Here is a 57,671-nt window from a genome sequence, read left to right as displayed (position 1 = left end):
TGCGGCGCTGCGCCCAGACGAGGCCGCCGAGCGCCAGTACGCCCACCCCGAGCGCGATGAACGGCCAGGAGTTCGCGTCGTCGTAGTCCTGGTAGAGCCGCTCGGTCTCCGCCTCGTACAGATCCTTGGCGGCGGGCAGCAGTTCGGTGCTCATCTTCTCGTTCGCCCGGCGCAGATAGGCGCCGCCCACCGGGAAGCCCTGGCGGTTGTTCGCCCGGGCCTGCTCGATCAGGCTCGTGTAGACCGGGAGTTGTTCGTTGAGCTGCGCGATCTGCTTGCCGGAGTCGCCCGACCCGTCGCTGCTGGCAGCGGCCTTCACCAGCAGCCGCGAGGCGTTCGCGATGTCCTTCCGGTACCGCTCACGCAGTTCGTGCGGCTCCTGCCCGCCCGCCAGGAAACCGCTCGCCGCCGCCGTGTCGGCGTCGGCGAGGGAGCGGTAGATGCTCGCGGCGTCGGCGCTCAGCGGCTGGCTGCGGCTCACCACGTCGTCGGCCGCGGCGACACGGTCGGAGATCTGCCAGGCCGTCGCGGCGCCGAACGCCACGACGAGAGCGGCGACAACGGCCCCGATGATGCGCAGCCGGCCAGGCTCCGTCATGGCCGCGGTACGCAGCCGGTCCACGCCCTCGGCCCAGGCGCTGCGGCGTGCGGGCGGTGGCGGTGGTGGAGCTGCGGGCACGGGCGGGTGCGGTGCCGTGCCGGATGGGTGTGTCACTTGACCTCCCCCTTGGTCACTTGACGGTGGCCCGTCTCCAGTCCAGCAGTATGGCCGGAGGGGCCGACATCCACAGCACTCATGCCTGGATCTTGATCAAACCGATTCGAACCGCGCCGAACTCCCCACCATGAATACGCCGAAGAGATCCGTTCGGTTCCCGTCCGGTTGTCAAATGGACACGCACGGGTGTCCCGGGACCCTCACAGGTGCCCCGGGACCCTCACCCGAAGTACGCGCGCAGCCTTGTCCTCGCCTCCGCCGACGCCTCCACGCGGTCCAGGCCGAGAAGGGCCGCGCCCAGCACCGGCGGGGCCGTCACCACGCCGATGACCGCCCTGGGAGCGCGGGCCGCCAGGAGTTTCGCGATCTGCTCGTCGAGCTCCGGATGACGGGCCGCCAGCACACTGCCCCCCAGCAGCACCGGTACCTCCTCGTCCAGCAGGCCCAGGCGGGACAGCGCGACCGTCGACAGGGCGACAACCTCCTCGGCCAGCCGGCGCACGACCGACCGGGCGATCGGGTCGCCCGCCGCGCTCGTGGCGAAGAGCACCGGGGTCAGTTCGTGCCTGCGCGGGTAGGGGATGCGGCCCAGGTGCAGCGCCTCGATGAGGGCGTACATGCTGTCGAGGCCGAAATGCGCAGGGAGCGTACGCGCCAGAGCGGTCGGTTCGCCGCGCCCGTCCTCGGCCCGGGCGGCGAACCACAGGGCCTCCTCCGCCAGTCCCGCGCCACCGCCCCAGTCCCCCGAGATCCGCCCGATCGCGGGGAAGCGGGCGGTCCGGCCGTCGGGGAGCATCCCGACGCAGTTGATGCCCGCCCCGCACACGACGGCCACACCACGCGGTTCGGCGTCTCCCGGGAGTCCGGCGCGCAGGATCGCGAAGGTGTCGTTGCGCACCTCGGTGGTACGGCCCCAGCCACGCGCCTGCACCGCCTCCCCCAACTCCCGCTCCTCGACCGGCAGGTCGGCGTTCGCGAGACAGGCGGAGACATGCGGGACGAAGGGGCGCCCCGCACCGGACGGGTCCGCCAGGCCGGCCGCGGCGGCAGCCGCCACGACGGTCTCCGCGAGGGCGTCGACGGCCGCCCCGACCCCCACCGACGGGGGCTGGAAGCCGCCGCCGCGTGACTTGCCGAGGACGCTGCCGTCGGCGGCGACCACCACCACGTCGGTCTTGCTGTTGCCGGCGTCGATGGCGAGGACCGCGGGGGACGTACTGCCTGTCAAGCCCACGCGAGGTGCTCCCGGTTGTGTGCGACCAGACGGTCGGTGAGCGCCTCCGCGTACTCGTGCTGGCCGATGAGCGGGTGCGAGAGGAGTGCCTTGAAGACCCGGTCCCGGCCGCCGCGCAGGGCGGCTTCCAACGCCAGCTCCTCGTACGCGGTGACGTTGGCGACGAGACCGGCGTAGAGCGGGTCGAGGGCCGGTACGGCGAGCGGGACGGCCCCGGTGCCGTCCACCCGCGCCTGCACCTCGATCACCGCGTCGTCGGCGAGGAAGGGAAGGGTGCCGTTGTTGTACGTGTTGACGACCTGCACCGCGCCGGCTCCGTTGCCCAGCAGCGAGGCCGCCAGATCCACGGCCGCCTCCGAGTAGAAGGCGCCGCCGCGCTTGCCCAGCAGGGCGGGCTTCTCGTCGAGCGCCGGGTCGCCGTACATCGCGAGGAGTTCCTTCTCCATGGCCGCGACCTCGGCCGCCCGCGAGGGCTTGGTCCCGAGCTCGCGTACGGCCTCGTCATGCCCGTAGAAGTACCGCAGATAGTACGAGGGCACGACGCCGAGGCGGTCCAGCACGGTCCGCGGCAGCCGCAGGTCGTGGGCGATGGTGTCACCGTGCTCGGCGAGCAGTCTCGGCAGCTGGTCCTCGCCGTCCGGCCCGCCGAGACGCACACCCATTTCCCAGGTGAGGTGGTTGAGGCCCACATGGTTCAGATGCACATCGGTGGGCGCCACATCCAGCAGCTTCGCGAACTTGCGCTGGAAGCCGATGGCCACGTTGCACAGGCCGACGGCCTTGTGGCCGGCCTGCAGCAGGGCCCGGGTCACGATACCGACCGGATTGGTGAAGTCGATGATCCAGGCGTCGGGGCTGGTCCGCCTGACCCGCTCGGCGATGTCGAGGACCACCGGGACGGTCCGCAGTGCCTTGGCCAGACCGCCCGCGCCTGTCGTCTCCTGGCCGATGCAGCCGCACTCCAGCGGCCATGTCTCGTCCTGGGCGCGGGCAGCCTGCCCGCCGACGCGCAGTTGCAGCAGCACGGCGTCGGCGCCCGCGACCCCCGCGTCCAGATCGGAGGTCGTGCTGACGAGTCCCGGGTGGCCCTGCTTGGCGAAGATGCGGCGGGCCAGGCCTCCCACGAGCTCCAGCCGGTCGGCGGCGGGATCGACGAGGACCAGCTCGGTGATCGGGAGGCTGTCCCTCAGCCGGGCGAAACCGTCGATCAGTTCGGGGGTGTAGGTGGATCCGCCACCCACTACTGCGAGCTTCATTGGCTAGCCCTTCACTCCGGTCAGGGTGACGCCCTCGACGAATGCCTTCTGGGCGAAGAAGAAGAGGACGATGACGGGTGCCATGACCAGGACGGTGGCGGCCATGGTCAGATTCCAGTCCGTGTGGTGGGCCCCCTTGAACGACTCCAGGCCGTAACTGAGTGTCCAGGCGGCCGGGTTCTCGGAGGCGTAGATCTGCGGACCGAAGTAGTCGTTCCAGGCGTAGAAGAACTGGAACAGGCCCACGGCGGCGATGCCCGGCCTGGCCATCGGCAGGACGACCCTGACGAGCGTACGGAACTCGCCGCAGCCGTCGACCCGGGCGGAGTCCAGGTACTCGTTCGGGATGGTCAGCAGGAACTGCCGCAGCAGGAAGATGGAGAACGCGTCTCCGAACGCCATCGGGATGATCAGCGGCCACAGTGTCCCGGACAGCTGGAACTGCTTGGCCCAGAACAGGTACATCGGGATGATGATCACCTGCGGCGGCAGCATCATCATCGAGATCACCAGCATCAGCGACAGATTGCGGCCGCGGAAGCGGAACTTGGCGAGGGCGTACGCGACGGGAATCGAGGAGAGCAGAGTCAGCGCGGTGCCCAGGCCCGCGTAGAGCAGGGTGTTCCGCCACCAGGTCAGAAATCCCGGGGTGTGCCACACCCGCCCGTAGTTGTCCCACTCCCACACGCGCGGCCACAGGTCGCGGGTCAGCGCCTGCTGGTCGCTCATCACGGACGTCAGGAAGACGAAGACGAACGGCAGCACGAAGAACAGCGCGGCCGCGATGCCGAGTGCGTGCACCGCGACCCAGTGCAGCAGTTCCCTACGGCGGGTGGGGCGAGCGGTGGGGGGAGTGAAGGAGGCCGTGGGTCGTGTCTTCGAGGCGGTCAGGACTTGGGTCATGACGGTCAGTCACCTGCCTGGAGGAGGCCGCCGCGACGGCGCATCAGCAACGCGGTGAAGGCCATGGCGAGAGTGAAGAGCACCAGCGCGATCACGCAGGCGGAGCCGTAGTCGAAGCGCTGGAAGCCGAGGTTGTGGACGAGCTGGGGCAGGGTCAGCGTGGACTTGTCCGGGTAGCCGGGCTCGAACTGCTGGCCGGAGCCGCCGATGATCCCGGAGGCGACCTTCCCCGCGACGAGCGGCTGTGTGTAGTACTGCATGGTCTGGATCACGCCGGTGACCACGGCGAACATCACGATGGGAGAGATGTTCGGCAGGGTCACGAAGCGGAACCGCTGCCATGCGCCGGCCCCGTCCAGCTCGGCCGCCTCGTACTGCTCCTTCGGTACGTCGAGCAGGGCGGCCATGAAGATCACCATCAGGTCGCCGATGCCCCACAGAGCCAGCGCGGTGAGCGCGGGTTTGGACCAGGCCGGCTCGGTGAACCAGCCCGGAGTCGGCAGTCCGATGTCCCCGAGGACCGAGTTGACCGGCCCGGTGCCGGGATTGAGGAGGAAGACGAAGGCCAGCGTGGCGGCGACCGGCGGGGCCAGGTACGGCAGGTAGAACAGCGTCCGGAAGACCCCGGCCCCCGTCTTGATCTTCGTGATCAGGAGCCCGACACCGAGGCCGAAGACGACCCGGCAGGTGACCATGACCAGCACCAGCCAGAGGGTGTTCCCCAGGGCCGGCCAGAACAGCCGGTAGTCGCTGAAGACGTACGTCCAGTTGTCCAGTCCGTTGAAAACGGGCGGCCGGATGCCGTCGTACTTCATCAAGGAGAAGTAGACCGTGGAGACCAGCGGGTAGGCGAAGAAGACGCTGAAGCCGACCAGCCAGGGCGACATGAAGGCCGCCGTCCGCAGTGAACTCCGGATGCGCTTCGAACGCAGGGTGTGCGCGCTGCTCATCAGAGGGCTACTTCGCCTTCGCGATATCCGTGTCGATCTGCCGCGCGGTCTTCTCCAGACCTGCCTTGAGGTCCTTCACGGCCCCCTTCTCGTACTGGTAGCCGAAGTCCTGGAACGTCACCTGGTACGCGCCGCCGTCGGCCTGCGCCGGAGTGGTGTTGGACTTCGGGTGCTGCGCGATCTCGATGAAGGTTTTGAACTCCGGCTCGACCTTCAGCTTCGGCGACTTGAGCGCAGCCAGTGTCGACGGCACGTTGTGGATGGAGTTGGAGAACTCCACCACCGCGTCGGTGTCCGTCGTCATGTACCGCACCAGCTCCCACGCGGCGTTCTGCTTCTTGCTGGTGGCGGCGATGCCCATGACCGTCCCGGAGAGGTATCCCTTGCCGTAGTCGGCGACCTGGTCGTCGGCGACGGGCAGCGGGGCGGTGCCGATCCCGAACTTCGCACCCGCGTCCCGGGCCATCGCGAGCCGCCACTCGCCGTCCAGCTGCATGGCCACCTGGCCGGTGTGGAAGGGATGCTTGGCACCCCACTCGTCGCCGAAGGAGGCGCGGTACTTCTCCAGCTTCCGGAAGCCGCCGAGCTTGTCGGTCAGGCCCTTCTGGAAGGTGAGCATCTTCGCGAAGGCGGGGTCCTTGGCCACGTTCGACTTGCCGTCGGCGTCGAAGTACGTGGGCCCCCACTGGGAGACGTAGTGCATCGGAGTCGTCTCGTAGCCGTGGAAGGTCGGCATGAAGCCGAGCTGCTCGTACGAGTCACCCTTGGCCTTGGTCAGCTTCTGCGCAACTTTCTCGAACTCGGTCCACGTCCTGGGCGGCGCCGTGATGCCGGCCGCCTTGAAGGCGTCCTTGTTGTAGTACAGCCCGTACGCGTCGTTGAGCAGCGGCAGCGTGCACTGGTTGCCTTCGAACTGCGTGTAGTCGAGCAGCGTCCTGGGGAACGTCTTCGCCGGATCGATCTTCGACTTGCCGAGGAAGGGCTTGAGGTCGACGAAGGCGCCCGACGTGCAGAACTTGCCGACGCTGTCCGTGCTGAACGACGAGACGACATCCGGGGCCTTGGGACCGCCCGCCCGCAGCGCCTGGTTGATCTTGTCGTCGGTGATGTTCGCGGTGACCTTCACCTTGATGTTCGGGTGCGCCTTCTCGAAGCGGGCGACGTTGTCCTGGATCGCCTTGACCTCGCTGGGCGCGCTCCAGCCGTGCCAGAAGTTGATCGTGACGTCCTTCTTGGGATCGTCGTTCGCCGCGGTGCCCGTCTGGCCCGTACAGGCGGAGGCGAGCACGGAAATCGCGGCGACGGCGACAGCAGCGGTCAGCCGGCGGCCTTTGGGCAGGGCGATTCTGGGCATGGCGGTGTCTCCCTGAGGCGGATGGTTCCGATGAGGGGTGAGGTCGGGGAGGAGCTCTGGAGGGTCAGCGGGACGTGTCGAAGACCTCGTCGCGGGTGGCGGCGAGGGCGCTCTCCAACGCCCCGCGCAGCACGGGGTGTTCCTGTACTTCGCCGAGTACGAGCCGGGGCCGGGAGGCGGCCAGCTCGGCCAGCTCGGCCTGCACGAGCTCACGCAGGGGCTCTCCGCCGGCGGCGATGACCGCGCCGGAGAGCACGACGATCTCCGGATCGAGGACGGCCACCAACGAGGCGAGACCGGTGGCCAGACCGGTCGCGAACACTTCGAGCAGTCGGCGGTAGGGGCCTTCGGCCGCGACCGCTGCCCGGGTCAGCAGAGCCGTCGCCACCACGGTGTGCGGGCCGTGGCCGACGCCCTCGATGCCGAGCTCGCGGGCCAGTCGGGGGAGCGCTTGCGCGCCCGCCAGCTCCTGGTAGCCGCCGCTGTTGGCCTTGGTGACCTGCCGGACGAGCGGGGCGCCCGGTACGGGCAGGAAACCGACCTCTCCGGCGCCGCCCGTCCAACCGCGGTGCAGCCGGCCACCGAGGACCAGGGCCGCACCGATTCCCTCCTCGTTCCAGAGGAGGACGAAGTCCTCGTGGCCGCGGGCGGCGCCGCGGCGCTGCTCGGCGATCGCCGCGAGGTTGACGTCGTTCTCGTACTCGACGGGCATCGGCAGTACGGCGGCGAGGTCGTCGAGCAGCGTGGGTGAGTGCCAGCCTGGCAGGTGGCTGGCGTACCGCAGCCGTCCGGTGCCCGGGTCGAAGGCGCCCGGGGTGCCGATGACCACGCGGTGGACCTCGGCGCGGGTGAGGCCGGCGGCCTTGACGGCTCCGTCGAGGGCTTCGCAGACCTGCCGGACGACACTGTCCGTGCGCCGGCGGGGAGTGGGCAGTTCGAACGCGCCGACCGTCTCACCGGTGATGTCCGCTACGGCGGCCAGGATCCGCTCCGGAGTCACATCGAGCGCGGCGACATGAGCGGCCCCCGCGTGGACCGCGTACAGCTGGGCATTGGGTCCCGGACGCCCCTCCGTGGTGCCGGTGGCGACGACCAGGCCCGCCGCTTCGAGGCGGGCCAGCAGCTGGGACGCGGTGGGTTTGGACAGGCCGGTGAGCTTGCCGATCCTCGTACGGGAGAGCGGCCCGTGCTCCAGCAGGAGATCCAGCGCGGCCCGGTCGTTCATGGCCCGCAGTACGCGAGGTGTTCCGGGTGTACCGGCCACGGCCCTGCACCTGCCCTTCGGCTTTCCCAGGACTGTTAGGAAAGTTTCCTATTCCGTGGAGGAACGTAGGGCGCACGTGAGGGCGCCGTCAATGGTCCGCGCCCCCTAGGCAACCAAAGCGTTACCTCGCGGGCCTCATGACGGCCGTGTGGACAGCCGGTCGCGCAGCACCTCGACGCCTGCCAGGGAGGCGCTGAACCGCGCGGGATTGGCGCGGGCCAGGCGCTGGAACATGGCGATGTGCTCGTCGAAGAGCCGCAGCGCCTCCGCCTCATTGCCCTGTCGAGCCAGCGCCGCCGCCAGTGCCACCAGGGCGGTGGAGAGATGCTCCTGATACGGGCCGGGGTTGCGGGCCACCTGCCTTACACGGATGTCCACGGCCTCTCGCAGGACTTCCAGAGCCTCCTCATGACGCCCCATTTCCGCCAAGGCGTTCCCCAGGTTCTGCAATGCGCCCGCGAGTTCGACACCCTCGCGGGTCGGATCGTCCCCGGCCATTTCCCGGCCGATGTCCACGGCCTCCTGGGCCCACGCCCGGCGTGCTGCCGGATCGTGTTCACGCGCGGCGATGTTGGCCAGGGCATAGCCCAGCCTCCGCCGGTGGGCGGGATCTCTGCGGACCAGTTCGCGGAACAGCTGCACCGCCTCCCGGCTGCAGCGCAGAGCCTCGTCGTACAGTTCGTTGAAGTCGTAGAGGATCCCCACCCCGTCCAGGCATCTGGCCAGCGCGGGCAGATGTTCGGCGTTCTGCGCGGCGAGTGTCCGGTGGAGCTGGAGCGCCGTCTTCGCCTCGGCGAGCGCTTCCTTGTACAGACCCGCGTGGTTGAGCCGCTCGCTGAGAGCGTCGTGGACACGTGCCCGCGCCGCGTCATCACGGGCGGACCGAAGTCTCATCGGCGCGAGAAACGCGGCGAGGACCGCGGCCCCCGCGTCCAGCTCGGGGTCCGTCCAGGGCAGGCCCGCTTCGAACGCGTCCAGGACGCCGATCGGCAGCGAGCCGATCCGCGCGAGCCTGGACAGTGCCGCGGCTCCTGCCGTGTGCACCAGCTCGGGGTGGTGGACGAGCAGCGGAACGAGTTGTCTGGTGGCGACATGGGGCCAGCGCTGAGCGGTCTCGATCAAAGTGTTGAGCACGTTCCGGATCCACGACGCCGAGGAGCTCCCGTCACCCGCGAGCGTGAGCAGCCGCGCGGGCGCTTCGAGGGCCCAGGGGTCGGTGGGCAGCAACTCCTCGCCGTCCGTGGCCAGCAGGAGAGCGAGGAAGTCCTCGCCCAGACGGTCGGGGTACAGCGGCTCCAGGACCGTTTCCGGTTTCTCCGGCGGGTAGGGGAGCGCGTGATCCTTGATGATCTCGCCGGGGTGGCGGTCGGATTCGATTCCGACGTTCCGGAGGGCCCGCAACCCCTCCTGATAGGGGAGCGGTTTGGTGAGCGTGGCGGTGTACACAGCCTGGGCCATGACGGCTGGCCCCACCGCGACCTGCTGGCCGCGGTGCAGCTCAGCCCAGTTCTCGTACTCGCGGCCGAGCAGATAGGCAGAGATTTCGGCGGCGCTCCCCGGTGCCGTCAGACCGAGGCGCAGGGAGTCCACTTCAGTGAGAGCGGCCATGTGCACGGCGAGGACGGAGGAGAAGTCCGGCCCGGCCAGATACCCCGGAACGGCCGTTCCCTCGGTGCCGCTGACATCGAGAGCGCGGGCGAAGAGCTCCCGCGCGCCGGTGAACAGCTTGTCGCGGGGTACTTCGCCCGTCAGGGGTTCGAGCCGCAGCTGCTCGCCGACGATGTCGATCCGGCGGATACGCGTGGTGACGTCGAACCACCATCTGTTCGCGGGCCGTGCCACGAGCAGCACGCGTACCCGTCCGGTGTCCTGCTCCGCGCTGTCGGCGAGGAAGGCCAGGAGGTCGGCGCTGCGCCACTGCTCCGCATAGTCGACCACGAGGAGCAGACCCTCCTCACCGGCCGCCGCCCGAACACCGCCGGCCGAGCCGGGTCCGTCCCCGGTGCCGCCCACGGGCGCCGTGCCGGGCCTGACTTGGAGCACGGTCCAGCCCGCCTCCACGGATTCCCGCGTGAACCGCGCCGCCAGGCGCGACTTCCCCTGACCGCCGGGGCCGTGGAGCAGCAGAACGGATGCCCTCGCGGCATCGCCCCGCCAGCTCCCGAGGGTGTCGAGCACATGGCGGCGGCCGACGAATTCGACCTGTTCGTGCTGGGCGTTGAGCAGCAGGCTCGGCTGTTTGCGCGCCTCCTCGACGCTGAACGCACGCGGCGCCGGCGCGTGCGTGGTGAGCCGGTACAGAGGCTGTGGCCTGCTGCCCAGGCTGATACTGACGTTGCCGCGCACGTCGGTGACGGCGGCCACCGACCCGTATACCGTCGTACCGTCGAACGACTGTCCGCGGCCCGCCCGCCAGTGCAGGGTCATGGCTGCTCGGTGATCTCGACGTCGCCGTCGACCCCGTCGGCACGGTCGTAGTGACCCGCCACCCGCGTCTGCCTGCCCCACCGGCGGGAGCCGCCGGATACCGGCCCCGCGAGCGGGGCCGGCGGGGCCTTCCGGCGGATCGTGAGCTTGCCCTTCACGTTCTGGTAGTCGGTGAACGAGCCGCCCACCGTCACGTCCTGGTCACCCGGGGACCGCTGAGCGGCGACAAGCCCGACCACCGCCACCGCCAGCCCCGCGAGCCCGATGAAAACGCCCGCGATGCTTGCGAGCTTGTCCGACCTGTCCAGTCCGAAGTGGAGGACCGCCAGACCCCCGAACGCGGCCACGGCGACCGCTCCGCCGGTCCAGGCCCAGAATTTTGCACCCATCGCACGAGCATGGCGGACGGTCCTCGACCGTGGCAGGCGTACGCCGCAACTACTTCGTGAGGGGCGTCGGCGACGGGGTCGGCGCGGGGGCCGGCGCTGGGATCGGGGAGGCCGCGAGCGACTGGGGAGACGTCGGGCTGGCGAGAGCCGACGGCGCCGCGACGGTGGCCGCAGGGTCCGGCGCGGCCGTCTCGACGGCTGCCGGGGCGCCGCCGACGATCCGGATGCCTGCCGTGTCGAACGCCTGCTTGATGCGCCAGCGCAGCTCGCGCTCCACGCCCAGGGCCTTGCCCGGCATGGTCTTGGCCGAGACCCGGATCGTCACCGATTCCAGCAGCACGGCGTCCAGACCCAGAATTTCGATCGGGCCCCACAGCCGCTCGTTCCACGGCTCGTCCTTCGCCATCTGCTCTGCGACCTCGGTGATCAGCGTACGGACGCGCTCCAGGTCCTCGGTCGGGCGGACCTGGACATCGACGCCGGCGGTGGCCCAGCCCTGGCTGAGGTTGCCGATCCGCTTCACCTCGCCGTTGCGCACGTACCAGATCTCACCGTTGTCGCCGCGGAGCTTCGTGACGCGCAGTCCCACCTCGATCACCTCGCCGGAGGCGACGCCCGCGTCGACGGTGTCCCCGACGCCGTACTGGTCCTCGAGGATCATGAACACGCCGGAAAGAAAGTCGGTCACGAGGTTCCGGGCGCCGAAGCCGATCGCCACACCCGCGACACCGGCGCTCGCGAGGAGGGGGCCCAGATTGATGTCCATGGTGCCGAGGACCATCAGCGCGGCTGTGCCGACTATCACAAAGGACGCGACCGAGCGGAGCACCGAGCCGATCGCCTCGGACCGCTGCCGTCGGCGCTCGGCGTTGACCAGCAGCCCGCCCAGTGCGGTGCCCTCGACGGCCTGGGCGCTGCGGTTCATCCGCGTGATCAGCTTGGTGATGGCCCGGCGGATGACAGTGCGCAGGACCGCGGCGATGACGACGATCAGCAGGATGCGCAGGCCGATGCTCAGCCAGGTCGACCAGTTCTCCTCGACCCAGCCCGCGGCGTTGGTAGCCGTCTCCTGAGCTTCGCCAAGGGTGGCGGGCGCTTCCGGCACGGGGCCGGCCCACAAGGCGGACAAGGACACGGCAGGAACCTCCATGGGGTGGCGGTCTGCCCGCCGGAAGGGGTGCGCGGGCAGACCAACCACACTAACGGGGCATTCCCTGTACCCCGTTGCTGTGTTCGAGGGAGAGACAAGCCTCACCTGGGGATGTACGGAGTGTGGTCGAAAACACTTCGAGCCCGTTACCTGGACGTGGTGGCGCTTCGACCAGCCATGAGGAGAGACTGAGAGCAGATCGTCCCGGCGCGAGCCACGCGCCGCCGGCGTACAAGGAGGCATCCGTGCCGCATGTCCTGGTCCTCAACGCGTCGTACGAGCCGCTCGGCGTCGTACCGCTCCGCCGCGCGCTCGTCCTCGTCCTCGAGAACAAGGCCATCTGCCTCGAGGAGTCCGGCGCCTTCATGCACAGCGCGACCCGGGCCGTCCCCGCTCCCAGCGTGGTGCGGCTCAAGCGCTTTGTGCGGGTCCCCTACAGGGGGCCCGTTCCACTCACCCGCCGTGCCCTCTTCGCGAGGGACGGTGGCCGTTGCATGTACTGCGGAGGCGTGGCGACGAGCGTCGACCACGTCGTCCCGCGCAGCCGCGGGGGACAGCACGCCTGGGAGAACGTCGTGGCGGCCTGCCGCCGCTGCAACCACGTCAAGGCCGACCGCCACCTGCTCGAACTGGGCTGGCGGCTGCGCCACCAGCCCGCCCCGCCGTCCGGCCTCGCCTGGCGGATCATCGGGACCGGGCATAGGGACCCGCGCTGGCTGCCCTACCTGCAGCCGTACGGCGCGGAGGCCGCAATGGCCCGGATCGACGGCATCTCTGCCTGACGGATCCGGGCCTTTGTCGTGGCCACCGCGCCCGCGCGGCGGCCACCGGGCGGGCCGTCGGTAACGGCGTCCGGCCGTCGGCCCGGGCGGCGCGTCGGCCACCGAGCGGCGCGGCGGCCGTCCATTGGCCTCCTAAGGCGCCGCGGTGCCCGTCCGCGGCGGGACGGCGTCCTTCTCCGGCCGGTCCGCCGCTACGGCGTAAGCCTCGACCGACCACAGCGAGTAGCCGAACCGGGTCGCCCGCCGGTCGCCCTGGATGCGGATGAAACGGGTGTCCTTCGCGTCCATCCGGACCGGCTCGCGGCCTCCCCTGCCGTCCCCGACTCTGGCCGCCGTACGCCAGACCCGCCCGTCGGCCGAGACCTGGACGCGATAGGCCGCCGCGTACGCGTCCTGCCAGTGCAGGACGACCTGTCCCAGTCGTACCGGACCGGCGAGCTCGGCCTGCCACCACGCGCCGTCCTCGGCCGGTGACGACCAGCGGGTCCGCGGGTCGCCGTCCGCCGCCGCGGAGGCCGGGAAGTCGGGGGTCTCGTCGCCGGAGGAGGACGCCGTGGCCCCGCGGACCAGATCGGGGCCGCCGGTCCTCGGGAACGCGCGGACCGTCAGCGTGCGCTCCTCGCCCGCGAAGGACACCGGAACCTCGTACCGGCCCGCCGGAACGGTCACCTCGACCGGCACCGCCACCTGCGCGCCGCGCGGCAATGTGGTCTGCGCCGGCATCTTCACCTTGATGCCCTTGGGCGCCTTGGCGGCCAGCGTGCCGCGCACCTCGCCCGGACGCAGCGCTGCCAGTTCCGCGGCCACCCGCTGGGGGCGGCCGCCGATCTCGGCGTCGGTCTCGCCGCGGGCCAGCTCGAACCGGGCCTCCGGCTCGTCCGCGAACCAGGGCACGACCCGGTGGACGGCCGGTGCCTCCCCGCGCCAGGCCAGCCGTATCGCATCGGCGCGGACGCCCTTGGCGTCCGTCTGCGTCCAGCCGTCCGCGGACACGTCGCCGACCTTGCGCCAGCCCTCGCCCGGTACGTGCGCCTCCACGGCCGCGCCAGCCCCCTTGCCCGGGGCCGTCATCGCCGTCACCGTCTCGACGGGCCGTGGCCGCTCCAGTCGAACGATGTACGCGCCGGGGGACCGCGTGACCGAACCCGGACCGCGGTCCGCACCCGTCCAGGCGTCCGCCTCCCGGGCCGCCTTCTCCAGGAACGGTCCGAGCACCCCCTCGCCCACCGTGACCCGGCTTCCCGTCGCCGACCGGCGTGCCTCGGCCAGGTCCAGGGAGGCCCGCCACGCCGCCGCGCCGTCCCCGCGCGCCTGGGCGCGCAGGGTGTCCACGGCCAGCTCGCCGGCTCTGCCGTAGCGGGCCAGCTGGTCGATCCAGGGTTCGACCTCGTCGTCCAGCGCGCCGTCCGCCGGACCGGACAGCCGCTGCGGAGCCTCACGCATCACGGTGAACGCGGCGCGCAGCCGGTCCGACGCCGTGTCCAGCGCGGCCCGGTCCGTACCGCGCCTGGCCTTCCAGAAGCCGTCGATCAGCGGGCGGAGATACGCCGACTCCTCACCGCCCAGTACGGACGAGGCGTCGTTCCCGGCCAGCGCGCCGAGCGCCTCCCGGGCCTCGGGGTCGCCGCCGGCGAGATCGTCGATGGCCGCCCGCCAGGACTCCTCGGGCCGGTACCCCTTCGGATTCCACGCGAAGTCGGCAGCGGTGAACAGGGGGATACGAGAGGCGGAAGCCTGCTCCATGGCGTTGGCGAGCAGTGCCGCGGAGCCTCCGGCGACGGCCGGCTCGCGGCCCGTGTAGGGCCCCAGGAAAATACGGTCCTGCGCGTAGTCGTTGACCGGGTAGTTGTCCATGGTGACCAGCGGGTGGCGGAACACCTCCCGTGCTCCCACCAGTTCACGCCCGGTGATCGTCTTCGGTACGACTCCGACGCCCGTCCACGCCACCTCCACCCGGGCGTCCAGCTCCCGGGCGAGCGCCCGCCGGTACTCCGTACTGCCGTCCTGGTAGTACTCGGTCGGCATCAGGGACAGCGGCCCGGCGGCCGGGTACCGGGTGGCCAGATGCTCCGCCACCGCGCCCGCGACCCGGGACTGCGCCATCGCCGCCGCCTCGGGCCCCGAACCGAAGCGGTTCCGGTCGGCGCGGCAGTGCCACTCGCTGTAACTGACGTCCTGGAACTGCAGCTGGAACGCCCGTACGCCCAGCGCCCACATCGCATCGATCTTGCGCTTCAGCGCCTTGATGTCGTCGTCCGACGCCAGGCACATGGCCTGGGCCGGGGCCACGGCCCAGGCGAGCACCACATGGTTGGCGCGGGCGCGGTCGGCCATCGCCCGGAACTCGGCCCGTTGCCCGGCCGGGTAGGCCTCACGCCAGCGGGCCTGGCGGTAGGGGTCGTCGCCGGGCGCGTACAGATAGCGGTTCTGCTTCGTACGTCCCATGAAATCCAGCTGCGCGAGGCGCTGGGCCAGGGTCCACGGCCGGCCGTAGAACCCCTCGGCCGTGCCGCGGACGGCCGTGCCGGGCCAGTCCCGCACCACGACACCGGCGGCGGCCCCTCCCCGGATCAGCTGACGCAGTGTCTGTACGGCGTGGAAGAGTCCGTCCGGGCCCTCACCGGCCATCGCCACGGTGTCCCGGCCGGCGGCCTTGCCGACCGCGGCACGGTAGCCGCCCGACGGCAGATCCCCGCGGGGGGACGCACCGAGCGCGCGCAGCGCCTCCTCGGCTCCGGCGCCCCCCGCACGGACCACCGGACCGCGCGCGGGCAACGGCTGGAGCGGGGAGAGCAGGTGGACTGTACGCACCCCGGCTTCACGCAGCAGGGTACGCAGCGCGGCCACGGCGTGGGGATCGGCGTCGGGCGGAGTGACGACCGAGACCTCGTCGCCGAGGGGCACCGCCGTGCCGGTGGCGCGTAGGGACTGCGGCCGGGGCCAGACGGAGGGCAGCACGCCGCTGTCCTGATCGGGCACGGTGGCGGCGGGCGTACCGGGAGACGGCTTACCGGGAGCGGGCGGTGCCGCGAGTGCGCCGGGCGCGCCGCCGAGGAGTCCGCCGATGACCGCCACTGCGACGGCTGTCGCGTGCTTCCTGCGCCGGAGCTGCACTACGTCTCCTCGTCGTCGCTCGTACTGCGCTCGTCTGCGCGTTCGGTACGGACGAGCCCGAGCCCACCACCCGCGCGATGAGGTGTCAATGTGCGTGGCCGTTGTGCCTGGTTTGCCCGGGGTGTTGCGGGCAGGTATCCACCCCTCCGGTGAACTGGCTGTGACCCAGGACACGTTCTCGCGTTGTATACGTCTGTGGACGCTCCCGCTGGGTAGGCCTGCGGTGTCCCGCTCCCCCACCCCATGGAGGCTTCCATGGCCACCTCGGCCCAACTGCTCATCTCCGCCCTCTCCAAACAGGTCCCGGGTCCCGGGGGAACCTGTGCCTGCGGCTGCGCCGAGCCGCCGCTGACCAGCGAGCCCCCGCTCGCCGACGCCGCCCCGCTGACCAGCGAGCCCCCGCTCGCCGACGCCGCCCCGCTGACCAGTGAGCCGACTGCCATGGGCACGGCCTCGGACATGGGCGTGTAGCGGCACCGCACACTCATTCGGCCCACACCTCCAGGGGACTCCGCCATGGCCCTTGCCCGGCTCGCCGCACTGCACGGTGTCGCCACCTCCTACGTGCCGTCCCCGGACGTCACGGTCCGGGTACCCGACAGCACGGTCGCCGCGGTGCTCGCCGCACTGGGGGTCGACGCGTCGAGCCCCGAGGCCGTACGGACGGCACTCGCCGCCGCCGAGTCCACGATGGCGCAGCGCCTGCTGCCCCCCACGGTGGTCGTGTGGCCGCCTCCCGCACCTCTCCCCGAGGCGTTGTCCGCCCTCCCGGCGGACACGGCCCTCCGGGTCGAGACGGAACAGGGCGGGACGGTCGACTGGGCTGCGCCGGCGGACGGCGCCGCGGCCGGAGAACTGCCCCTGGGCGTACACCGGTTGCACGCCCGCACCCCCGACGGGCGCACCGGTGAGGCCGTGCTCGTCGTCGCTCCCGCGCGGCTGCCTCAGCCGCCGGGCCGCAGCCACGGTTTCCTCGTCCAGCTCTACTCGATGCTCTCGCAGCGCTCCTGGGGGATGGGCGATCTCGGGGACCTCGCGGAGCTCGCTGCATGGTCGGGGCGGGCGCTGGGGGCCGGTTTCGTCCAGGTCAACCCCTTGCACGCGGCCGTACCCGGAACGCCGACCGACCCGTCCCCGTACCGGCCGTCCTCCCGCCGCTTCCCCGACCCGGTCCACCTTCGCGTCGAGGACGTCCCGGAGTACGCCTACGTGGCCGACACGGACCGGGTCGCGCTGGAGCGGATCACCGAACAGGCCGCTCTGCAGCGCGAGTCCGTCCTGAACAAGGGCGCCCTGATCGACCGGGACGCGGTGTGGGCGCTCAAGCGGGAGGCGCTGGATCTCGTACGTAAAGTCCCGCTCGGCCCCGGACGGCGGGCCGCGTACTGCGACTTCCTCGCCGAGCAGGGACAGGCACTGGAGGACCACGCGACCTGGTGCGCCTTCGCCGAGGTGTACGGCTCGGACCGGCGCTCCTGGCCGGCCGGGCTGGCCGACCCGCGCTCGCCCGAGACGGACCGCGCCCGCCGCGAACTGCTCCACCGCGTCGACCACCACTGCTGGCTGGCCTGGCTGACGGACGCGCAGCTCGCCGCCGCGCACCGCGCCGCCCGTGACGCGGGCATGGGCATCGGACTGGTGCACGACCTGGCGGTGGGTGTGCATCCGGATGGCGCCGACGCCTGGGCCCAGCAGGAAGCCTTCGCCGCCGGCATGTCGGTGGGAGCCCCGCCGGACGCCTTCAACTCCCGCGGCCAGGACTGGGGGCTGCCGCCGTGGCGCCCGGACGCTCTCGCCGCCTCCGGCTATGCCCCGTTCCGGGGCCTGTTACGCGGGCTCCTGCGGCACGCCGGAGCGCTGCGCATCGACCATGTGATGGGGCTGTTCCGGCTCTGGTGGATTCCGAAGGGGTGCGAGCCCACCGAGGGGACGTACGTCGGCCACGACGCGGAGGCGATGCTCGCCGTCCTCGCCCTGGAGGCGCACCGGGCCGGAGCCGTGGTCGTGGGAGAGGACCTGGGCACGGTCGAGCCGGGCGTGCGCGAGGCCCTGACCGCGCGGGGGGTGTTCGGTACCTCCGTGCTGTGGTTCGAGCGGGACTGGGACGGAACGGGCCGCCCGCTGCCGGCGGCGGGCTGGCGGGAGGACTGTCTGGCCACGGCCACCACGCACGATCTGCCGTCGACCGCCGCCCGGCTGAGTGGCGACCATGTCGAGCTGCGGCACCGGCTCGGCCTGCTCACCCGGCCACTGGGGGAGGAGCGGGCGGCGGACGCGGTCGAGGTCAGCGAATGGCTGGCCTTGCTGACCGGGCTCGGGATGCTGCCGGACGGCGGCCACGACGAGGCGGCCGCGATTCTCGCGGTCTACCGCTTCCTGCTCTCGACTCCAGCCCGGATGGTCGGGGTCTGGCTGCCGGACGCGGTGGGCGACCGGCGGCCGCAGAACCTGCCCGGCACGTGGGACCAGTACCCGAACTGGCGGCTGCCCGTCGCCGACGCCGAGGGGCGCCCCGTCACCCTGGAGGACGTGGCCGCCTCACCCCGGCTGCATGTGCTGATGGACGCCCTGAAGACCGAGCTCGGAGCCCGTACGGCACCCCCGGGCGCGCGGCGCGCTTAGGCGTTCGCTACGTTTGCACCGTGGACAAGAAGAACGCCCTGCGCGCCGGCGCCGTCACGGCCGGTACGACGCTGATGATGCTGCTGATGTCGTCCCCCGCGGTCGCGCTGAGCCGTGACGACGGTGACGACCCGGGTCCCGGTCTGAGTGTGGCCGAGACGCTGGGCCTGTACGTCGCCGCGCCGATCCTGCTCTTCCTGGTGATCGCGGGCCTCGTGATGGCCGGGGACAAGTCCCGCAAGCAGGGCTGACCCCCACCCGTACTCTCCTGTCGAGGGCGCCTTCGTCTCGCGCGAAGGCGCCCTCGACGCGTTCCGGGCCCCATCGACTGTTCAGTTTTTATGAATAGAACTGACGAAAAGATCCGTGGCAGTCCTGGACACCGTCCGTACCGGCTCGCAGAAGCTGACGAGGATGAAGGGGTTACCGGCCTCGGGCTCGCTCTCGCGGGTGTCGCGACGGTCGTGTGGTCCGGCAGCTTCGTCACCGCCCGGGCCCTGCACGACAGCGTCCCGCCCGTCCAGGCCGCCTTCTGGCGCTGGGTCGGAGTCTCCACCTCGGCCGGCAATATGGGAATGATCATGGCGGCGTCCCCGGTCCTCATGGCGCTGTCCGCCCGCATCGGCGGCGAACGGCTGGGCGGGCGGCGCGTCACCGGCATGCTGATCGCCGCCGCGGGGGTGCTGCTCCTGCTCGGCAAGGGCTCGCCGGCCCCCGCCTTCGCACCGGGCGACCTGTGGATGATCGCGGCGGCCCTCAGCTTCGCCTCGTACAGCGCGCTGCTGCGCCGCAAGCCCGCCAGGCGCACTCGGCAGCCGGCTGGACCGCGATCCTCGCCATGGTCGAGGCCGGGATGGGTGTCGACCTGGTGCCACGGATGGCGGTCGCCGGACGTTCGTCGGGGGTGGCCCTGCGGGTGCTGCACGCCGACCAGCCGCGCCGCCATGTGGTCGCGGCGGTGCGCCGCGGCTCCGAGGAACGGCCGGGCGTGGAGATGCTGTTGGCTGCGCTGCGCGAGACCGCGGCTGCTCTGCATGTTCGCGATACGGACCAGTAAGGTTTCAACTCCACTGAAACACAGGCATTTTGGAGAGGTACCTGTTCAAGATTCAATCGAGAAAGGAGTTTTACCGATCTGTTGTGGGCAGAGTGGGGCGGCGGTAATCGCCCTCCACCCGATCGCAGCATCCGGAGACATGATGGACAGGAATCTCGTCATCCAGGCCCCAAGTGACGGCCAGGCCTTCGACGACACCAAGGCCTTCGACGACAGCCAGGTACCGCTCTACTACACCCGCAAGACGGCCGACATCCTGCACAAGTACGGCCCGGGACCACGCGTCCATTTCCATGTGGGACTGTTCGCCCCGGACGCCAAGCCCAACACCACCGTTTCCCAGCGCGTCCTCAAGCGCCGGATCGTCGACTCCCAGGAGGCGATAGTCAGCCACGCGGCCCGCACCTGGGGCGTCCACAGCGCTCCGCCCCGACATCTTCTCGACATCGGCTGCGGTCTCGGCGGCGGCTCGCTCTACTGGGCCCAGGAGCACGGCGCCACGGTCACCGGGCTCACGGTCACGGCCGACCATGTCCCCGTCATCGAGGACTTCGCACGACAGGCCGGCGTGGCGGACCGGGTCACGCCCCTCCTGGGCGACATCCACGATCTGAACGCGACACGCAAGTACGACGCCGCGTACGCCAACGAGAGCTCCGGTTACATGGACCGCGAGCGGCTCTTCCAGGTCGTGGCCGGAGCCCTGAAGCCGGGTGGCTGGTTCGGCATCCAGGAGCACTTCATCTGCCGCCCCGAGTGGACCGAGTTCATCGACGGCTACTACAAGACGCGGCTCGGCACACTGACGGAGTACATCACCGCCGCCGAGGCCGCCGGCTTCGAGCTGGAGCAGGACGAGGACGTCACCGACCGGGTCGCCGAATTCTGGGTGCAGTCCATGGCCTGGAACACCGCCGAGCTGGACCGTGGCGAGCGTTCCGGCACCCCGTCCTCGTGGTCCCGTGAACGGCTTCAGGAATCCACCATCACGCACGGCAAGCTCTACCGGATCTGGCGCGACCACGCCATGGAAACCCGGTTGCTGCTGTTCCGGCTGGGAGGCAACTGACCATGACTTCCGAGCACGGTCACCCCTCCCGCATCGGCTGGCGGCTTCCAGCGTTCTACTGTCCGTTCGACGAGCAGCTCATCCACCCCAAGGCGGATGAACTCGAACAGCGGGCCGTCGAGTGGCTCGACTCGTTCGCCCTCTACCCCGACGCCACGGAGCGGGCCTGGGGACTGGCCACCCGCAGCGCCGACTTCACCAGCCGGATCATCCCGTACGGCGATGTGGAGCTCATGCTCCTGTTCGTCGAATGGAACTACTGGGCGTTCGCCGTCGACGACTGGCAGAACGCCGGGTCAGCCGCCTCACGGAGCGCGGACATAGCCGACCACGCTGTCCGGCTGGCCCGAACCCTGGAGATCCCTCGTCCCGGCATGCTGCCCGCCGGTCGGCACACCGCGGCCCTCGAAGACCTCGCCGCCCGCACCCGTACCGCGCTCTCGCCCTACCAGCTGCGCAGATTCACCGAGGGCACCCGGGACTGGCTGCTGGGGGAGGGCTGGCAGACCTCCAACAGCGAGCGCGGGGTCATGCCGAGCCTCAACGACTTCGCGGCGGTCCGTATGTCGATCAACGGCACCGGATTCACCCTCGCCTGGTGCGAGGCCGCCAACGGCATCCACGTCCCGCCCGACGAGATGTACGCGGCACCCGTGCGCGCCCTCACCGACGCCGCCGGCTTCATCGTCGGCTGTGACAACGACATCTTCTCGTACAACAAGGAGGACCATCAGGAGCCCTGGGAGCAGAACCTCATCAATGTGGTCGCCCAGGAACTCGACTGCACCCCCGCGCAGGCGCTGCCCGCGGCAGTGGCCATACGGGACCGCGCGATGACGCTGTTCATCACGCTGCGCGAACAGCTCGCGCGGAAAGCCGGCAAGGAACTCGGCCGGTACCTCGTGGCACTCGGCCACTGGCTCGCGGGGAACGTCCAGTACCACAACGTGGCCCCCCGTTATGCCAGCCCGCGCAACCGCCACGAGCTGCCGGTGGATGGCGCGTCATACGGCATCACCTGGCGGGACACCCCGAGCGATCCGAGTATCGAGCCGCTGCCGGTGCCCGCGCTCGCGTGGTGGTGGCAGCAACTGGAGGACTGAGCGAGCTCCCCGCACGACGAAGGCCCCGCAGCACAGGCGCATACCGCGGGGCCTTCGTACACCTCACCGTCAGCGACGGCTGAACAGACTGCCCCACCAGGACCGCAGCCGCTCACGCCGCCGGGTCCGGGGAGCGGGCACGGTGACCGGCAGCGCGGGCCCCGGTGCCGCGGCCGGGGGCAGCGGCGTGGCGGCGGGCGCGGGCTGCGCGGGCAGCGCCGCCCGGTCCGCTTCACCGGACGGGCGCGGAGTGAATGTCACCGGAAGCGCCGTCAGATGCTGGGACATCAGCGTCCCCCGCCATTGGAGTTCGGTCTCCGGTACGGCCAGCTCCAGATCGGGCAGCCGGGCCAGCAGCGCGTCGATGCCGGTGTCCGCGATGGCCCGCCCGATGTCCTGGCCGGGGCACTCGTGCGGACCGCTGCTGAACGCCAGATGCGAGCGGTTGCCGTGTACCGGTGTCGACAGATCGGGGCGGATCTCCGGGTCCACATTGCCGGCCGCCAGTCCGAGGATCAGCATGTCGCCGTCCTTGATCTGCCGGCCGCCCAGTGTGGTGTCACCGGTCGCCCAGCGCGCCAGGACCGCCGTGAGCGGCGGCTCGTCCCACAGCACCTGCTCCAGGGCGTCCGGCAGCGTCATGTGGCCGCCCGACAGACTGGCGCGGAACCGGCGGTCGGTGAGGACCAGGCGCAGTGTGCTGGCGATCAGATTGGCGGTCGTCTCGAAGGCCGCGACCAGCACGACCCGCAGATGCGTGACGATCTCCTCGTCGGAGAGCCCGGCGGAGTGCTGGAGGAACCAGGTGGCGAGGTCGTGCCCGGGATCGGTCTTCCTGCGCTCCACCAGCTGCGCGAGCGCTCCCATGACGTACTCGTTGCTGGCGAGGGCGGTTTCGGTGCCCTTGAGCAGATCGCGGGTTGCCTCGACGAGCCGCGGCCCGGACTCCTCCGGCATGCCCACCAGCTGGGTCATCACCAGCATCGGAAGCGGCTCGGCGAAGTCGGCGATCAGATCGGCGTGCCCGTGCGCCTCGAAGGCCTCGATCAGCTGGCCCGCGAAGCGGTTCACGTAGCGGCGGACACCGCGCCCCTCGAAGCGGTCGAGGGAGTCCGTGAGCGCACCGCGCAGACGCTGGTGTTCCGGCCCGTCGACGAAATTGCAGACCGGCACCCAGGTGGTCATGGGGTTCAGCGGATGGTCTGCCGGGACCCTGCCTTCCCGCCGTTCGCGCCAGCCGCGGGGATCACGGGTGAAACGCGACGGTGTACGGGTCACATCCATGTTCTCGCGGTGACCGAGGACCAGCCAGGCCGGCAGATCGCCGTGCACGAGGACCGGCGCAACCGCGCCGTGCTCGGCGCGCAGCTTTTCGTACAGACCCATCGGGTCGGTCTCGGCCTCGGGACCGTAAAGCCGACGCAGACCGTCGGGGCCGAGCCCGTGCGCCGGGCAGCCCGGCGGCGGGGTGGGGGGGGTGCTCACGATGCCTCCGGGGTTACGGCTAGGGAGTGCAGGTAGCGCATCAGGGTCATCAGGACGTCACGGGCGGAGTCGCGTCGTCGGGCGTCGCACACGAGAAGCGGTACGGACACGGGCAGATCGAGGGCGCTCCGCAGATCGTCGAGGGGGTATGCAGGCGCGTCGGGGAAGGAGTTGACGGCGACCACGAAGGGCACTCCGCGCTCCTCCAGCCGGCCGATCACGTCGAAGCTGACCTCCAGCCTGCGGGTGTCGACCAGCACCACCGCACCCAGTGCGCCCTCGAACAGGCCGCGCCACAGGAACCAGAAACGCTCTTGGCCGGGGGTGCCGAAAACGTACAGCACCAGTTCCTTGTTGATGCTGATCCGGCCGAAGTCCATCGCCACCGTGGTGGCGGTCTTGCGCTCGACACCCTCCGTGTCGTCGACTCCGACCCCGGCCTGGGTCATCGTCTCCTCGGTGGTCAGCGGCCGGATCTCGCTGACCGAGCCGACCAGGGTCGTCTTGCCGGCCCCGAAGCCACCCACGATCACCACCTTGACCGCGGCGGTGGCCGTGTCCGGCAGTATGTCCTCGCGCCGTGGCCCCGCGGGTGGTTCAGAGTTTCTGAAGTCCATCGATCACTGCCTCAATCAAAGCGCGGTCGGGAAGTCGGGCGGGGGGGACGGGCGCGCGTGCCAGCACCAGTTTCTCGGCCAGCAGATCGCTGAGCAGTACGGTCACGACACTCACCGGCAGACCGGTGTACGCAGAGATCTCGGCCACCGAGATCGGCGCCTCACACATGCCGATGATCGCCGCCTGCTCGGGCTGCATCCCGGGCTTGGGCCCGGACCTGGCCACGACCAGCGTGACCAGGTCGAGGCGGGTCGGAGAGGAGGAGCCGCTGCGGCCACCCGTGATGATGTAGAGCCGCTCGGGACTGCTGTCTTCCCAGCCCTGGCCCGAGTCGCTCACGCGGTCTGCCCGTCGTGCCGGGGCGGACTGCTGAGGTGCTCTCCGATCCGGATCACCAGGTCCCGCATCCGCTGTCCCATCAGGCCCGCGTCCACGCCCTCGTCGGCGAGCACCGCGAGATAGGCCCCCGCGCCCGCCGCCATCAGGTAGAAGAAGCCGCCGTCCATCTCGATGACGACCAGCCGCATCCTCCCGTCGCTGTGCGGCAGTTCGGCGCCGACGGCGCCCGCGAGGCTCTGCAGCCCCGCGCAGGCGGCGGCCAGCCGGTCGGCGGTGTCGGTGTCCGCGCCGTACTGGGCCATGCGCAGTCCGTCCGCCGACAGGACGATCACATGGCGGGTCTGCGGAACGCCTTCCGCCAGGTCCTTGAGCATCCAGTCCATATTGGCCCGCTGCTGAATCACTGCTGTTTCCCCTTGCTTGCCGACGTCGAAGAGCCGTCGCTGTCCTGTGTGGGGCCACCGGACAGGCCGCTCTGGAAGGCAGCCAGCCAGACACCGGGCTCGACCTGCGGTGCGGACTCCGGCTCCGGCTCGGGAGCCGTCCGCACGGGGGCAGCCGGCTCGGCGACCCGGTTCTTGCGACGCCGCTGCGGCAGACCGTTCGGGGACCGCTCGGTGACGAGGGGCGAGTCGTCTTCCTGCGCCGGGGGCAGCGGTCCGGTGGCGTGACGAGGGGTGTGCTGCCGCGGTGGTGCGGCCGCGCGGGGCCCGGAAGAGGTGCCGATTCCGTGCGCCAGGCCCGTGGCGGCCGAGGTGGTGGTGATCAGGTCCTGCGGGACGATGAGAACGGCCCGTACACCGCCGTACGCGGAGGAGCGCAGCGCGACCTGGAAGTTGTACGCCTGTGCCAGCCGGCCGACGACGGCGAGACCCAGCCGTGGGGTCTCACCCAAGTCGTTCAGGTCGATGCCCTGCTGAGCTTGGCGGAGCATGCGCTCGGCCCGCTTGCGGGCCTCCTCGCTCATGTTCACACCGCCGTCCTCGATCTCCACGGCAATGCCCGACTGCACCTCGACGGCGGTGAGATGGACCCTGGTGTGCGGGGGTGAGTAGCGGGTGGCGTTGTCCAGCAGCTCGGCCAGCGCGTGGATGAGCGGCTCGACCGCGGGGCCGACGACGGCGACCTCGGAGACCGAGTGGAGCTCCACCCGCTGGTAGTCGATGATCCGCGACATGGCGCCGCGCAGCACGCTGTACAGCGGCACAGCCCTGCTCCACTGGCGGCCGGGACGCGCGCCGCCGAGTACGGAGATGGAGTCGGCGAGCCGGCCGATCAGCGCCGTGCCGTGGTCGAGCCGCAGCAGATCGCCGAAGACATCCGGGTTCTGGCCGTGCCGGTCCTCCATCTCCCGCATTTCCTGCGCCTGCTGGTGGACGATCGCCTGTACCCGGCGGGCGATGTTCACAAAGGCCCGCTGCGCCGAATCACGCAGATCCTCCTCGGCGACCACGGTGTCGAGCACCGAGCTCAGCACTGCCCGGTGCGCCGCCCGGAACTCGGGGGTCAGCCCCTCCTCGCGAAAACCGTGTGCGTCCCCCGGGACGAGCGAGGCGAGTACGTCCTCGGGGATCTCGTTCTTGCGCAGACGCTCGATCGCCTCGGGCAGCAGCTCCGAGGCCAGCCGTACGGTCTCGTCCTCCTGTCGTGACAGCGCCGTCTCCTGTGCCGCGACCTTGTCGCGGAGTTCTGCCACGAGCCGGCCTCGGCGGGCGGACTCACCGGCGGCGACGGCGACCGCGACAACGGCCGCCGCGCCGATCCAGGCCACCGCGGTACGCGCCGACGAGGAGACCAGGGCCAAAACGAGCGCGGTAACCGCCGCGGTCGCAACGGCAGGCAGCACCCATATGAACGACGCCGCTGACCGTGCGATTCCGGGCGGCGATTCCTCTCGGACCATCAGCACCCTCAAACCATCGAAAGAGAAGATCTTATGACGATGGGCGGGAGCATAACGGCTTATGCCAAAGGGAGTTGACCGTAGGTCACACGGTTCACCGGACTGAGTGACGTGAGAACGCGGACCGCCCGCCCCAATGCCGGACATGGGGCGGGCGGAAGGGTTCCGGTTTGCTCCGGAGTGATTCCGGTTACTACGGGGTCTGCCGGGAGGCGGCGGCGTCCGCCGCCTGGGCCTTCAGCGCCCGCTCCACACCCGCGCGGGACTCCGACACCAGCCGGCGCAGCGCCGCGTTCGGCTCGGCGGAGGCGAGCCACGCGTCCGTCGCGTCCAGCGTCGCCTGAGAAACCTGCAGCGACGGATACAGGCCAACGGCGATCTGCTGGGCCATCTCGTGGCTGCGGGACTCCCACACACCCTTCACCGCCGCGAAGTACTCCTCGAGGTACGGGGCGAGCAGCTCGCGCTGGTCGGTCTGGACGAACCCGCCGATGACGGCTTCCTGCACGGCGTTGGGCAGTTTGTCGGAGCCGACGACCGAGGCCCAGGCCTCCGCCTTGGCCTCGGCTGTCGGCCGGGCCGCCCGCGCGGTGGCCGCGTGGCGCTCGCCCGCCGCGGTCCTGTCCCGCTCGTACTCGGCGGTGATCTCTTGCTCGTCGAAGACGCCGGTCGCGGCCAGCCGCTCCACGAACGCCCAGCGCAGCTCGGTGTCCACGGCCAGGCCCTCGATCGTCTCCTTGCCCTCCAGCAGTGCCGTCAGCAGGTCGAGCTGCTGCGGCGTACGAGCCGCGGCGGCGAACGCGCGCGCCCAGGCCAGCTGGTGGTCACTGCCCGGCTCGGCGGCGCGCAGGTGCGCCAATGCTGCCTCCGTCCACTGCGCCAGGCCCGCCTCGCGCCATTCGGGCGCCGCGTACAGGTCGATCGCCAGCTTCACCTGGCGGTGCAAGGACTGGACGACGCCGATGTCCGACTCCTTGGCGATGCCGGAGAGGACCAGCGCGACGTAGTCGCGGGTGGGGAGCTCGCCGTCGCGGGTCATGTCCCACGCGGAGGCCCAGCACAGCGCGCGCGGCAGCGACTCGGTGAAGTCGCCCAGGTGCTCGGTGACTGTGGCGAGCGACTCCGCGTCCAGGCGGACCTTCGCGTACGACAGGTCGTCGTCGTTGAGCAGGACGACGGCGGGGCGCCCGCGGCCCACCAGCTCCGGCACGGCGGTCAGTTCCCCGTCGACGTCCAGCTCGATGCGGTCGGTGCGGACGAGCTTGCCGTCCTGGAGGTCGTACAGACCGACGGCGATCCTGTGCGGGCGGAGCGTGGGCTCACCCTTCGCCCCCGGGGGCAGCGCGGGAGCCTCCTGCCGGACGGCGAAGGAGGTGATCGTGCCGTCCTCGGAGGTCGCGAGCTCCGGACGCAGGATGTTGATGCCGGCGGTTTCCAGCCATGCCTTCGACCAGCTGGTGAGGTCGCGGCCGGAGGTCTCCTCCAGCGCGCCCAGCAGGTCGGAGAGACGCGTGTTCCCGAAGGCGTGCGCCTTGAAGTACGCCTGCACGCCCCGGAAGAACTCGTCCTGACCGACGTAGGCGACGAGCTGCTTGAGTACCGAGGCGCCCTTGGCGTACGTGATGCCGTCGAAGTTGACGAGCACGTCGTCCAGGTCGCGGATGTCGGCCATGATCGGGTGGGTGGACGGCAGCTGGTCCTGCCGGTAGGCCCAGGTCTTCATGGAGTTGGCGAACGTCGTCCAGGCGTGCGGCCACTTCGACCCGGGCGCGAAGGCCTGGCAGGCGATCGAGGTGTAGGTGGCGAACGACTCGTTCAGCCACAGATCGTTCCACCACTCCATGGTGACCAGGTCGCCGAACCACATGTGCGCCAGCTCGTGCAGGATCGTCTCGGCGCGTGTCTCGTACGCCGCGTCCGTCACCTTGGAACGGAAGACGTACTGGTCACGGATGGTGACCGCGCCCGCGTTCTCCATGGCCCCCGCGTTGAACTCCGGCACGAAGAGCTGGTCGTACTTGGCGAAGGGGTACGCGTAGTCGAACTTCTCCTGGAACCAGTCGAAGCCCTGCCGCGTGACATCGAAGATCGCGTCCGCGTCGAGGAACTCCGCGAGCGAGGGCCGGCAGTAGATGCCCAGCGGCACGGACTGCCCGTCCTTCTCGTACGAGCTGTGGACCGAGTGGTAGGGGCCGACGATCAGCGCGGTGATGTACGTCGAGATCCGCGGCGTCGGCTCGAAGCGCCAGACATCGTCGCTGGGCTCCGGGGCCGGGGAGTTGGAGATCACGGTCCAGCCCGCCGGGGCCTTCACCGTGAACTGGAACGTCGCCTTGAGGTCGGGCTGCTCGAAGGAGGCGAACACGCGCCGCGCGTCCGGCACCTCGAACTGGGTGTACAGGTACGCCTGCTGGTCGACCGGGTCGACAAAGCGGTGCAGGCCCTCCCCGGTGTTGGTGTACGCGCAGTCGGCTACGACCTTCAGCTCGTTGGGGCCGGCCGCCAGGTGCGCCAGCGCGATCCGGGAATCCCGGAACACGGCGGCGACGTCCAGCGACTTCCCGTTCAGCACCACCTCGTGCACCGCGGGCGCGACGAGGTCGACAAAGGTCTCGGCACCGGCCTCGGCGCAGTCGAAGCGCACGGTGGTCACGGACCGGTAGGTGCCGCCTTCCTGCGCGCCGCTCAGATCGAGATCGATCTCGTACGCGTCGACGGTGAGCAGGCGCGCCCGCTCCTGCGCCTCGTCGCGGGTCAGATTCGTGCCAGGCACGTGGGCATCTCCTCGGTTTGTGACGTTCTTGCGGCCAATCCTTCCACGCTGTCACCGCGGCTGTACGGCACACCTCGAGCCGCCGTCCGCGCCTCGGGCGGCGGCCCGGGCGCGCCGTGGCCGAATTCCGCCGGCACTTCCGCCTCGAGGTGCGACGACCGGCCGGCCGCCCGCGCGCGGGCCGAGGCCCGATGTGGCGCCACATCGCCGCCCGGCGCTCCGACACGTTCGAGGGGCGGGCGCCCGTCGCGGCGCCCGCCCCTCGTCGCATACACACGCGTGCACGGCAGCGTGTCAGTCCTTGAGCTCGGCCGCCACCAGCTCCGCGATCTGCACGGCGTTCAGCGCGGCGCCCTTGCGGAGGTTGTCGCTGGAGAGGAAGAGCGAGAGGCCGTTCTCGACGGTCTCGTCATTGCGGATGCGGCCGACGTACGAGGCGTCCTTGCCGGCGGCCTGGAGCGGGGTCGGGATCTCCGAGAGCTCCACCCCGGCGGCGTACTGCAGCAGCTCGTACGCCCGCTCGACGCTGATGGGGCGCTCGAACCGGGCGTTGACCTGGAGCGAATGGCCGGAGAAGACCGGGACACGGACACAGGTGCCGGAGACCCTGAGCTCCGGGATCTCCAGAATCTTGCGGGACTCGTTGCGGAGCTTCTGCTCCTCGTCGGTCTCGAACGAGCCGTCGTCGACGATGGAGCCCGCGAGCGGCAGCACGTTGAAGGCGATGGGGCGCTTGTAGACGCCGGGCTCGGGGAACGCGACCGAATCTCCGTCGTGGGTCAGGTCGGCGGCGTGCTCGACGACCTTCTTCACCTGGCCGTCGAGCTCCGCCACGCCTGCCAGACCCGAGCCGGAGACCGCCTGGTAGGTCGTGGCGACCAGCGCGGTCAGCCCGGCCTCGGCGTGCAGCGGCTTGAGCACGGGCATCGCGGCCATGGTGGTGCAGTTCGGGTTGGCGATGATCCCCTTCGGGCGGTCCTTGATCGCGTGCGGGTTGACCTCGGAGACGACCAGCGGGACCTGGGGGTCGCGGCGCCAGGCCGAAGAGTTGTCGATCACGACGGCGCCCTGGGCGGCGACCTTCTCCGCGAGGGCCTTGGACGTGGCACCGCCGGCCGAGAAGAGCACGATGTCCAGGCCGGAGTAGTCGGCCGTGGACGCGTCCTCGATGGTGATCTCCCGGCCCTGCCACTCCAGGGTGGAGCCCGCGGACCGCGCCGAGGCGAACAGTCGCAGCTCCTCGGCCGGAAACTTCCGCTCGGCGAGGATCTTGAGCATGACTCCGCCGACCTGACCGGTGGCTCCGACGATTCCGACCCTCACGCTGACTCCTTGGTACGTATCTGCTGGCTGCGGCTGTCTCCATGATGCGTATGACCCCGGCGGCCTTGTCCAATCCATTCCACTGTGCGAGAGGCGGGGCGGGCGGCCCGGCGGCCGCCGGAGACGAGCGGGGTGCTGGCGGCGCCTGGCGGGGCGCCGGGGGACGACGGAGGGGCGGGCGCCCGGAAAGGCGCCCGCCCCTTGTCGTACGGATCACACCGTTGCTACGGCGTGACCTTCTCGATCTGCACGCTGCCGGCGCCCGCGGCGGTGCCGCGGCCGTTCACCAGCTGGACCTCGCCGAAGAACTGCCGGCCCTCGGGGGCCGCGCTGCTCACCAGGACCTCGGCGGCGACCTGCGCCGACGCGCCGCTGGCGAGCCTCACCGTCGCGGACTCGTCGACCTCGACCTCGCCCAGCGAGGGAGCGAAGTACACGTCGCGGTAGTCGTACGTGGTGGACCCGGCCGGAACCGAGTACCCGTCGACCACGAAGGTGTACGTACCGGCGGCCGGCTTCAGGAGCGTGACCGCCTCCTCCGAGTCGCCGTCGGCGGCCTGGCCCACGACCGCGTTGTTGAACAGGACCGTGAGGTCCAGGTCCGCGGCCTTGTCGGAGACATTGCCGATGGCGACGTCGAGGCGCTCGACACCCTCACCGATGGTGACGGTGGTCTCGTGCGACTCGTGGTGGGCGATGGTCGGCTTGGCGACCTTCGCGGAGCCCAGCGGTCCGCCCTTCAGCTTGCCGTCGATGGCGGCGAAGCCGTTGCTGACCGACCACTGCACCGGGGCCGGCGTGCCGACCTTGGCCTCCGGGAGGACCTGGACGGCCGGGTCGAAGGAGGCACCCAGCACCGCGACGTCCAGCTTGAACGGGTTGTCGAGGAGCGGCGACGTACGGCGCGACTCGACCTCGATCTCCCAGACGCCCGGCTGCGGGTTCGCGTACGACCGCAGGTCGGGGCGGCAGGTGTTCGCCGGGTTGACGTAGTTCGGGTAGCAGTTGACCGTCGACGTCGGGTCCGACGGCACACCGTACGGGTGGAGGGAGATGAACCGGGTCTGGCTGCCCGCCGCGAGACCGCCGAGGGCGACCTCGAGGCTCTGGGCGCCCTCCGGCACGGTGATGAAGTAGGACTTGTGGCTGTTGCGCTGTACCGAGCCGGCCGCGGAGAACGCGAACGACGGCTTGGCCAGTTCCTGCGTGGCGGCCACGGTGGTCAGGATCTGCTTGTCGATGCCCTCGGTGCGCGCGTCGTCGACCTCGAGGATCGCGCTGTGCACGCCGGCGGAGCCGGGCTTGGCCGAGACCTTGACGGTGACCGGCTGGTTCAGCGGGAGCGAGATCTCGTCGTCGCCCACGATCCGGAAGGTGCCGTCGTTGTTCTCGAAGTGCAGCTCGTGACGCAGCGGACGGTCCGGGCCCGCGGTGCGGGTGACGGTGATGTCGTACGTCTTCTTCTGGCCGGTCTTGAGGCCGCCCTCGCGGTCGTACAGACCGGTGCCGAAGCCCGGGGTCTTCAGGAACTGGTCGATCGCGGTGTCGACCGGAGCCTTGACGCTGTACTCGTGGGCGGTCGCACCGTCCTCGATGGCCTCCCAGGCGTCCACGATGTTGATCCGGCCGGCGCCTTCCTCGTGCGCCTGGACACCGTGGATGTGGTCCGCCGTGCTGACGAGTGCGGTACGCAGCTTCGCCGGCGTGAGGTCGATCTTCTTCTGCTTGGCGGCGGAGAGCAGCAGTGCGCTCGCGCCCGCGGCCTGCGGCGAGGACATCGAGGTGCCCTGCAGCATGGAGTAGCCCGCCGGGAGCTGGTAGCCCGCCTCGGCGACCGGACCGCCGGGCGCCCAGGTCTGGGTGGTGTTGATGGAGGCACCGGGCGCGGTGATGGTCGGCGCGAAGCCGCCGTCCTCGCGCGGACCGCGGGAGGAGAAGGGCAGCATCGCGTACTTCTTCTCCACGGCCGAGCCGTAGTTGGCGGCCCAGGTCTCCTTGGAGATGGCGGCACCGACGCTGATGACCTTATCGGCGAGGGCCGGGTCACCGATCGTGTTGACGCCGGGGCCGCTGTTGCCGGCCGAGATGACCAGCTGGACACCGTAGGTGTCGATGAGGCGGGTGTAGAGCTCCGCGCGGGCGTTGTTGCCGTCGTTGAGCGCCGGCAGGCCGCCGATGGACATGTTGACGATGTCCACGCCGCGGTTCACCACGAGGTCGATCATGCCCTCGGTCAGCGCGACGTTGGTGCAGCCGCCGGACCAGGTGCAGGCGCGCGAGGAGACCAGCTTGGCGCCGGGGGCGGCGCCGTTCATCCGGCCGCCGAAGAGGCTGTTGGCGGCGGTGATGCCGGCGACGTGCGTACCGTGCGAGCCCTCGATGACGCCGACGCTGACGTAGTCGGACTTGGCGCCGGCCGCGTTGTAGACGACGTCCTTGCGGACCTCGACGACGAACGGGATGCGCTCGACGACCTCGGTTGCCGGGTTGTCGGTCCCGAAGTAGCCGACCTGGAAGCCGTCCTTGTACGGCTTCATGTCGGCGTCGTTGGTGAAGTCCGCGTCGTTGTTCAGGTCGACGCGGGCGGTTCCGGCGGCCGGGTCGTAGAGCACGCCCCAGACGTCGGTGGTGTCACCGTCCCGGTTGAGATCTCCCGCCATGTCGCCGCCCTTGGTGGCGGCCTCGGCGAAGTTCCGGAACATGTACGACCCGGCGGGGGCCGAGTACGTCCGGGTGCCCGCGGTGAACGTCGGGCCGGTCACGGCGCCGTTCATCCGGAGCCAGGTGCCGTCGCCGTCCGCGACAGGGTCGGTGGCTGTCACCCAGTCGACGATCTTGCGCTCACCGGTGGTGGTCTTCTGCAGCGCGGGGTGCCCGATGTCGACACCCGAGTCGAGGATGCCGATGGTGACCCCGCGGCCGTCGGCCTTGGGGTGGTCCTCGACGAACTCGACCGCACCGGTCTCGAAGGACGGGTTGTACGGGTTCTCCGCCGGGGTCTTCTTGCCGGGCGCAGGGTAGGTCCCCTGCGCCGCGGTGTCGGCGCCCTTGGCGCGGTCGGCCGCGGGCGTCGGGTCGTCCAGCTCGATCTCGTGCTTGAGGTCGATGCCGTGGACGCTGGAGAGCTTCTGGGCCGACGCGATGGCCGCTTCGGCCTTCGCCGTGGGAACCGTGGCGCGGACGTATCCGAGCTTGTCGTACGTCTGGCCCACCGTGGCGCCCTGAACGGCGTCGAGCTGCTGGGCCACCTGCTCGGTGGCGCCGGGCGCGGTGGCCACCATCAGCGTGACGTTCGTCTCGCCCTCGGCCTCGGCCTCGGCGAGCAGAGCGGCGTCCGCGTCTCCGAGCTTGTCCGACGAGGCCTTGACCGGTGCGGTGGCGGGGTCGTCCGCGACCGCGGCGAAGGCGGGCACGGGGCCGGTGGCGGCGAGAGCGGCCACGAGGCCCGCGGCGGCCGCGATTCGGGCCGCGCGTCTCGCCCCGGATATGGAGCTGGGGGATTCGAGGGTCATCTGCATCCCTGTATGTGAATGAACGGGTCCGGAATTCGGTGCCGGATGACCGGTCAGCTTTGCGCAAGTGACAACTGTTTGGGGAGGGTTGTCAGTGGCGGAGCGCCGACATGGCGTACATCCGCCAGTGCGCGGGATGCGTCAGGGGGTGCTTAACGGGCTATACCGGGAGCAGTCGATCGTTGAACGCTCGACCAGCGTCCGATCTGGCGACCACTCAGTTCTCGCGCGTGCGCGCGTAGTGACGTGAGGCCTTCGCGCGGTTGCCGCAGGCGGCCATCGAGCACCAGCGGCGGGTGCCGTTCCGCGAGGTATCGAAGAAGTGCAGGATGCACGCCTCGTGGGCACAGGCCCGGATCCGGTCGAGCGCGGTGCGCAGCAGGTCCAGGTACGCGCGGCGGCGGTCCAGGCCGCACCCCAGGAGAGGTCGTCGAACTCCGGCCGCTCGCCCGGCCCCGCGGCGGTGAGGGTGGCACGGATGCGCCCGTGGCCGAGCACGGCGTCGACGCGTGCCGCGCCGGCCGGGTCGCCGGGCCTGTCGACGGCCGAGGTGAGCGCATCGCGGGCGGTCAGCAGATGGTCCAGGGAGGCCGCGTCCGCGGGGAAGCGGCCGTCCAGGCCGTTGTTCGCGAGCCAGACGCGTAGCTGTGCCCCCTCGGCCTTCGCGCCACGTCCGTGCCCGGCACCGACGCCCGGATGCCCGAGCCCGGTGGCCGTGCCTACTCCAAGCTGACCGACGACCCGGCGGCCCAAAAGATCCACGACGTCACCGAGCTGAACCCGTCAGCGGCGGGAGCGGCCGGCGAGATGATCTCCAGCTCCTCCGATCTGCAGCGCTTCCACCGCGCGCTGCTGCGGGGCAAGCTGCTTCCGCCCAAAGTGCGCCACCTGGCGAGCAGTTCAGTACCCCGCAGCACGGGAGGTAGTACTCGCGTCGTGCGCGGGGCCGTCGATCCCGCGCACGACGTCACCGCGGCAGCACCACCACGTACGCTGCCGGGTCCCGGTCGCCGGAGGCCATCAGCGCGGTCCTGACCACGGCCGCCTGCTGGTCGGCCGCATCACGCAGCTTGCGCGGCGTGACGTGGACGACCGTGATGCCGAGCCGCTCCAAGTGCTCGCGCTTGCGGGCGTATTCGGACCACTGCGCGTCCTCCTCCAGGCGGTGGCCCTGGAGGTGCCCCTGCCGGGACGCCCGCGTGTCCAGTTCCACCGCCACCGCCTGGTCCGGCCAGTACGCGTCGACGCCGCCCAGGTGCGGGCCGCCCGGCAGGCGCAGGTCCACGTTCCACAGCGGGGCGGGCAGGCCGTGCGTGCGGACCATCTCGTACAGCCGGTCCTCGGCGATCGCCCGGCCCTCCGCGAGCAGCGAGTCGACCGCGTCCACGACGTGCGGCCGGGTCAGCAGTCTGGCGCGCGTCAACTCCCGTACGACCGAGGTGGCTTCGCAGTGACCACCGCGTACCGCCTCGGTCAGGAGCCGGCGTACCGCGTTGGCGTCGGCGAGGTGCCCGACCGCGTCCGCGAGCGCCCGGGCCACGGGCGCGACGGGCACCCCGGTCAGCTCCTCCGGGTCGGGCAGCGTCTGGGCTCGGACCAGCCGGACGAAGCGGGTGGACCGCAGCCGCCGGGTGCGCGGGACCAGCACATCGATCCGGTCCAGGGAGAGCAGGGGCGGAGCGGAGGCGAAGCGGTGCAGGGCGAGGGCCGCCAGCCCGGTGATCATGGCCTCTCCGTATCGCGGCCTGCCGGCAGCGGCCCGGTCGGGCGCGGCGGCCTGCTCGGGCAGGACAGTGGCCTGCTCGGGCTGGACGGTGGTCGCGACCGGGCGTCCGGCGTAGATCAGCGCGGCGTGCAGCCGCTCCTCGCTGGTGGGCGGACCCGGGTGCATCAGGAAGACCCCGGGGAGGACCTGCTGCCACGGACCGCCGGTCCGGCAGCGCTCGGCGGCGTCGGCCGCGGTCACGCCGCGCTCGCGCAGCTGCGCGACGCCGAGGACCCGGCGCTGTACGTCGGACAGGTGGCGGATGGGGCGGGGGGAGAGCGGGGTGTTGTGGTTCATGCCCCGGGGTTTCCCTCCCGGGATCCGCCTCCTAACCGCTGTTACACGCCCGTCGACAAATCCGGACAAGCGCGTCCTAAAGTACGGGCGTTCGAGTGCCGATCAGGCACCCTCGCGCAGGGGCCCTGATCAGCACTTCGTCACACCGCGTCAGAAAGCGACCGTCATTTCGTCACACAGAGTCAGATGCTGCCGCGTCGCACACCTGTCCGCGCAGGGCGCGCGCAAGGTCGTCGCGCGCCTCCAGGACCAGACGGCGGAGGGCGGGCGCCGCGTCCGGGTGGCTGTCCAGCCACGCGTCCGCGGCGTCCAGCGTCGCCCGGTCGTCCTGGAGGGAGGGGAACAGGCCCCGCACCACATCCATGCCGATCTGGATCGAACGCTCGGTCCACACCCGCTCGATCGCCTCGAAGTACTTCGAGGTGTACGGGGCGAGCAGTTCCCGCTGCCCCGCCTGCGCGAAGCCAGAGATCGTGGCCTCCACGAGCGCGTTGGAGAGCGCGTCCGACTCGACGACCGCCGCCCACGCCTGGGTCTTGACCGCGGCCGAGGGGCGAGCGGCCAGGCAGCGCACCTGGTGCCGCTTGCCGGAAGCCGTGTCGTCGCGTGCCAGCTCCGCGTTGATGGCCTGCTCGTCGGCGACGCCGTGCGAGGCCAGCGGCTCCAGGAAGGACCAGCGCAGCTCCTGGTCGACGTCGAGGCCGTCGATCTTCGCCGTGCCGTCCAGCAGGCCCTGGAGCAGCTGAAGATCGGCCTCGGTGGTGGCGGTGGCGGCGAAGAACCGCGCCCAGGTGAGCTGGTTCTCACTGCCGGGCTCGGCGAGCCGCAGCTCGCGCAGCGCGCCCTCGGACAGCGCCCGGCCGCCCCGCTCGCGCCACTGGGGCGCGGCGTAGTGCGTGACCGCGGAGCGCGCCCAGGAGTGCAGCATCTGGAGCACACCGACGTCCGACTCGCGCCCGGCGAAGCTCAGCACGAGCGCGACGAAGTCACGGGCCGGCATCAGCGCGTCCCGGGTGAGATTCCACAGGGCCGACCAGCACAGTGCCCGCGCGAGCGGGTCGGTGATCTCGCCGAGATGCTTGCGCAGGGTCGCGAGCGACCCCTCGTCGAAGCGGATCTTGCAGTACGTGAGGTCGTCCTCGTTGACCAGTACCAGCGCGGGCCGCTCCCGTCCGGCCAGTTCCTCCACAACCGTGCGCGGGCCCGCCACATCCACCTCGGCGCGGGCGTACCGCTCCAGGGATCCTTCACCACTGGAATCGAACGCGGTCCGTCGCCGGTAGAGCCCCACCGCGACGCGGTGCGGCCGGAGTTCGGGATGGGAAGGAGCCGCCTCCTGGATGACCGCGAGCTCGGTGATCCGGTCGGAGGCGTCGTAAGTGACCTGCGGGGTCAGCGAGTTGACTCCGGCCGTCTGCAGCCAGGACCGCGCCCAGCCGGCCATGTCCCGCCCGGAGGTCTCCTCCAGCACCGACAGCAGATCGCCGAGGCGGGTGTTCCCGTACTCGTGCCGCTTGAAGTAACGCCGGGCGCCCTCCAGGAAGGCGTCCTGGCCGACGTACGCGACGAGCTGCTTCAGTACCGAGGCGCCCTTGGCGTACGTGATTCCGTCGAAGTTCAGCTTGGCGTCCTCCAGGTCACGGATGTCCGCCGTGATGGGGTGCGTGGAGGGCAGCTGGTCGGCCCGGTACGCCCACGCCTTGCGGTTGTTGGCGAAGGTGACCCACCCGTTGTCGAAGCGGGTCGCCTCCACCATGGAGAAGGTCCCCATGAAGTCGGCGAAGGACTCCTTCAGCCACAGGTCGTCCCACCACTGCATGGTGACCAGGTCGCCGAACCACATGTGCGCCATCTCGTGCAGGATGACGTTCGCCCGGCGCTCGTAGGACGCCCGGGTCACCTTTCCGCGGAAGATGTACTCCTCGCGGAAGGTCACCATGCCCGGATTCTCCATCGCGCCGAGGTTGTACTCGGGGACGAACGCCTGGTCGTACTTGCCGAAGGGGTACGGGTAGTCGAAGTGGTCGTGGAAGAAGTCCAGGCCCTGCTTCGTCACCCGGAAGATGTCGTCGGCGTCGAAGTACCGGGCGAGCCCCTTGCGGCACATCGCGCCGAGCGGGATCTCCAGCGTCGTCCCTCCCCCGGAGCCTTCGTCCTGGGAGGCATCCCCTTCCAGCGTGCGGCTGTAGGAGTCGGTGACGTAGTGGTACGGGCCGGCGACCACCGCGGTGATGTACGTCGCGATGGGCTTGGTCTCGGCGAACCGCCACACCTCGCCCAGCTGCGACCCGGTCGCGCCGTTGCTCCACACCGTCCAGCCCTCGGGCGCTGTGACCTCGAAGACAAAGGGCGCCTTCAGGTCGGGCTGTTCGAAGTTGGCGAAGACGCGGCGCGCGTCGGCCGGCTCGTACTGCGTGTAGAGGTAGACCTCGCCGTCCTCCGGGTCGACGAAGCGGTGCATACCCTCGCCGGTGCGGCTGTAGGCGCACTGTGCGTCCACCACCAGCACGTTCTCCGCGGCCAGGTCGTCCAGCGCGATACGGGTGCCGTCGAACACGAGGGCGGGGTCCAGCTCGCGGCCGTTGAGCCGCACGGTGTTCACCGACGGCGCCACCAGGTCCGCGAAGGACGCCGCGCCGGGCTCGGCGGCACGGAAGCGGATGGTGGTCACCGAGCGGAAGGTCCGCGGGCCGTTCCCGGAGTCGTCCTCCTCGACCGCGGAACGCAGGTCGAGTGACACTTCGTACCCGTCGACGGACAGCAGTGCGGCCCGGTCGCGGGCCTCGTCGCGGGTCAGATTCTCACCGGGCACCGGCACTCCTTTGTGCGTGTTCACCTACAACGTTCGAATCCTCCCACGGGCGCTTGGGAGCGGGCACCGGGAATGAGCCCGGTCATCAGTGATGTTGCGCAGTACGAGGCACGACCGACGTCCCCACGAGGAGAGACATGTCCGACAGCTCGGCCAACGGCAAGACCCCCGTCGACTTCTGGTTCGATCCGCTGTGCCCCTGGGCCTGGATGACCTCACGCTGGATGCTCGAGGTCGAGAAGGTCCGCGACGTCGAGGTCCGGTGGCACGTCATGAGCCTGGCCGTGCTCAACGAGGACCGCCTCGACGAGCTGCCCGAGGAGTACCGCGAGCTTCTCGCCAAGGCCTGGGGCCCGGTCCGCGTCGTCATCGCCGCCCAGCAGAAGTTCGGCGAGCAGATCACCGGCCCGCTCTACACAGCGATGGGCACCCGCTTCCACAACCGGGGCGAGGGCCCGACCCTCGAGGCGGTCGCCGGGGCGCTGGAGGACGTCGGACTGCCGGCCGAGCTGATCGAGTACGCCGATTCCCACACGTACGACACAGAGCTGCGGGCCTCCCACCAGGAGGGCATCGAGAAGGTCGGCCAGGATGTCGGCACACCGGTGATCGCGGTTCCGGGCGCGGACGGCGAGCAGGTCGCCTTCTTCGGCCCGGTGGTCACGCCGGCGCCGAAGGGCGAGGCGGCGGCGAAGCTGTGGGACGGCACGCTGCTGGTGGCGTCGACGCCGGGCTTCTACGAGATCAAGCGCACCCGCACCCAGGGTCCCCTCTTCGACTGACCCGCCCCGCGGTGCGCCGCGGCGCACCGCCCGCACTGGGTGCGGAAGGCCCCCGCGAGTCACGTCCTCGCGAGGGCCTTCCGTTCATCCGCCCGCACGTGAAGGTTGAGAAGACGATCACGAGCAGGACGATCCGGTGCTACGGAGCGAGCAGCAGGTTGTGGGCACGCTCCTTGGCGGACGCGTAACGCTTCGCCACGTCCTGCCAGTTGACGACCCGCCACATGGCCTCGACGAAGTCCACCTTCTGGTTCTTGTACTGCAGGTAGAAGGCGTGCTCCCAGGCGTCGAAGACCAGGATCGGTACCGATCCCTGGCCGATGTTGCCCTGGTGGTCGTAGACCTGCTCGACGATGAGGCGCCCGCTGACCGGCTCGTACGCGAGGACACCCCAGCCCGAACCCTGGGTGGTGGCCGAGGCCTTGGAGAGCTGGGTCCTGAACTTGGCGAAGGAGCCGAAGGATTCGGCGATGGCGTCGGCCAGTTCGCCCACGCCGTCCTTCTCAAGGGGCTCGCCGCCCCCGTCACCGGTCATGTTGTGCCAGTAGATCGAGTGCAGGATGTGGCCGGAGAGATGGAACGCCAGGTTCTTCTCCAGCCCGTTGATTGACCCCCACGCTTCCTTGTCGCGCGCCTCCTCCAGCTGCTCGAGGGTGTCGTTCGCGCCTTTCACGTATGCCGCGTGGTGCTTGTCGTGGTGCAGCTCGATGATCTGCGGATTGATGACCGGCTCCAGCGCCGCGTAGTCGTACGGAAGTTCCGGAAGTGTGTAGATGGCCATGATCGACAACGCCCTTCGACAACTCTTATTGCAAAAGACTTGCAAGTGCACCTTAACAGCAGGAAGTGCGGGACGGATGTTGGCGTGAACCCGCCCCCGCGGGGGACTCTGGCAACGCTTTCAGCCGGGCAGGGCCGACGGGATCGGCGAAGAACTGGACGCCCCCTGGGACGACCTCCTCCTCGCACGGGAGTCCGACGACGAGGAGTCCGAGGCCGAACTGGCCGCCGAGTGGCAGGGCCGGGTGCGCAGGCTGCTGGCCGCGCAGCCGGAGGTTGCCGTCGAACTGCGCACCACCACCACTTGATGCCCCGGCACATCCACGCCTACGGGATGGAGGTCTTCGGCCGGTACGCAGAGGCGGAGCCACTGGCTCGGGCGCACGCCGGCCGACCGCATCCGCGTACAGGGAGCCGATTACCCCAGGACGCATGCCGCGATGTGCCTTTAAGGGCCTGGTCGCACACGGGCTGGGACGGCTCGACGAGGCGACCGCCCTCCACCGGGAACTCATCGAGAGGCGCCGACGGGTGCTCGGTCCCGGGCACCCGTTCGTCCTCGATCATCGCGCCGACCTCGCCCGATGGGAGGCCGAGGCCGCGGCGGCCTCCACGTCCCGGCCGGAGTCCCGAACCGGCTCAGGCCCGCCGCGCCCGCAACTCGCGAACCCCCGCCACCAGCAGAACCGCGCAGGTCGCCGCTGCCGACCCCAGCACCTGCGGCCGGGCGGCGTCGTCCGTCAGCATCAGTACCAGCACGGCAGCCATGGCGGCCAGCGTCGTCCAGGTCAGCCAGGGGAAGCCCCACATCCGCAGCGTCAGTGTCTGCGGAGCCTCGCGCTCGATCCGGCGACGCAGCCGCAGCTGCGAGACGGCGATGAGACCCCAGACGAACAGCAGCACCGCGCCGACCGCGTTGAGCATGTAGAGGAAGACCGAGTCGGGCCACTTCAGATTGAGCAGGACGGAGACGAAGCCGAAGGCCACGGAGGCGAGCACCGCCCGGCGCGGCACACCGCCGGCCGAGATCCTCAGCAGCCCCTTCGGCGCTTCGCCGCGCTCCGCCAGCGAGAACACCATCCGTGACGACCCGTACAGATTGGCGTTCAGGGCCGACAGCAGCGCCACGAAGACCACGATGTTCATGATCTGGCCGGCGGACTGCACACCGATCGAGTCCAGGACCGCGACGTACGGGCTCTGCCCGGGCTCCATCGAGGTCCAGGGCAGCAGCGTGACGATGACCAGCATCGAACCGACGTAGAAGAAGAGGATGCGCCACACCGCACTGCGCACCGCCCGCGCGACCGCCCGCGCCGGGTCGTCGGACTCCGCTGCGGCGATGGTGACGACCTCCAGACCGCCGAAGGCGAAGATGACCGCGAGAACGCCGGAGACCACGCCTTCCCAGCCGTTCGGCAGGAAGCCGCCCTGCCCGGTCAGGTTGGTCATGCCGACGGGCTCGGTGTCGGGCAGCACGCCGAACACCGCCAGCAGACCCAGGGCCAGGAACAGCACGATCGCCCCGACCTTGAGGGCCGCGAACCAGAACTCGAACTCGCCGAAGTTCTTCACGGCGGCGAGGTTCGTGGCGGTGAACACCACCATGAAGATCAGCACCCAGGCCCACTGGGGCACACCGGGCACCCACCCGTTCGCGATCTGTGCCGCGCCCGTCGCCTCCACGGCGAGGACGACGACCAGCAGGAACCAGTACAGCCATCCCACCGAGAACCCGGCCCAACGCCCCATCGCCCGCTCCGCGTGCACGGAGAAGGAGCCGGAAGCGGGCATCGCGGCGGACATCTCGCCGAGCATCCGCATCACCAGCATCGCGAGCGTGCCCGCGATGAGGTAGGAGACGACGATCCCGGGGCCGGCCACCGCGATCCCGGCTCCCGAGCCGACGAACAGGCCGGCACCGATCACCCCGCCGAGGCCGAGCATGGTCAGGTGGCGCTGCTTGAGCCCGTGGGAGAGGGGTTCGGCAGGGAGTGCGTCGTGCATGGCGCTCGTACTCGCAAGGGGCTCAGCGGTTTGGTGGGATCCCACAGTGTCTCCGAGTGGGGCCCCTCGACGCAAAACGGACCGGCTCTGCTCCCACCTCCAGTGACGAGTCTCACGTCATCCGGCGCATGAAAGCTTTCCTTTGTGTGATCCCCACCAACCGTGCGCCGCGGGCTTTGTCGTTGGCTGACGGTGATCGGACGCTGACAACCGGGTTAGCGTCACCGTGTTCCCCTGTCTGCCTCACCCCCGGAGTTCCGATGAGCACTGCTTCCCTCACCTCGCGTCCCGGAGCGGTCCTCGCCGACCTGCTGCCCGCCGCCGGCGCCTCGCGCGCCCGGGCCCGCGACATCGCCCTGGTGCTCGGCGGCGCCGCGCTCACCGGTATCGCCGCCCAGATCGCCGTGCCGGTTCCCGGCTCCCCGGTCCCGGTCACCGGCCAGACCTTCGCGGCCCTGCTCGTCGGCACCGCGCTGGGCGCCCGGCGCGGCTTCCTCTCCCTCGCGCTGTACGCGCTGGTGGGTATGGCGGGCGTGCCGTGGTTCGCCAACGGCACCTCGGGCGCGGGCGGTGCTTCCTTCGGTTACGTCCTGGGCATGGTGCTGGCCGCGACGGTCGTCGGTGCGCTCGCCCGCCGTGGCGCGGACCGTTCCGTGCCGCGTACGGCCGGATCGATGGCAATCGGCTCCGCGGTGATCTACGCGGTCGGTGTCCCCTACCTGGCGTTCGCCGCGGACATCTCCCTCGGCGCCGCTGTGGCGGCCGGCCTGACGCCGTTCCTCATCGGCGACGCGCTGAAGGCCGCGCTCGCCATGGGCGCGCTCCCCGCTGCCTGGAAGCTCCTCGGCCGCCGCGGCTGAGTACGTCGTCCGCACGCGGGCGGACGCACGAAGGGGGCCCGCACACCGGTGACGGTGTGCGGGCCCCCTTCCTGTTGGGGTCAGACCCTGCCCGCCACGTTCTTGTGGAGACGCTGGCGGACCACACCGATGGCCACCACGATCGCTGCCACCAGCACCGACAGCAGCACCACCTCGCGGTTGGCGTCGTCGAAGAGCATGTAGCCCAGCACGAAGGTGATCATCGCGGCGGTCGCCCACGTCAGGTACGGGAAGAGCCACATCTTCACGGTCAGCTTCTCCGGCGCCTCGCGCAGCAGGATCCCGCGCATCCGCAGCTGGGTGAAACAGATCACCAGCCAGACGAACAGGGCCACCGCGCCCGAGGAGTTCAGGAGGAAGAGGAAGACCGTGTCCTTGAAGGCGTAGTTGAAGTAGACGGCGGCGAAGCCGAAGACCACGGAGGCCAGGATGGCGGCGGTCGGCACGCCCTTGGCGTTGACCTTGGCGAACATCTTCGGCGCGTCACCGCGCTCGCCCAGGGAGAAGGCCATGCGGGAGGCGGTGTAGAGACCCGAGTTCAGGCAGGAGAGCACCGCGGTCAGCACGATCACGTTCATGATCTGGCCCGCGTGCGCGATGCCGATCGAGTCCAGGGCCGCGACGTAGGAGCCCTTCTCGACGATCGACTTGTCGTTCCACGGCAGCAGGGTCAGGACCACGAAGATCGAGCCCAGGTAGAAGACGCCGATCCGCCAGATCACGCTGTTGGTGGCCTTCGTGACCGCGCGCCGCGGGTCCTCGGACTCACCGGCGGCCAGCGTAACGATCTCGCTGCCCATGAAGGAGAAGACGACCATCAGCACACCGGTGAGGATGGCGCCCGCACCGTTGGGCAGGAACCCTCCCGCGTCGGTGAGGTGCGCGAAGCCCGCGCCCGGGTTGTCGGAGCCCGGCAGGACGCCGAAGACCGCGAGCAGACCGATGATCACGAAGGCACCGATGGCGACGACCTTGATGCCCGCGAACCAGAACTCGAACTCACCGTAGGAGGACACCGAGACGAGGTTGGTGGCCGTCAGCACGACCATCACGATCAGCGCCCAGGCCCACTGCGGCACCGCGGGGACCCAGCCCTCGAGGATGACCGCGCCGGCGGTCGCCTCGACGGCGAGCACCACCACCCAGAAGAACCAGTACAGCCAGCCGATCGAGAAACCCGCCCAGCGGCCCAGCGCACGGTCGGCGTAAGCGGAGAAGGACCCCGAGTTCGGGCTGGCGGCGGCCATCTCGCCCAGCATCCGCATGACGAACACGACCAGCGCGCCGACCAGTGCGTAGGACACCAGGATGGCGGGACCGGCCTTGGCGATGCCGCCGGAGGACCCCACGAAGAGGCCCGCACCGATCACACCGCCAATGGCGATCATGGAGAGATGGCGGTTCTTGAGGCCGGCTTTCAGCCCATCGGAAGCCTGCGTTTCCCCGGGGTTTCCGGGTTTTTCGCCTGCCTTCGGAAGGGTTGTCTGCGTGGTCATGCGTAATCCTTAGGTTCTCGGGTTACGAGCCCGTGCATTCAAACCTGACTTCCGCCGGGACGGAAGACCCGACTCCGGATCGTTGTAGAAGGAGCAGTACGGCCCAAAGGGGTCAATACGGCGGGACCCCGGGTCAGGGTCCGGGGTCCCGCACCCGGCGGCGCCTACCCGGCACCCCGCATGCCACACTCGGAACATGCGCGTGTACCTCGGATCCGACCATGCCGGTTTTGAACTCAAGAACCACCTTGTGGAGTGGCTGAAGGTCAACGGCCATGAGCCCGTCGACTGCGGCCCCCACATCTACGACGCCCAGGACGACTACCCCCCGTTCTGTCTGCGTGCCGCCGAAAGGACGGCCGCCGACCCGGACGGCCTGGGCATCGTCATCGGCGGGTCCGGCAACGGCGAGCAGATCGCCGCGAACAAGGTCAAGGGCGTGCGCGCGGCGCTGGCATGGAGTCAGGAGACCGCGGCGCTCGGCCGCGAGCACAACAACGCGAACGTGATCTCCGTCGGCGCCCGGATGCACTCCCAGGACGACGCGACGAAGTTCGTCGAGATCTTCCTGACCACGCCCTACTCGGGTGAGGAGCGTCACACGCGCCGGATCGAGATGCTCTCGGCGTACGAGACGACCGGCGTCCTCCCGCCGATCCCGTCCCACCACCCTCAGCAGGGCTGACCCACCGTCCCTCCCTGTGCCGCCGGGCGACCCGGCGGCACAGGCGTGCGACGAACGGAACAGGAACCGGTCCGGAACCAGAGCCGGAACCAAGAAGAGGGGAGAGCACGCGCCGTGCCCGAGGGGCATACGATCCACCGCCTCGCCGAGGACCACCAGGCCCGCTTCGCGGGGTGGCCCGTGCGGGTCAGCAGCCCTCAGGGCAGGTTCGCCGAGAGTGCGGCGCTCCTGGACGGCCGGATCCTGACCGGGGTCGACGCGCACGGCAAGCACCTCTTCCTCGGCTTCGAGGGCCCGGACTGGATCCATGTCCACCTCGGCCTGTTCGGCAAGCTCGGTTTCGGCGAGGGCCAGGCCCCGCCGCCCTCCGACACCGTCCGGCTGCGCGTACGGAACGACGGGCACTACGCCGATCTGCGCGGCCCCACCACCTGCGCCCTCATCAACGGCGCCGAGAAGCGGGCGATACACGACCGCCTCGGCCCGGACCCGCTCCGCGAGGGAGAAGATCCCGAGCGGGCCTGGCGCCGGATCTCACGGAGCCGCACCACCATCGCCGCACTCCTGATGGACCAGAAGGTCGTCGCCGGCGTCGGCAACGTCTACCGCGCCGAAGTGCTCTTCCGGCACCGCATCGACCCGTACCGTGCCGGGAAGGACCTCACCGAGGCCGAGTGGCACGCCGTCTGGGCCGACCTCGTCGCCCTGATGCGCGAGGGCGTACGGAACAACCGCATCGACACCGTCCGCCCCGAGCACACCCCGGAGGCGATGGGGCGGCCGCCACGCGTGGACGACCACGGCGGCGAGGTGTACGTGTACCGCAGGGCCGACCTGCCCTGCCACATCTGTGGCGGCGAGATCCGCACCGCCGGTCTCGCCGCCCGCAACCTCTTCTGGTGCCCGGCCTGCCAGAGGGCATAGCCGCACCCCGGCGGGCGCCTCAGAAGCCGTGCGGCAGCCAAGGGGCGACGGGGGAGGAGAACGCCAGGGACGCCTCGACCAGTGCACCCTCGCGCAGTTCCCGTACCCGGCCGGCCGCCCCCAGCGAGGCGAGCGAGACGCCGCCCAGGTATGCGGCGCCCAACTCCCTTACGGACAGCGCCAGATCGGCGTCGTCCTCGGTCCGCTCGCAGGATGCGCCCTTGCCGTCCCCGGTGAGCCGCCAACGCCCCTCGTTCCAGGGGCAGAAGGCGTCCTCGACCTCGAACACGACCTCCACGGGCGTGGCGTACGTACGGGCTTCGAGCGCGGCGCCCACGTCCACCGGCCGCAGGTGGAGCGAGTCCCGGAGTCGCAGGCCGCACCGGCGGATGTCCGAGACGAGGTGCTGCCAGGCGTCGTCGACGGGCCGGTTGCGTACCCGCAGCGTCGAGGTCAGGTCGATGTCGAAGAGGAAGCGCCACAGCGCCGCGGATGCCGCCGGGTCCAGGGCCTCGGTGTCCCGCAGCACGATGGTGCCCCTGGGACCTGACACGTCCCACTCCGGCTTGTTGTGGAAGCGCGCGTAACCGACGACCTCACCGTCCCGCTCGGCCACCACGCACTGCAGCGGCGATCCGCCGTCGCGCCCGCTCTCCGGGTCGAGCACGGGCAGCCGCTCCCAGCCGGGCCGGCGGTCCAGCATCCCGGGCCGCCGGGGCACGTTGCGGGCGTACACCGCCTCGCAGGCGTCCCGTACGGCCGTCGGCTCGGCGAAGCGCAGACGAACCGCGTCCGTGCCCTGGGGCACTCTGAGCCGCACCCGGGAGGTGTCGATCTCGGCGCTGAGTTGCTGGGTCGCCAGTCCGTACCCGAAACGGCCGTAGATGTCCGGTTCCGAGGCCGTCAGCGCGGCGAGCGGCTCGCCACGCCCCCGTACGTCGTCGAGTTGATGCCGCATCATCTCGCTCAGGACGCCGCGCCTGCGGTGGGTCGCCGCCACACTCACCATGGTCACGCCGGCCGTGGGCACCAGCGCGCCTCCCGGAACGGAGAGCCGGAAAGTGAAGGCACCGGCCGTGCCGATGCACTCGTCGCCGTCCCAGACCCCGATCGAGCGTTCGTACTCGGTCAGGTCGCGATACAGCTCACGCTCCTCGGCGGGCTCCGCGACGCCGCCGAAGGCGCGCTCCAACTTGTCGTACCAGTCGTCCCATTCGGCCGGGCGCAGTCCCCGCAACTCTGTCGTCATACGACATGCCTACCAGTGCGTTCCCGTCCGGGCGAGCCGATTTCGAACGCAATGTCTGGGGGTCCCCCTGCGCGGCCGCGCGCCGGGTGGATAGGGTCCCGGTGCAATGGCCGGTGGCGTGGGAGCGGATTCGTTCACGGCCCGGATGCGCAAGTCGGCGCACCGGGTCCGCACCGCGCTGCGCAAGTCCGGCGTCGACTACTTCCGCGGCGACGGCTCCGACTGGATCGCCCTGGCCGGACTGCTGCTCACCATCCCGGCGATCGCGTGGGGAACCATCGCGATGCCGGTCTGGTGCGCGCCCGCCGCACTGGTGCTGCCCATCGTCGCGGGCGGTCTGCTGCTGCGCCCGGCCAGCCTGCTGGGGCTGTACGGGGCGGCGGCCCTGGCCCTCATCGTCGAGTCGATCCAGCTCGGTCCGTACACCGACGGTCCGGCGCGGGTCACCCCCGGCACCGTCCTGGTGGTCGCGGCCTGCGGGTTCTTCGGGTTGCTGATCGCTCAGTTCCGCAGCCGGGTGGGCGTGCCCTGGCGGCGCGGCGGGACGATGCTCTTCGACCTGCGTGAACGCATCCGGGTCCAGAGCAAACTGCCCAATCTGCCCAAGGGCTGGCACCGGGAGATGGCCCTCCGCCCGGCGGGCGGTCAGTCCTTCTCGGGCGACTTCGTGGTTGCGGCCCGGACGAACGGCGGGCGCACCCTGGAGGTCGTCCTCACCGACGTCTCCGGCAAAGGCATGGACGCGGGCTCACGCGCTTTGCTGCTGTCCGGCGCTTTCGGCGGTCTGCTCGGCTCCCTCCCGCCGCACGGCTTCCTCCCCGCCGCCAACGGCTACCTGCTCCGCCAGGACTGGGACGAGGGATTCGCCACCTCGATCCATCTCGTACTGGACCTGGAGTCGGGCGACTACGAACTCCTGTCGGCCGGCCACCTTCCGGCTCTCCAGCTGTCGGCCGGCACCGGCCGCTGGGAGGAGAAGGCGGCGGAGGGCCCGCTGCTGGGGGTTTACGACGGAGTGCAGTTCGACCCGGTCAAGGGTTCGCTGCGCCCCGGCGACGTGCTGATGCTGTTCACGGACGGCCTGGTGGAGACGGCCGACCGCGACATCAGCGAGGGCATCGACCGGCTGACCGGCGAGGCCGAACGCTATGTCGGGCCCGGCTTCGAGGGCGCGGCCTGGCACCTGATCGAAGCGGTGGCCAAGGACGTCAACGACGACAGGGCCCTGCTCATGATCCGCCGGGACTGATGCCCAGCACACCCCCGGGCGCGGCTCCCGCGGATTCGGGCCGCCGGGGCCGTCTCCGGCCCAGTGCGGCGGCCTCCGGAGCCGGGCCGGTCCTTCCGTGGACGTCAGGGGCGGGCCCGCCAGGCACTGACGCCCAGCTTTCCGGTGGTGCCGACGTCGATCGGCCCCTTGGGCGTCACGGTCTGGCGCGGCAGACCGGCCACAGGCGCGATGTCCAGGGAGGCGCCGTTGGACGGGGGCCGCGTCACGTCCGTAACGGAGTTCCTCCACACCAGCCCGGCCGATGCCGACTCGCCCGGTTGCAGTGTCACTGTGCCGGGCTCCTGCTCGAAGCTGTCGATCCGGGAGATTTCGGTGGAGCCCCGGACGACCGTCACCGCGAGCGGTGCCCGGTCCCGGTCCAGGAGCCGCAGGTCCGGGTAACCCTTCACCGTGAATGGGCGTGTGCCGCAGTTGACCATGTCCAGGTTCACGAGCCGGAGCCCCATGGCGGCGTCGCTCTCGCCTCGGTGATGATCACTCCGGGCGCCGGGCAGGCGGCCGGAGTGGCTGACGTCTCGTCGGGCGAGGGAGGTGGCGGGGGCAGGAAGGGCCGGCTGGGGCCGGGGGCCGCCTCCGGCGGCGGCGGGACGTCGCACGCGCTGCTCAGAACGGCGGCCGCCGCGAGAACCGGACCCAGTCGGCGCATGGTGTTCATCGGATGATCCTCACATGACCCGGCGGGCTCCCGATTATGCACCGCAGGAGGGCGGTGGCAGACCCTGCGCCACGAGCTGCCCGCGGCCCCTCGCCCGCGATGAGTTCCCCAGCCGTCGCGCGACAGTGGTGAAATGCTTGGGAGACTGCGCCCGTCGATCCGAGAGCGAGGGAGTCCTGTGTCCGATCTGACCCTGGCCGACGTCGAGGCGATCGCCCGCGCCGCACATGCCACGCAGACCGACAAGGACGGACGTCCGTACATCGAGCATGTGCAGGCGGTCGCCGACGGCGTTCGGGCCCGCGGCGGCTCGGACGAGCAGCTCGCCGCCGCCTGGCTGCACGACACCATCGAGGACGGCGCGCTCTCGGAGGGCTGGTTGGAAGGCGCCGCGCTCCCGCAGGCCACCAAGGACATGGTCCGCGCCGTCAGCAAGCGGGCGGGCGAGTCCATGGAGGAGTACACCCGTCGCATCCTCGCGACCCCCGGGGCGCTGCTGATCAAGGAGGCGGACCTCGCGCACAACACCGACCCGGACCGGCTCGCCAGACTCGACGAGCCGACCCGGAACCGCCTGAGGGAGAAGTACGCGCGCATGCGCCGGCTGCTGGGCCTGACGGGCGAGGGCAGGACCGGCGAGGGCCGCGATCAGGTCTGACCGGTGGCCGGTGCGGGGGACCGCTCCCGCCTCGGTTCCTGGCGGGCGCCCTTGAAGGCCCACTCCAGCCGTGGTTCCAGCACGGTCCGGAACGCCCTCCGCACCGGTGGCGTACACAGCGCCGTCACCGCCCCCGCTGCCACCACGGTCACCGCGACCAGGCCGAGCGGGCTGCTGAGCCAGTCGATCCCGAACCAGCCCCGGAAGGCCGCTCCCTTCACCAGGAAGCCGTGCAGCAGGTAGCCGCTCAGAGTGCCCGCACCCAGCACGGTGAACCACATTTCGCGGCGCGGCACCCAGGCCAGGAAACATGCGCTCAGCAGCGCCGAGCCGGTCAGCAGCACCAGTGTCATCAGCACCCCCGTCCACCACGGCTGGCCGAGCTCCTCCGCGCTGCTGGAGTGGTAGAGCCAGCGGGCGGTCGTCCGCGGCACGGCCCAGTACGCGATGACCAGCGCGCCCGCGAAGACCGGCAGGGCGAGCAGTCTGACCGCGCGCCGCCGTACCGCCTCGAAGTGCTCGGGCCGCAGATACAGCCCGGCCACGAAGAACGGCAGGAACTGCAGGACGCGCTGCAGGTCCAGGTCCTTGCCGATGCTCGGCGTGACGGAGGCCAGCACGGCGACGCCGACCGCGATCACCAGCGGCCGGCGCACCGCCCTCCACAGCGGGGTGGTCAGCCGCCACACGAACAGCGCGGCCAGGAACCAGGTCAGATACATCGGGTCGAGCAGGCTGATCTGCTGCTCCGGTGAGCTGCCCGCCCAGCGCTTGAACAGCGAGTACGCGATTTCGAAGACGACGAACGGCACGACCACGCCGCCCACCAGCCGCCGCAGTTGAGCGGGCCGCATCTCGAAACTGCGGGAGAAATAGCCCGATATAAGAATGAAGGCGGGCATATGGAAGGCATACACGAGCATGTAGAGCGCCTCGGCGGCACGGCTGCCGTCCTTGAGAGGCTCCCAGGCGTGGGCCACGGCCACCAGCACGATGGCCAGATACTTGGCGTTGTCGAAGTACGGGTCGCGCTGCTTGGTGGCGGACTCGGCCGGTGGGGCGGCCGGTTGTGGGGGAATTACGGTCCGTGACAGTGTGGGGCTGTGGAACATCCAGGGCACCATAGTGGCGCTGCCGGGATGGGTAAACCCGACCTCCGAAGCCCCCTGCAGCGAGTGTCGGGCGCCCTGATGGCGTGAACTGATTGCCGATGATTCGTCACGCGGCGGATAGGACCGGCCTGTTGGTGGCACGATGGTGCATGTGGGGGTGTGCGGGGCCGTACGCTCCCCGGCCGGCAAGGCGGACCGACCGAGGGTGTGATCAGTTGTGGCCATTTCACTGTCTGTGGTGCTGCTGTTGGCGATCATCCTGGTGGTGTTGATCCGCGGAGGCTCCCTGAAGGCCGGGCCCGCCCTGGTGGCGGTGCTGTTCGGCTTCTTTCTCGCGTCCACCGACATGGCGCCGTCGGTCAACCGCTTCCTCAACTCGATAGCGGACACCATCAACCAGATCAATTTCTAGCCAAAGATGGGGACGCCGGCCGATGTGTATCACCGTCCGCTGGGCTGTGCGCCCGGGGCGGGAGTGAGGCGAATCACGAACGGGGTGACGCGGAACGGTGACGACGCAGGGCGGTGCGGCAGGGAGTGAGCAAGCGCGGAGTGCTCGGCGTCGTCGGCGCGGCCACGGACGGCATCGAGTCGTTGCGCACGGGCCTGGTGGAACCGGCGATGGAGCGCGGCTGGCAAGTGGCTGTGACGTTGACGCCGACTGCCGGCCGATGGCTCCGGTCGAACGGTGAAGCCGAACGGCTGGAGGAGCTGACCGGTCTGCCCGTCCGTGACATGCCGCGGCTGCCGGGTGAACCCCGTCCACACCCCGTCGCCGACTGCTACGCCGTCGCTCCGGCGAGTGCCAACTACGTCGCCAAACTCGCCACCGGTATCGCCGACAACCAAGCACTCACACAGGTCGGGGAGGCCATCGGCACGATCGGCGTACCCGTGGTGCTGTTCCCGCGGATCAACGCCGCCCATGCCCGCCATCCGGCCTGGGAGGGTCACATCCAAGCCCTGCGCAGAGGCGGCGTCGAACTCGTCTACGGTCCCGGGGCCTGGCCACTGCGCGAGCCGCGAGAAGACGAATCTGTTCGCGAACTGCCCTGGGCGGAGATCTTGCACTTGGCGGACCAGGGGCCGCGTGCTCGTGATCTCTGACGCCGCGCACGACTGACGGGACCCTCGTGGCAGAAAGCCTGTCTCGTTCGGTCGTTGCCCGTCCGCCGACCGGTGTACCGGCCCGGCGGGCCGTCGCCGCAGGAGGAGGAGGAGCCCGTCAGCTGCTGGACTCCACCAGCTGCGCGTACTCCTTGCCGAGCTGTGACATGGCGTCATCGAACGCCTTCTGGGGGACGGCCTCCTGCAAAGTGCCGAGGACCGCCCGGAAACCGCCGGCCGCTTCTGACTCGGACAGGCCGGTGTGCTCACGCACCCTGCGGATCGACTCGTCGGGCCCGAAGACGTGCATGTCTCCCCGCCCCCGGTTGAGTGAGTCAAGCAGAGGCTCGGGAAGTTCGAGGGCCAGATCGCGGGCTTCGCCGTCGCTCAGACGAAGTGCGAGCGTCTCGAGCGTGGCGCGGGTGAGATCGGCCGCTTCCTGCCGCGAGAGTCCCGTGCGATCCGCCACTGCCTGGAAGAACTCCTTGTCGTCCATGCGGGTCTCCTCATCGGAATCGAGGGATGGGCGAGGGAGAGGTGACCTCATCCACCACCTTGCCACGCACTCATCCCGCCTGCGAGGCACAGCGCGTCGGCCCGGCGCCGTCCGGACCCGGGCGGGGACGGTACGGCCCCGCGCCGGCGGTGGGTCCATGTCGAGAGGGCCGAGCAGGCATGAGAAAAGTTCGAAAGGTTCTCTGATCCAGCCGCCGAAATGACATCAGGGCCAGGCGGAGGATGAATCCTCTGACCTGGCCCGGAGTCGTCTGGAGCGGGCGACGGGAATCGAACCCGCGTAGCCAGTTTGGAAGACTGGGGCTCTACCATTGAGCTACGCCCGCACATATGTCGCGCCACAGATCATGTGGCCGCGGCACGAACAGCATCGTAGCGGGTCGGAGTGGCTGGGCGCACACCCCTTCCGCCGGAGTGCCGCGCCGACGCAAAGCGGGAGCCGCAGGCCGTGGGGGCATGTACCCTACGTGTCGCACCGACGGGGTGTGGCGCAGCTTGGTAGCGCGTCCGCTTTGGGAGCGGAAGGTCGTCGGTTCGAATCCGGCCACCCCGACCACCAGCAAGATCGCGTTGTGGGCCGCCTGCTGCTTGCGGTTACTATGCAAGCTGCGTGCCCGTGTGTCTGATCTACCGGGCCCCATCCGCTGAACCGCTGAATCCCAGCGTCAGCAGACCCTCAAGAAGTCAGCCACCAAGGAGACCGAACCGTGAAGAGCGCCGTGGAGACCCTGAACCCGACTCGGGTTCGGCTCACTGTCGAGGTGCCCTTCGAGGAGCTCAAGGACAGCCTCGACGCGGCGTACAAGAAGATCAACCAGCAGGTCACGGTGAAGGGCTTCCGTAAGGGCAAGATCCCGGCCCGAGTCATCGACCAGCGGTTCGGCCGTGGTGCTGTGCTGGAGGAGGCCGTCAACGACGCCCTCCCGAAGTTCTACACCGAGGCGGTCAACGAAGGTGAGCTCAACGTCCTCGGCCAGCCCGAGGTCGACATCACCGAGCTGAAGGACGGCGAGCTGCTCGCCTTCACCGCCGAGGTGGACATCCGCCCGGCGATCGAGATCCCCGACTACTCGGGCATCGAGGTGACCGTCGACGCCGTCGAGGTCACCGACGAGGACGTCGAGAAGTCGGTGGAGCAGCTGCGTGAGCGCTTCGCTTCCACGAACCCGGTGGAGCGCGCCGCGGCCGAGGGCGACGTCGTGACGATCGACCTCGAGGCCAAGGTCGACGGCGAGGTCCTCCCGGACGGCGTCGCGAGCGGCGTCTCGTACACGATCGGCTCCGGCGAGCTGCTCGACGGCATCGACGAGGCCGTCACCGGCCTGGAGGCCGGCGGCGAGGCCACCTTCACCTCCCAGCTCAAGGGCGGCAGCGCCGAGGGCAAGGACGCCGAGGTCACGGTCAAGGTCACCGCAGTCGCCGCGCGTGAGCTGCCTGAGCTGGACGACGACTTCGCCCAGCTGGCGAGCGAGTTCGACACGCTCGACGAGCTTAAGGCGGACAGCCGCAAGCGCCTCGAGAACATGAAGCAGTACGACCAGGCCACGCAGGCGCAGGAGCGCGTGCTCGAGGAGCTGCTGAAGCTCATCGAGGTGCCGATCCCCGAGAAGCTCCTCGAGGACGAGGTCAACACGCGCAAGCACAACCTGGAGCACCACCAGCTCGGCCAGATGGGCCTGGACATCGAGAAGTACCTCGAGATCCAGGGCAAGACGGTCGAGGAGTTCGACGCCGAGACCAAGGAGCAGGCGGTCAAGGGCATCAAGACGCAGTTCGTCCTGGACGAGCTTGTCAACAAGGAGAAGCTGAACGTCAGCCAGGAGGAGCTCACCGAGCACCTCATGCGGCGTGCCGCCTCCTCCGGCATGAGCCCCGACCAGTTCGCCCAGGCGGTCGTCGAGGGCGGCCAGGTGCCGATGCTCGTCGGCGAGGTCGCCCGCGGCAAGGCGCTCGCCGTGGTCGTCGAGGCCGCCAAGGTCGTCGACAGCAACGGTGAGGTCGTCGACCTGGACGACGAGGACGAGACCGAGACCACGGCTGAGGCCGCCGGTGACGCCACCGAGGGCGACGTGACCGAGGGTGACGAGGCCGAGGGCAAGAACGAGGCCTGAGCCTCTGCTCCACCCTGTTGATCTCGTACGAGAGGCCCGGACGCGCCATGCGTCCGGGCCTCTTGTCATACGTATACGGAGCCTGCACCTTGCGCTCCGAGCGAACAGTTCGGGAACCGGGATGGCGTTGTCCTACCTGCGCGTTAGGGTCCATGAATACGAGGGCACGGAAGTACGCGTAAGCCGGTTCGCGCCATTGCGCGAGCCCGGCCCCCCGCGCCCCAGAACGAAGACGCTGAGACGGCCGTAGCCGTCAGAGACGAGCAGGTGGATACGTGACGAATCTGATGCCTTCCGCCGCCGGCGAGCCGTCCATTGGTGGTGGCCTCGGCGACCAGGTCTACAGCCGGCTGCTCGGCGAGCGGATCATCTTCCTCGGCCAGCCCGTCGACGATGACATCGCCAACAAGATCACGGCGCAGCTGCTTCTCCTGTCCGCCGACCCGGACAAGGACATCTACCTCTACATCAACAGCCCCGGTGGCTCGGTGACGGCCGGCATGGCGGTCTACGACACCATGCAGTACATCCCGAACGACGTGGTCACCATCGGCATGGGCCTCGCCGCCTCGATGGGCCAGTTCCTGCTCACCGCGGGCACCGCGGGCAAGCGCTTCGCGCTGCCCAACACCGACATCCTCATGCACCAGGGCTCCGCCGGCCTCGGCGGCACCGCCTCGGACATCAAGATCCAGGCCGAGCAGCTGCTGCGTACCAAGAAGCGCATGGCGGAGATCACCGCACACCACACCGGCCAGACCGAGGAGACGATCATCCGGGACGGTGACCGTGACCGCTGGTTCTCCGCCGAGGAGGCCAAGGAGTACGGCATCATCGACCAGATCATCACCAACGCCGCAGGCGTTCCGGGCGGCGGCGGCACCGGGGCCTGATCCCGGACCACCGCTTCGCAGCCGAGCCCGACAGCCCACAGAACGCCACCAGGATGGTGAACACCGACATGAACGACTTTTCCCTCAGCGCCAGCGGCCTGTACACCGGCCCGCAGGTGGACAACCGCTACATCGTGCCGCGCTTCGTGGAGCGCACCTCGCAGGGTGTGCGTGAGTACGACCCGTACGCGAAGCTGTTCGAGGAGCGCGTGATCTTCCTCGGCGTGCAGATCGACGACGCCTCCGCCAACGACGTCATGGCGCAGCTGCTGTGCCTGGAGTCGATGGACCCGGACCGCGACATCTCGATCTACATCAACAGCCCCGGCGGCTCGTTCACCGCGCTGACCGCGATCTACGACACGATGCAGTTCGTGAAGCCGGACATCCAGACGGTGTGCATGGGCCAGGCGGCCTCCGCCGCAGCCATCCTGCTCGCCGCCGGTACGCCCGGTAAGCGAATGGCTCTGCCGAACGCGCGCGTGCTGATTCACCAGCCGTCCAGCCAGACCGGCCGGGAGCAGCTCTCCGACCTGGAGATCGCGGCCAACGAGATCCTGCGCATGCGTGCGCAGCTCGAGGAGATGCTGGCCAAGCACTCCACGACGCCGATCGAGAAGATCCGCGACGACATCGAGCGCGACAAGATCCTCACCGCTGAGGAAGCCCTTGCGTACGGTCTGGTCGACCAGATCGTCTCGACCCGCAAGAGCACTGGCGCAGTGGCCGGCTGACCAGGCTGCCCAAGGACTTGCCAACCCTTGGCGTGATTCACGTCAATGTGAACCACGCCAAGGGGGGCCCGAACGGGGGCCCGGGCAAGGTACCGTCGGATATGAGGCACCAGGAGCCGCTGAACCAGGCGTCTCCCAGGCGAAGGGGAAGCACCTCGTGGCACGCATCGGTGATGGCGGCGACCTGCTCAAGTGCTCGTTCTGCGGAAAGAGCCAGAAGCAGGTGAAGAAGCTCATTGCAGGCCCCGGTGTGTACATCTGCGACGAGTGCATCGACCTCTGCAACGAGATCATCGAGGAGGAGCTCGCAGAGACCTCCGAAGTGCGGTGGGAGGAACTCCCCAAACCGCGCGAGATCTACGAGTTCCTCGAGGGGTACGTCGTCGGGCAGGAGCCCGCGAAGAAGGCCCTCTCGGTAGCGGTGTACAACCACTACAAGCGCGTCCAGGCCGGCGAGAACAGCGGGGGCACGTCCCGGGACGACGCGATCGAACTCGCCAAGTCCAACATCCTGCTGCTCGGCCCCACCGGGTCGGGCAAGACGCTTCTCGCCCAGACGTTGGCCCGCATGCTCAACGTCCCGTTCGCCATCGCCGACGCGACGGCGCTGACGGAGGCCGGCTATGTCGGTGAGGACGTCGAGAACATCCTGCTGAAGCTGATCCAGGCCGCGGACTACGACGTCAAGAAGGCCGAGACCGGCATCATCTACATCGACGAGATCGACAAGGTCGCCCGTAAGAGCGAGAACCCGTCGATCACGCGTGACGTCAGCGGTGAGGGCGTTCAGCAGGCCCTGCTCAAGATTCTTGAGGGCACGACTGCTTCGGTCCCGCCGCAGGGCGGACGCAAGCACCCGCACCAGGAGTTCATCCAGATCGACACGACGAACGTGCTCTTCATCGTGGGCGGCGCCTTCGCCGGCCTCGAGAAGATCATCGAGTCGCGGGCGGGGGCGAAGGGCATCGGCTTCGGCGCGACGATCCGCTCCAAGCGGGAGATCGAGGCGAGCGACCAGTTCCAGGAGGTCATGCCGGAGGATCTGGTGAAGTTCGGGATGATCCCCGAGTTCATCGGCCGTCTCCCCGTGATCACGTCCGTGCACAACCTGGACCGGGAAGCCCTGCTCCAGATCCTGGTCGAGCCGCGCAACGCGCTGGTGAAGCAGTACCAGCGTCTCTTCGAACTCGACGGCGTGGAGCTGGACTTCGAGCGCGAGGCCCTCGAAGCCATCGCGGACCAGGCGATCCTCCGCCAGACGGGAGCGCGCGGTCTGCGCGCGATCATGGAGGAGGTGCTGATGTCGGTGATGTACGAGGTGCCGTCCCGCAAGGACGTTGCCCGTGTGGTCATCACGGCGGACGTGGTCCGCTCCAACGTGAACCCGACGCTGGTGCCGAGGATTCTGGGCAAGGGCGAGCGCCACGAGAAGTCGGCGTAACTCCCGGGCTGCGCAAGCGAAAGGGGCGCCCGGCCGGGCGACCGGCCGGGGGCCCGTGGGGGTGTTGGGTTTTAGTTGGGGTTATTAACCTTTTGTGGGGGGGGGGGGTTTTAGCGTTGGCGCCCCATAG

47 protein-coding genes, 2 tRNA genes and 5 pseudogenes (1 of these 54 running past the window's edge) are annotated in these 57,671 nt (G+C 70.1%); 23 read left to right on the top strand and 31 right to left on the bottom strand.

All coding sequences use genetic code 11. The features are described 5' to 3' along the window. From AB0M62_RS24505 to AB0M62_RS24460, 10 genes are all read right to left on the bottom strand, one after another. Positions 1-598, bottom strand: the 5' end (the start) of a protein-coding gene (locus tag AB0M62_RS24505; protein ID WP_366076462.1) for a hypothetical protein. Its footprint begins 662 nt before the window's first position; the window shows 598 of its 1,260 coding nt (coding positions 1-598); the start codon lies at positions 596-598; its stop codon lies off the left edge, out of view. 340 nt (positions 599-938) lie between these two features. After that, positions 939-1,952 (bottom strand): BadF/BadG/BcrA/BcrD ATPase family protein, encoded by a 1,014-nt coding sequence (locus AB0M62_RS24500; protein WP_366076425.1) that lies wholly within the window; start codon positions 1,950-1,952, stop codon positions 939-941. Continuing rightward, positions 1,943-3,208, bottom strand: a complete 1,266-nt coding sequence (locus AB0M62_RS24495; protein WP_366076424.1) for a 6-phospho-beta-glucosidase — start codon at positions 3,206-3,208, stop codon at positions 1,943-1,945. Before AB0M62_RS24495 ends, AB0M62_RS24500 begins: the two co-directional genes overlap by 10 nt. A gap of 3 nt (positions 3,209-3,211) precedes the next feature. Beyond that, entirely contained in the window at positions 3,212-4,111 is a 900-nt protein-coding gene (locus AB0M62_RS24490; RefSeq protein ID WP_366076423.1) for a carbohydrate ABC transporter permease, read from the bottom strand. Positions 4,112-4,116: 5 nt separating this feature from the next. After that, positions 4,117-5,061 carry a sugar ABC transporter permease gene (locus AB0M62_RS24485; protein WP_366076422.1) on the bottom strand — a complete coding sequence of 315 codons (945 nt, stop codon included), beginning with the start codon at positions 5,059-5,061 and terminating at the stop codon, positions 4,117-4,119. Positions 5,062-5,068: 7 nt separating this feature from the next. Continuing rightward, the gene (locus tag AB0M62_RS24480) at positions 5,069-6,415 is read right to left on the bottom strand and encodes an ABC transporter substrate-binding protein (RefSeq protein WP_366076421.1); all 1,347 of its coding nucleotides are present in this window, start codon (positions 6,413-6,415) and stop codon (positions 5,069-5,071) included. A gap of 64 nt (positions 6,416-6,479) precedes the next feature. Further along, positions 6,480-7,640 carry an ROK family transcriptional regulator gene (locus tag AB0M62_RS24475; RefSeq protein ID WP_366076461.1) on the bottom strand — a complete coding sequence of 387 codons (1,161 nt, stop codon included), beginning with the start codon at positions 7,638-7,640 and terminating at the stop codon, positions 6,480-6,482. A 174-nt stretch (positions 7,641-7,814) separates the two neighbouring features. Next, positions 7,815-10,106: a tetratricopeptide repeat protein gene (locus tag AB0M62_RS24470; protein ID WP_366076420.1), complete on the bottom strand. Its 2,292-nt coding sequence runs from the start codon at positions 10,104-10,106 to the stop codon at positions 7,815-7,817. Further along, positions 10,103-10,495 (bottom strand): hypothetical protein, encoded by a 393-nt coding sequence (locus AB0M62_RS24465; RefSeq protein ID WP_366076419.1) that lies wholly within the window; start codon positions 10,493-10,495, stop codon positions 10,103-10,105. Before AB0M62_RS24465 ends, AB0M62_RS24470 begins: the two co-directional genes overlap by 4 nt. Positions 10,496-10,544: 49 nt before the next feature. Beyond that, positions 10,545-11,630: a mechanosensitive ion channel family protein gene (locus tag AB0M62_RS24460; protein WP_366076418.1), complete on the bottom strand. Its 1,086-nt coding sequence runs from the start codon at positions 11,628-11,630 to the stop codon at positions 10,545-10,547. 260 nt (positions 11,631-11,890) lie between these two features. Between AB0M62_RS24460 and AB0M62_RS24455 the strand changes: the two genes are divergently transcribed. After that, positions 11,891-12,427: an HNH endonuclease gene (locus AB0M62_RS24455; RefSeq protein WP_366076417.1), complete on the top strand. Its 537-nt coding sequence runs from the start codon at positions 11,891-11,893 to the stop codon at positions 12,425-12,427. A gap of 132 nt (positions 12,428-12,559) precedes the next feature. Here AB0M62_RS24455 and AB0M62_RS24450 read toward each other — a convergent pair whose 3' ends face one another. Next, complete coding sequence (locus AB0M62_RS24450) at positions 12,560-15,541, bottom strand: beta-N-acetylglucosaminidase domain-containing protein (RefSeq protein ID WP_366076416.1); 2,982 nt, start codon at positions 15,539-15,541, stop codon at positions 12,560-12,562. A gap of 255 nt (positions 15,542-15,796) precedes the next feature. On the opposite strand from AB0M62_RS24450, the gene AB0M62_RS24445 reads away from it, so the two are divergent. From AB0M62_RS24445 to AB0M62_RS24415, 7 genes and pseudogenes are all read left to right on the top strand, one after another. Next, on the top strand, positions 15,797-16,012 hold the full coding sequence (locus AB0M62_RS24445; protein ID WP_366076415.1) for a hypothetical protein: 216 nt from the start codon (positions 15,797-15,799) through the stop codon (positions 16,010-16,012). 45 nt (positions 16,013-16,057) lie between these two features. After that, the gene (gene malQ, locus AB0M62_RS24440; RefSeq protein ID WP_366076414.1) at positions 16,058-18,163 is read left to right on the top strand and encodes a 4-alpha-glucanotransferase; all 2,106 of its coding nucleotides are present in this window, start codon (positions 16,058-16,060) and stop codon (positions 18,161-18,163) included. A gap of 20 nt (positions 18,164-18,183) precedes the next feature. Further along, the gene (locus AB0M62_RS24435) at positions 18,184-18,414 is read left to right on the top strand and encodes a hypothetical protein (RefSeq protein WP_366076413.1); all 231 of its coding nucleotides are present in this window, start codon (positions 18,184-18,186) and stop codon (positions 18,412-18,414) included. A gap of 90 nt (positions 18,415-18,504) precedes the next feature. Then, positions 18,505-18,960, top strand: a pseudogene (locus AB0M62_RS24430) (DMT family transporter); the annotation flags it as partial. 2 nt (positions 18,961-18,962) lie between these two features. Then, positions 18,963-19,220 (top strand): annotated as a pseudogene (locus AB0M62_RS24425) (LysR substrate-binding domain-containing protein); the annotation flags it as partial. Positions 19,221-19,359: 139 nt separating this feature from the next. Then, positions 19,360-20,289, top strand: coding sequence for a methyltransferase domain-containing protein (locus AB0M62_RS24420; protein ID WP_366076460.1), 930 nt, complete (start codon positions 19,360-19,362; stop codon positions 20,287-20,289). 2 nt (positions 20,290-20,291) lie between these two features. Further along, entirely contained in the window at positions 20,292-21,392 is a 1,101-nt protein-coding gene (locus AB0M62_RS24415; protein ID WP_366076412.1) for a terpene synthase family protein, read from the top strand. A gap of 69 nt (positions 21,393-21,461) precedes the next feature. Here the strand turns inward: AB0M62_RS24415 and AB0M62_RS24410 are convergent, their stop codons facing one another. From AB0M62_RS24410 to AB0M62_RS24370, 9 genes and pseudogenes are all read right to left on the bottom strand, one after another. Further along, a complete protein-coding gene (locus AB0M62_RS24410; protein ID WP_366076411.1) occupies positions 21,462-22,877 on the bottom strand; it encodes a cytochrome P450 in 1,416 nt (471 codons plus the stop codon). After that, positions 22,874-23,494, bottom strand: a complete 621-nt coding sequence (locus AB0M62_RS24405) for an ATP/GTP-binding protein (RefSeq protein WP_366076410.1) — start codon at positions 23,492-23,494, stop codon at positions 22,874-22,876. The genes AB0M62_RS24410 and AB0M62_RS24405 overlap by 4 nt, the downstream gene beginning before the upstream one ends. After that, on the bottom strand, positions 23,475-23,834 hold the full coding sequence (locus tag AB0M62_RS24400; RefSeq protein WP_366076409.1) for a DUF742 domain-containing protein: 360 nt from the start codon (positions 23,832-23,834) through the stop codon (positions 23,475-23,477). Before AB0M62_RS24400 ends, AB0M62_RS24405 begins: the two co-directional genes overlap by 20 nt. Continuing rightward, positions 23,831-24,238: a roadblock/LC7 domain-containing protein gene (locus AB0M62_RS24395; protein ID WP_366076408.1), complete on the bottom strand. Its 408-nt coding sequence runs from the start codon at positions 24,236-24,238 to the stop codon at positions 23,831-23,833. The genes AB0M62_RS24400 and AB0M62_RS24395 overlap by 4 nt, the downstream gene beginning before the upstream one ends. After that, complete coding sequence (locus AB0M62_RS24390) at positions 24,235-25,737, bottom strand: ATP-binding protein (protein ID WP_366076459.1); 1,503 nt, start codon at positions 25,735-25,737, stop codon at positions 24,235-24,237. Before AB0M62_RS24390 ends, AB0M62_RS24395 begins: the two co-directional genes overlap by 4 nt. A 193-nt stretch (positions 25,738-25,930) precedes the next feature. Further along, positions 25,931-28,510 carry an aminopeptidase N gene (pepN, locus tag AB0M62_RS24385; protein ID WP_366076407.1) on the bottom strand — a complete coding sequence of 860 codons (2,580 nt, stop codon included), beginning with the start codon at positions 28,508-28,510 and terminating at the stop codon, positions 25,931-25,933. 294 nt (positions 28,511-28,804) lie between these two features. After that, entirely contained in the window at positions 28,805-29,833 is a 1,029-nt protein-coding gene (locus tag AB0M62_RS24380) for an aspartate-semialdehyde dehydrogenase (RefSeq protein ID WP_366076406.1), read from the bottom strand. 224 nt (positions 29,834-30,057) lie between these two features. Further along, positions 30,058-33,345, bottom strand: coding sequence for a S8 family serine peptidase (locus AB0M62_RS24375; RefSeq protein ID WP_366076405.1), 3,288 nt, complete (start codon positions 33,343-33,345; stop codon positions 30,058-30,060). 217 nt (positions 33,346-33,562) lie between these two features. Next, positions 33,563-34,107 (bottom strand): annotated as a pseudogene (locus tag AB0M62_RS24370) (CGNR zinc finger domain-containing protein). Between AB0M62_RS24370 and AB0M62_RS24365 the strand changes: the two are divergent. After that, a pseudogene (locus AB0M62_RS24365) lies at positions 33,991-34,245 on the top strand (peptidase); the annotation flags it as partial. The pseudogenes AB0M62_RS24370 and AB0M62_RS24365 overlap by 117 nt on opposite strands. A gap of 67 nt (positions 34,246-34,312) precedes the next feature. On the opposite strand, the gene AB0M62_RS24360 reads toward AB0M62_RS24365, so the two are convergent. After that, positions 34,313-35,407, bottom strand: coding sequence for a hypothetical protein (locus AB0M62_RS24360; protein WP_366076404.1), 1,095 nt, complete (start codon positions 35,405-35,407; stop codon positions 34,313-34,315). A gap of 172 nt (positions 35,408-35,579) precedes the next feature. Continuing rightward, on the bottom strand, positions 35,580-38,219 hold the full coding sequence (pepN, locus tag AB0M62_RS24355) for an aminopeptidase N (RefSeq protein ID WP_366076403.1): 2,640 nt from the start codon (positions 38,217-38,219) through the stop codon (positions 35,580-35,582). Between the two features lie 137 nt (positions 38,220-38,356). Between pepN (AB0M62_RS24355) and AB0M62_RS24350 the strand changes: the two genes are divergently transcribed. Next, complete coding sequence (locus AB0M62_RS24350) at positions 38,357-39,001, top strand: DsbA family protein (RefSeq protein WP_366076402.1); 645 nt, start codon at positions 38,357-38,359, stop codon at positions 38,999-39,001. A 139-nt stretch (positions 39,002-39,140) separates the two neighbouring features. Here the strand turns inward: AB0M62_RS24350 and AB0M62_RS24345 are convergent, their stop codons facing one another. Further along, positions 39,141-39,782 carry a superoxide dismutase gene (locus AB0M62_RS24345; RefSeq protein WP_366076401.1) on the bottom strand — a complete coding sequence of 214 codons (642 nt, stop codon included), beginning with the start codon at positions 39,780-39,782 and terminating at the stop codon, positions 39,141-39,143. Positions 39,783-40,213: 431 nt separating this feature from the next. Between AB0M62_RS24345 and AB0M62_RS24340 the strand changes: the two are divergent. Further along, positions 40,214-40,291, top strand: a pseudogene (locus AB0M62_RS24340) (hypothetical protein); the annotation flags it as partial. Positions 40,292-40,420: 129 nt separating this feature from the next. Here AB0M62_RS24340 and AB0M62_RS24335 read toward each other — a convergent pair. Further along, the gene (locus AB0M62_RS24335; protein ID WP_366076400.1) at positions 40,421-41,788 is read right to left on the bottom strand and encodes an amino acid permease; all 1,368 of its coding nucleotides are present in this window, start codon (positions 41,786-41,788) and stop codon (positions 40,421-40,423) included. Between the two features lie 260 nt (positions 41,789-42,048). Between AB0M62_RS24335 and AB0M62_RS24330 the strand changes: the two genes are divergently transcribed. Continuing rightward, a complete protein-coding gene (locus AB0M62_RS24330; protein ID WP_366076399.1) occupies positions 42,049-42,648 on the top strand; it encodes a biotin transporter BioY in 600 nt (199 codons plus the stop codon). A gap of 80 nt (positions 42,649-42,728) precedes the next feature. Here the strand turns inward: AB0M62_RS24330 and AB0M62_RS24325 are convergent, their stop codons facing one another. Further along, the gene (locus tag AB0M62_RS24325) at positions 42,729-44,165 is read right to left on the bottom strand and encodes an amino acid permease (RefSeq protein ID WP_366076398.1); all 1,437 of its coding nucleotides are present in this window, start codon (positions 44,163-44,165) and stop codon (positions 42,729-42,731) included. Positions 44,166-44,361: 196 nt separating this feature from the next. On the opposite strand from AB0M62_RS24325, the gene AB0M62_RS24320 reads away from it, so the two are divergent. Together AB0M62_RS24320 and AB0M62_RS24315 are read left to right on the top strand one after the other, a co-directional pair. Then, positions 44,362-44,850 (top strand): ribose-5-phosphate isomerase, encoded by a 489-nt coding sequence (locus AB0M62_RS24320; RefSeq protein ID WP_366076397.1) that lies wholly within the window; start codon positions 44,362-44,364, stop codon positions 44,848-44,850. Positions 44,851-44,964: 114 nt separating this feature from the next. Further along, positions 44,965-45,774 (top strand): DNA-formamidopyrimidine glycosylase family protein, encoded by an 810-nt coding sequence (locus tag AB0M62_RS24315; protein ID WP_366076396.1) that lies wholly within the window; start codon positions 44,965-44,967, stop codon positions 45,772-45,774. 19 nt (positions 45,775-45,793) lie between these two features. Here the strand turns inward: AB0M62_RS24315 and AB0M62_RS24310 are convergent, their stop codons facing one another. Continuing rightward, positions 45,794-47,023: a GNAT family N-acetyltransferase gene (locus tag AB0M62_RS24310; RefSeq protein WP_366076395.1), complete on the bottom strand. Its 1,230-nt coding sequence runs from the start codon at positions 47,021-47,023 to the stop codon at positions 45,794-45,796. Between the two features lie 106 nt (positions 47,024-47,129). On the opposite strand from AB0M62_RS24310, the gene AB0M62_RS24305 reads away from it, so the two are divergent. Continuing rightward, on the top strand, positions 47,130-48,272 hold the full coding sequence (locus tag AB0M62_RS24305) for a PP2C family protein-serine/threonine phosphatase (protein ID WP_366076394.1): 1,143 nt from the start codon (positions 47,130-47,132) through the stop codon (positions 48,270-48,272). 104 nt (positions 48,273-48,376) lie between these two features. Here the strand turns inward: AB0M62_RS24305 and AB0M62_RS24300 are convergent, their stop codons facing one another. After that, positions 48,377-48,760 (bottom strand): DUF4232 domain-containing protein, encoded by a 384-nt coding sequence (locus AB0M62_RS24300; protein ID WP_366076393.1) that lies wholly within the window; start codon positions 48,758-48,760, stop codon positions 48,377-48,379. Then, the gene (locus AB0M62_RS24295; protein ID WP_366076392.1) at positions 48,742-48,969 is read right to left on the bottom strand and encodes a hypothetical protein; all 228 of its coding nucleotides are present in this window, start codon (positions 48,967-48,969) and stop codon (positions 48,742-48,744) included. The genes AB0M62_RS24300 and AB0M62_RS24295 overlap by 19 nt, the downstream gene beginning before the upstream one ends. Before the next feature lie 178 nt (positions 48,970-49,147). Between AB0M62_RS24295 and AB0M62_RS24290 the strand changes: the two genes are divergently transcribed. Next, on the top strand, positions 49,148-49,627 hold the full coding sequence (locus AB0M62_RS24290) for an HD domain-containing protein (protein ID WP_366076391.1): 480 nt from the start codon (positions 49,148-49,150) through the stop codon (positions 49,625-49,627). On the opposite strand, the gene AB0M62_RS24285 is transcribed toward AB0M62_RS24290, so the two are convergent. After that, positions 49,618-50,739 (bottom strand): acyltransferase family protein, encoded by a 1,122-nt coding sequence (locus AB0M62_RS24285; RefSeq protein WP_366076390.1) that lies wholly within the window; start codon positions 50,737-50,739, stop codon positions 49,618-49,620. The two genes, AB0M62_RS24290 and AB0M62_RS24285, sit on opposite strands and share 10 nt — an antisense overlap. Before the next feature lie 217 nt (positions 50,740-50,956). Between AB0M62_RS24285 and AB0M62_RS24280 the strand changes: the two genes are divergently transcribed. Together AB0M62_RS24280 and AB0M62_RS24275 are read left to right on the top strand one after the other, a co-directional pair. Then, positions 50,957-51,151: a hypothetical protein gene (locus tag AB0M62_RS24280; RefSeq protein WP_254370554.1), complete on the top strand. Its 195-nt coding sequence runs from the start codon at positions 50,957-50,959 to the stop codon at positions 51,149-51,151. 125 nt (positions 51,152-51,276) lie between these two features. Next, positions 51,277-51,846, top strand: coding sequence for a flavoprotein (locus AB0M62_RS24275; protein WP_366076389.1), 570 nt, complete (start codon positions 51,277-51,279; stop codon positions 51,844-51,846). A 118-nt stretch (positions 51,847-51,964) separates the two neighbouring features. Here the strand turns inward: AB0M62_RS24275 and AB0M62_RS24270 are convergent, their stop codons facing one another. Together AB0M62_RS24270 and AB0M62_RS24265 are read right to left on the bottom strand one after the other, a co-directional pair. Continuing rightward, positions 51,965-52,342: a DUF2267 domain-containing protein gene (locus AB0M62_RS24270; protein ID WP_366076388.1), complete on the bottom strand. Its 378-nt coding sequence runs from the start codon at positions 52,340-52,342 to the stop codon at positions 51,965-51,967. 272 nt (positions 52,343-52,614) lie between these two features. Further along, a tRNA-Gly gene (locus tag AB0M62_RS24265) sits at positions 52,615-52,688 on the bottom strand. 153 nt (positions 52,689-52,841) lie between these two features. Between AB0M62_RS24265 and AB0M62_RS24260 the strand changes: the two genes are divergently transcribed. From AB0M62_RS24260 to clpX, 5 genes are all read left to right on the top strand, one after another. Then, a tRNA-Pro gene (locus AB0M62_RS24260) sits at positions 52,842-52,918 on the top strand. 151 nt (positions 52,919-53,069) lie between these two features. Beyond that, positions 53,070-54,473, top strand: coding sequence for a trigger factor (tig, locus tag AB0M62_RS24255; RefSeq protein ID WP_366076387.1), 1,404 nt, complete (start codon positions 53,070-53,072; stop codon positions 54,471-54,473). Positions 54,474-54,760: 287 nt separating this feature from the next. Beyond that, positions 54,761-55,366, top strand: a complete 606-nt coding sequence (locus AB0M62_RS24250; RefSeq protein ID WP_254370698.1) for an ATP-dependent Clp protease proteolytic subunit — start codon at positions 54,761-54,763, stop codon at positions 55,364-55,366. Between the two features lie 53 nt (positions 55,367-55,419). Then, a complete protein-coding gene (locus AB0M62_RS24245) occupies positions 55,420-56,100 on the top strand; it encodes an ATP-dependent Clp protease proteolytic subunit (protein ID WP_366076386.1) in 681 nt (226 codons plus the stop codon). A 157-nt stretch (positions 56,101-56,257) separates the two neighbouring features. After that, positions 56,258-57,541, top strand: a complete 1,284-nt coding sequence (clpX, locus tag AB0M62_RS24240; protein ID WP_366076385.1) for an ATP-dependent Clp protease ATP-binding subunit ClpX — start codon at positions 56,258-56,260, stop codon at positions 57,539-57,541. Positions 57,542-57,671: the final 130 nt, after the last annotated feature.

Source organism: Streptomyces sp. NPDC051219 (genome assembly GCF_040682335.1).
Classification (GTDB): Bacteria; Actinomycetota; Actinomycetes; order Streptomycetales; family Streptomycetaceae; genus Streptomyces.
Note: the sequence above shows the minus strand (reverse complement) of the source record. Positions and strands in the feature narration are given on the sequence as shown.

Bases quoted from the DNA above. Each gene is read 5' to 3' on its own strand.
- AB0M62_RS24495 (WP_366076424.1), bottom strand. From the start codon at position 3,208: ATGAAGCTCGCAGTAGTGGGTGGCGGATCCACCTACACCCCCGAACTG.
- AB0M62_RS24490 (WP_366076423.1), bottom strand. From the start codon at position 4,111: ATGACCCAAGTCCTGACCGCCTCGAAGACACGACCCACGGCCTCCTTC.
- AB0M62_RS24485 (WP_366076422.1), bottom strand. From the start codon at position 5,061: ATGAGCAGCGCGCACACCCTGCGTTCGAAGCGCATCCGGAGTTCACTG.
- AB0M62_RS24480 (WP_366076421.1), bottom strand. From the start codon at position 6,415: ATGCCCAGAATCGCCCTGCCCAAAGGCCGCCGGCTGACCGCTGCTGTC.
- AB0M62_RS24475 (WP_366076461.1), bottom strand. From the start codon at position 7,640: ATGAACGACCGGGCCGCGCTGGATCTCCTGCTGGAGCACGGGCCGCTC.
- AB0M62_RS24470 (WP_366076420.1), bottom strand. From the start codon at position 10,106: ATGACCCTGCACTGGCGGGCGGGCCGCGGACAGTCGTTCGACGGTACG.
- AB0M62_RS24465 (WP_366076419.1), bottom strand. From the start codon at position 10,495: ATGGGTGCAAAATTCTGGGCCTGGACCGGCGGAGCGGTCGCCGTGGCC.
- AB0M62_RS24445 (WP_366076415.1), top strand. From the start codon at position 15,797: ATGGCCACCTCGGCCCAACTGCTCATCTCCGCCCTCTCCAAACAGGTC.
- malQ (WP_366076414.1), top strand. From the start codon at position 16,058: ATGGCCCTTGCCCGGCTCGCCGCACTGCACGGTGTCGCCACCTCCTAC.
- AB0M62_RS24420 (WP_366076460.1), top strand. From the start codon at position 19,360: ATGATGGACAGGAATCTCGTCATCCAGGCCCCAAGTGACGGCCAGGCC.
- AB0M62_RS24415 (WP_366076412.1), top strand. From the start codon at position 20,292: ATGACTTCCGAGCACGGTCACCCCTCCCGCATCGGCTGGCGGCTTCCA.
- AB0M62_RS24405 (WP_366076410.1), bottom strand. From the start codon at position 23,494: ATGGACTTCAGAAACTCTGAACCACCCGCGGGGCCACGGCGCGAGGAC.
- AB0M62_RS24390 (WP_366076459.1), bottom strand. From the start codon at position 25,737: ATGGTCCGAGAGGAATCGCCGCCCGGAATCGCACGGTCAGCGGCGTCG.
- AB0M62_RS24375 (WP_366076405.1), bottom strand. From the start codon at position 33,345: ATGACCCTCGAATCCCCCAGCTCCATATCCGGGGCGAGACGCGCGGCC.
- AB0M62_RS24360 (WP_366076404.1), bottom strand. From the start codon at position 35,407: ATGAACCACAACACCCCGCTCTCCCCCCGCCCCATCCGCCACCTGTCC.
- AB0M62_RS24350 (WP_366076402.1), top strand. From the start codon at position 38,357: ATGTCCGACAGCTCGGCCAACGGCAAGACCCCCGTCGACTTCTGGTTC.
- AB0M62_RS24345 (WP_366076401.1), bottom strand. From the start codon at position 39,782: ATGGCCATCTACACACTTCCGGAACTTCCGTACGACTACGCGGCGCTG.
- AB0M62_RS24335 (WP_366076400.1), bottom strand. From the start codon at position 41,788: ATGCACGACGCACTCCCTGCCGAACCCCTCTCCCACGGGCTCAAGCAG.
- AB0M62_RS24330 (WP_366076399.1), top strand. From the start codon at position 42,049: ATGAGCACTGCTTCCCTCACCTCGCGTCCCGGAGCGGTCCTCGCCGAC.
- AB0M62_RS24325 (WP_366076398.1), bottom strand. From the start codon at position 44,165: ATGACCACGCAGACAACCCTTCCGAAGGCAGGCGAAAAACCCGGAAAC.
- AB0M62_RS24320 (WP_366076397.1), top strand. From the start codon at position 44,362: ATGCGCGTGTACCTCGGATCCGACCATGCCGGTTTTGAACTCAAGAAC.
- AB0M62_RS24310 (WP_366076395.1), bottom strand. From the start codon at position 47,023: ATGACGACAGAGTTGCGGGGACTGCGCCCGGCCGAATGGGACGACTGG.
- AB0M62_RS24305 (WP_366076394.1), top strand. From the start codon at position 47,130: ATGGCCGGTGGCGTGGGAGCGGATTCGTTCACGGCCCGGATGCGCAAG.
- AB0M62_RS24300 (WP_366076393.1), bottom strand. From the start codon at position 48,760: ATGGGGCTCCGGCTCGTGAACCTGGACATGGTCAACTGCGGCACACGC.
- AB0M62_RS24295 (WP_366076392.1), bottom strand. From the start codon at position 48,969: ATGAACACCATGCGCCGACTGGGTCCGGTTCTCGCGGCGGCCGCCGTT.
- AB0M62_RS24285 (WP_366076390.1), bottom strand. From the start codon at position 50,739: ATGTTCCACAGCCCCACACTGTCACGGACCGTAATTCCCCCACAACCG.
- AB0M62_RS24270 (WP_366076388.1), bottom strand. From the start codon at position 52,342: ATGGACGACAAGGAGTTCTTCCAGGCAGTGGCGGATCGCACGGGACTC.
- AB0M62_RS24250 (WP_254370698.1), top strand. From the start codon at position 54,761: ATGCCTTCCGCCGCCGGCGAGCCGTCCATTGGTGGTGGCCTCGGCGAC.
- AB0M62_RS24245 (WP_366076386.1), top strand. From the start codon at position 55,420: ATGGTGAACACCGACATGAACGACTTTTCCCTCAGCGCCAGCGGCCTG.